We start from the raw sequence: 55,895 nt of genomic DNA on the forward strand, positions 1-55,895 counted from the left end.
CCGGCCACAGGACGTCCACCTGGTGGCCCCAGGCGCCGAGTTGGCGGATCACGTCCCTGGGCATGCCGTCGTAGCGGTACTGCTCCTCCACCAGGAAGCAGAGTCTCATCGGGGCATCCTCGTCATCGCCGCGCGTCCGTCCACCGTCCGCCCGGCAGATCCATGACGCATCAGGATCCCACGCGGGGCCCGGCAGGGACGGTGAGGGCCCGTGCGCCGCTACGGATCCCCGCCCGCCCCATGTTTCGGCGAGGTTACGCCACCCACCGCGTCCGGCACCCCTGCCCTGACCAGGCGCGCCACCGGCCCCGCCGGGCCCAGCGCCACCCCCTACCCCACCTCGCAAATCCCGCATGCCGGAACCCTTGTTCCGTTTCTGGTGCGGTCCTAGGGTCGGGCCACCCCGGGGACGGATCGACGGACGGTACGCACCACGTACCGCAGTACGGGAAGCAGGCGAGCGGCTTGGCGAACGAACAGCACAGCGGATTCGGCCGGCGGGGATTCCTGGCCGGTATGGGCGGCGTCATCGGCGCATCGGGACTCGGGAGTGCGAGCCCGGCCGCGGCCGCCGCACCCCACCACGGGCCGCGCCCCGAGGACTTCCACGGCCACCGGCAACTGCTCGTCCCCGAGCTGCTGCTCCTGCCCGAGGGCCCGGTGCGCGACCGGGCGGTCCTCGTCTCCGGCGGCACCTTCCGCGCCGTCGGACCGGCCGAACAGCTCGTCAAAGCCCACCGCGACCTCGAACCGGTCCGTCTGGACGGCCACTTGCTGATGCCCGGCTTCGTGGACGCGCACCACCACCTGACCCAGAGCTTCGGCAAGGCCCAGTCCTTCGGCCAGCCCTCGGAGATCTTCAAGACCGTCTGGGAGCCGCTGGAACACGCCCTCGACGAGGAGAGCGCCTACGTCTCCGCCAAACTCGCCGCCCTGGAGGCGCTGCGCGGCGGCTTCACCACCGTCGCCGACGCCGGCACCCGCGCCCCCGTCGACGTGGCGGCGATCGCCCGGGGCACCGAGGAAGCCGGTATCCGCTGCGTACTGGGCAAGATCGTCTCCGACGGCACCGGCGGCCCCGCCCACCTCGAACGGTGGGACGGCCACCCCCTCGTCCACCCCTCCCTGGCCATCGCCGTCCCCGAGGACGCCACCGCCGAGACCCTCAGGAAGACCGCCGCGCTGTGCGCCGAAGCCGGCGCGGTCCTCCAGATCCACGTCAACGAGCACCTCGCCTCCGTGGAACGCTCGTTGAAGAGCGTCGGCCGGCGCCCGGTCGAACACCTCCACCACATCGGCGCGCTGGGCCCGCACACCCTCGGCGCCCACGCCACCCTCCTCACCCCCACCGAGATGCGGCTGCTGGCCGACTCCGGCGCGGCGGTCAGCTACAACCCGGTGGCCAGCGCCTGGAAGGGCAACGGCGTCACCCACGCCACCATGCTGGCCGCCCTGGGCGTCCGCTTCGGCATGGGCACCGACGGCACCCGCGGCGACGGCTTCCGCCTGATGGACGCCGGCGAGACCGCCCAGCGGCTCGCGTACGGCCTGGGCTCGGGCGACTCGGTCTGCGGCGCCGGCCGGACGTGGCTGGACCACGCCACCACCCGCAGCGCCGACGCCCTCGGCCTCGGCAAGGTCACCGGCGAGATCGCCACCGGCAAGGCCGCCGACTACCTCGTCGTGAACCTCGCCGTCCCCGAACTCACCCCCTCCTACGACCTGCGCTGGGAACTCGTCCGGCTCGCGAACCGCGACCAGATCGCCGCCGTCGTCGTGGCCGGCCGCCTCCGCCTGTGGCACGGCCGGCCCACCGACTGGGACGCCCACGCCCTGGTCACCCGCGCCGCGGAACTCGGCCCCCAGGTCGTCGAACGCGCCAAGATCCAACGGGTGGAGCCGGTGTACGAGTCGTAGCGGCTACGGGCGCGGGCCCGCCCGGCCCGCGCCCGCCCCGGCCTCACCGCCCCCGCTCCCCGGGCATCCAGCACCCCACCAGCACCGCCGTGCCCGCCAGCACCGCGGCCAGGGTCAGCGTCGCGCTGTGCAGGCCGTCCGTGAACGCCGCGACGACCGCGTCCCGTACCCCCGGATCGGACGTACGGGCCCTTGCCGCCGCGACCGTCGTCGGTGCGCCCGGCCCGGCCAGCGGCGCGGGCAGCCGCGCGGTGAAGACCGCGGTGGTCACCGTGCCGGTCACCGCGATACCCACCGCGCTGCCCAACTCCCGGCTCAGGCTCTGCAGTCCGGACCCGGTCCCGGCCCGCTCGGGCGGCAGCGCGGCCATCATCGCGTGCGACAGCAGCGGGGTGGCGATCCCGCAGCCCAGCGCGGTCAGCCCGGCACCCAGCGCATAGAGCGGATAGGGCGTACGGGCGTCGGCCGCGGACACCGTGCACAACCCGCCGGCCAGCACCAGCATGCCCACCACGACCGCGCCCCGCCGCCCGCACCACCGCTCCAGCAGCAGCCCGCACCGCGGCCCGGCCAGCAGCGCCCCGGCCATCGGCAGCAGCCGCAGCCCCGCCCCGAGGGGCCCGTACCCCTTCGCGTACTGCAAATACTGGCCGTTGAGGTAGAACAGGCCGAACATGCCGGTGAACAGCGCCGCCATGCCCACCGCCCCGGCCCGCACCGCCGGCCGCGCGAACAGCCGCGGATCCAACAGCGGCCGCACCGAACGGAGTTCACCGCGCGCCCACCCGGCCAGCAGCACTCCGCCCGCGCCGAACGCCCCCAGCACCACCGGACTGCCCCACCCCTCCCCGGGCCCGCTGACGATCCCGTAGAGCAGCGCCAGCAATCCCCCGGTGAACAGGACGCTGCCGCCCGCCGGAACCGAACCCGGCCGGCCGCCGGCCGCCGCGGCCGGGGCCACCGCGGCGACCAGCAGCAGCGCACCGAGCGCCAGCGGCACCACACAGCGGAACAGCGTCCGCCAGCTCCCGTACTCGATGGCCGCCCCGCCACCGACGTTCCCCCATACGGCGGCGAGCCCGGTCATCGACGCCCATACGGCGATCGCCCTGCGCCGCGCCCGGTCCCCGCGCCCCTCCACCAGCAGCGCCAGCGTCGTCGGCAACACGGCCGCGGCGCCCACCCCGCTGATCATCCGCCCGGCGATCACCCACCCCACCCGTTCGGCAACCGCACAGACCACCGCGCCGAGCGTGAAGACCCCCAGCCCGCACAACAGCGTCCCCTTGCGCCCCCACCGGTCGGCGAGCGCGCCCGCCGGCACCAGCAGACCGGCGAAGACCACGACATAGCCGTCCACGACCCACACCACCGCCTGCGCCGACGGGTGCAGCGCACTCGCCGACAGGTCCGGCAGCGCCAGATTGACCGCGGACACCATGCCGACGACCAGGCTGACGCACAGGCACATCGCGACGGTCAGCGCCCCGCGCCGCCCCGGCGCGGCCGCCACCCGCTCACTCCACAACGGAGTTGACGTCCCGCGCCCGGTCCAGCGTGGCCTGCAGCGTCAGCCGGTCCCCCCGCAGATGGATGAACTCCAGGTCGGCCGGCCGCCCGTCGGCCAGCCGGGTCAGCCGCTCCACCGCGAGCACCGCCCCGCCCTCCGGCATCGCCAGCACCTCGCACGTCGCCGGATCCGCGACCACCGCCCGCACCGACACCTCCGCCCGGCCCAGCGGCGCCCCCGCCACCCGCTCGATCAGATCGAAGACGTCATGCCGCTCCAGCGTCGCCCGCCCCCGCGCCAGCAGCGGCTCCCCGACCTCCGGAATCAGATACGTGCAGTCCAGCGACAACGGCGCCCCGTCCACCCGCCGCAACCGCTCCAGATAGACCGCCGCCGCCCCCTCCGCCAGCCCCAGCCGCCGCGCCACCGCCGACGGCGGCCGCACACTGCGTGCCTCCCGCACCTCGTTGACGACCACACCGTGCCGCTGCAGCACCTCCGCCAGCCCGGACAGCTCCCCCAGAGGATGCTGGTACGTCCGCCCGGCCACCACGGTGCCGACCCCCCGGCGCCGCTCCACCAGACCCTCGTCCCGCAGCAGCCCCAGCGCCTCCCGCACGGTGTTCCGGGACGTACCGAACTCGGCCACCAGCGCCCGCTCGTCCGGCAGCACCCCGCCCGGGAACGCCCCGCGCAGCACCTGGCCCCGCAGCACATGCGCCACCCGGCGCGCCTGATCCGCCCGCCGGCCCTGTTCCGCCGCCATCCGCAGCCCTCCTCCCGCCGCCCGCGACGCTAGGCGACCGGTGTTGCCGCGAGGTTACGCCGCCCCACCTGACCTGCACAGATTCCTGAGCTGCCGGTTTGCGGGACGGGCCCGGGGCTGCGCCACCGCCCGCCGCCCGCGGACCGCTACCGTGAGGCGATCACGCATACCGTGCGTACCGCCCCGCGAGCACCCGCGCCCGCCGCCCGGCACCCACCCGCGCACGGCGTCCGGCGATCACCCGCGCACGTACTCACGTGCTCACCCGCTCACGTGCTCACACAGGACTCGGACGGACAGGGAGGTCCAGCAATGACCCACAAGCCCGTGCCCTTCGACGACCTCGACCGGAAGATCATCGCGGCGCTGATCGACAACGGCCGGGCGAGCTTCGCGGAGATCGGGACGGCCATCGGGCTGTCCTCCACCGCGGTCAAACGCCGGGTGGACCGGCTGCGCGAACACAACGTGATCACCGGCTTCTCCGCCACCGTCCGCCCCGCCGCCCTGGGCTGGCTCACCGAGGCCTACGTCGAGGTCTACTGCGACAGCGCCGCGCCGCCCCGCCGACTGGCCGAGGTCGTCCGCAACCACCCGGAGATCGCCGCGGCCATGACCGTCACCGGCGGCGCCGACGCCCTGCTGCACGTACGGGCCACGGACGTCGAGCACTTCGAGGAGGTCCTGGAACGGATCCGCACCGAACCGTTCATCCGGAAGACGATCAGCTACATGGTCCTCTCCCACCTCCTCCCGGACGCCCCGGAGGCCGGCGCCCAAGCAGCAAACGAGCGCAACTGAGCGAAACGACGCAGGATTCCTGCTCGTACACGCAGCATTCGTCGCTTGTGGCCGGAATCCACCTCTCCTTACCGTGGTAATCCCCGGGTGGGCGATCAGTGACCCTCTGTCACACCTCACCGATCACGCCCACCCACCTGCCTCACCGGAGAGGAAGGGATACTTCTGTGCCGACGAGTACTGCCACCAGCAGCGCGAGCACCCCGATCCCGCCGGCCGCGGCCCGCACGGCGCGCCCCCGCCGCTACCTGATGTGCGAGCCCCGCCACTTCGACGTGCGCTACGCCATCAACCCCTGGATGCACGAGGGCGCACAGGTCGACACCGCCCTGGCCGCCCGCCAGTGGACGGCGCTGGTCGACGCCTACCGCGCGCACGGCCACACCGTCGAGACCGTGCCGCCGGTGCCCGGCCTGCCCGACATGGTCTTCGCCGCGAACTCCGCGCTCGTCGTGAACGGCCGGGTCTTCGGCTCGCAGTTCCACGCCCCGCAGCGCCGCCCCGAGGCCACCGAGTACGAGACCTGGTTCAAGGCCGCCGGCTACGACGTCTACCGGCCCGTGGCGCTCTGCGAGGGCGAGGGCGACCTCGTCCCGGCCGGCCGCTACGTCCTCGCCGGCACCGGCTTCCGCACCGCCCGCGCCGCCCACGACGAGGTGCAGGAGTTCTTCGGCGTCCCGACCATCGGCCTGCAGCTGGTCGACCCGTACTTCTACCACCTCGACACCGCGCTCTTCGTCCTGTCCGAGGACCCCGTCACGGGCGACGCGGAGATCGCCTACTACCCCGGCGCCTTCTCCTCCGGCAGCCGCGAAGTACTGCGCCGACTGTTCCCCGGCGCCGTGCTCGCCACCCGGGACGACACCATGGCGTTCGGCCTCAACTCCGTCTCCGACGGCCGGCACGTCTTCGTCGCACCGCCGGCCACCGCCCTGATCGACCAGCTCGCCGCCCGCGGCTACGTCCCCGTCCCCGTCGACCTCTCCGAGTTCCACAAGGCCGGCGGCGGCATCAAGTGCTGCACCCAGGAGATCCGCTCATGACCGCACCCGTCCGCACCGTCCCCACCCCCACGGCCCCGGCCCGTGCGCCCCGTTCGTCCGCCGAGCTGATCCGCGCCGAGGGCCCGGTCCTGGCCCACAACTACCACCCGCTGCCCGTAGTGGTGGCACGCGCCGAGGGCTGTTGGGTCGAGGACGTCGAGGGCCGCCGCTACCTCGACATGCTGGCCGGCTACTCCGCCCTCAACTTCGGCCACCGGCACCCGGTTCTCATCGAGGCCGCACACCGCCAGCTCGACCAGCTCACCCTCACCTCCCGCGCCTTCCACAACGACCGGCTCGCCGGCTTCGCCGAGGCCCTCGCCGAACTGACCGGCCTGGACATGGTCCTGCCGATGAACACCGGCGCCGAGGCGGTGGAGAGCGGCATCAAGGTCGCCCGCAAATGGGCCTACGACGTCAAGGGCGTCCCGGCCGACCGCGCGACCATCGTCGTGGCCGACGGCAACTTCCACGGCCGGACCACCACCATCGTCGGCTTCTCCGACGACGCCACCGCCCGCACCGGCTTCGGCCCCTACGCCCCGGGCTTTTGCACCGTCCCCTACAACGACCTCGCCGCCCTCGAAGCCGCCGTCGACGACACCACGGCCGCCGTCCTCATCGAGCCCATCCAGGGCGAGGCCGGCGTCATCATCCCCGACGAGGGCTATCTGACCGGGGTGCGCGAACTGACCCGGCGGACCGGCTGCCTCTTCATCGCCGACGAGATCCAGTCCGGCCTCGGCCGCACCGGCACCACCCTCGCCGTCGAGCACGAATCCGTCCTCCCCGACGTCCTCCTGCTCGGCAAGGCACTCGGCGGCGGCATCGTCCCGGTCTCCGCCGTCGTCGCCCGCCGCGAGGTCCTCGGCGTCCTCGGCCCCGGCCAGCACGGCTCCACCTTCGGCGGCAACCCGCTCGCCGCCGCGGTCGGCTCGGCCGTCATCGAACTGCTCGCCACCGGCGAGTTCCAGCGCCGCGCCGCCGAACTCGGCGCACAGCTGCGCACCGGCCTGGCCGCCCTCACCGGCAAGGGCGTCACCGGCTTCCGCGCCCGCGGCCTGTGGGCCGGCGTCGACATCGACCCGGCCCTCGGCACCGGCCGCGAGATCAGCGAACGCCTCCTGGCCGAAGGCATCCTGGTCAAGGACACCCACGGCTCCACCATCCGCCTCGCCCCACCCCTGACCATCACCGAGGAGGAACTGGCTTCGGCGCTGGCGGGACTGGGGCGGGTGTTGGGTTAGGGGCAGGGCTGGGACGGGCGTTGGGCTAGGGGCGGGGCTGGGACGGGCGTTGGGCTGGGGGCCGGGGGGGGCTGGCTCAGCGTCCGTTCGGGGGCCGGCTTGCGGGGCTGCCTGCGGGGTCGGCACTGCGGGGCCGTCGGTTTTCGTTACGGGGCCGTCACCGCGGGGCCGTTGGCCGTCCTTACGGGGCCGTCACTGTGGGACCGTCGGCCCTCGTTACGGGGCCGCCGCCTCCGCGCTGTCCGAACGGGCTGTCCGAACGGACTACGAGCGGGCTACGACCGAGCTATCCGACCAAACCATCCGACCGGGCCGCCGCCAGCAGAATTTCGGCGGCGGCCCGCGCCTGTCGTGCCGCCCCGGCCTCCCCCACGACGGCGGCCGCACTGATCGCCCCGTCGACAAGCAGCGCCAACTGGCCGGCGAGCAGCAAGCGTTGCTGCACCCGAAGCCCACTCGACAGATCACTCGGTAGATCACTCGGCAGGTCACTCACGAGACCGCCGAGATAGCTCACCAGCGCCTGCTTGTGCTCCCGCGCGGCCCGCGCGACCTCCTCCGACGTGGCCCCCAACTCCCCGAACGAGTTGAGGAACGCACACCCCCGGAAGTCCGGCTCCGCGAACCACTCCGCCAGCCGGTCGAAGACCGCGAGCACCCGCCCCTCCGGCCCCTCACCGTGCGCGTCCACGTACTCCGCGAGCGCCGCCCGCCACCGCGCATCCCGCCGCCGCAGATACGCCTCGACGAGATCCTGCTTGGCCGGAAAGCACTGGTAGAGCCGCTTGAGCGAAACTCCCGCGGCGGCCCGCAGCTCATCCATCCCGACAGCCTGGATACCGCGCCCGTAGAACAGCCCCTCCGCGGCATCGAGTATCCGCACTCGGGCTTCGTCCTGAGCCGTACGGGCTTCTTCCTGGCGCATGGGCACGTCCGGTCTGGTCGGGCCGACCGGAAGCCGGCCGGGGAGGCTGGGGGGGCAGGGGCAGGGGCAGGGTTGACCGGGGAGCCCCCTAGCAACGAGAACGATCGTTCTCTACACTAACCGACACCCAACAGAGAACGCCCGTTCTCCTCATCCCCATCCACCTACCCACCCCACCCCACCCCGCCACCCCCACCCCGAGAGGAATGCGCCATGACATCGCCACGCCCACCCTTCCCCCCGTTCGACGAGCAGAGCGCCCTACAGAAGGTCCAGGCCGCCGAGGACGCCTGGAACACCCGCGACCCCGAGCGGGTGGCCCTCGCCTACACCGAGGACTCGCTCTGGCGGAACCGCGACACCTTCCTCCACGGCCGCGACGAGATCATCACCTTCCTCCGCCAGAAGTGGGCCCGCGAGCTGGACTACTCGCTACGCAAGGAACTCTGGTCGTTCCACGACAACCGCATCGCAGTCCGCTTCCAGTACGAGAGCCATGACACCGACGGCCAGTGGTGGCGCAGCTACGGGAACGAGCTGTGGGAGTTCGACGAACACGGCCTGATGCGCCGCCGCGAGGCCGGCATCCACGACGTCCCCATCCAGCCCTCCGCCCGCCGCATCTTCGGCCCCCGCCCGGACCACGAAAAAGGCACCCCCCTCCCCTTCGCCTGACCGCCACCCCCGCCCCGGCCCCCGCCCTCCTAACGCAGCCACCCCTCGCGCCTCCCCTCCCCAGCCAACTCCCCCACCCCTAACTCCCTGCTACCCTCAGACCGGAACTAATCACGCTCCGTAATCGTTGCCGGATAAGAGGAGGCAGGGAGGCAGGCCAGGCACGACAAGTCACGGCGCAGCGCGGTGCGGCGCAGTGGACAGCACCCGCTACGGCATTCGCTTACGGCTCCGCCCCGCAGTCATGGCCCCGCAGTCATGGCGTCCGCCTCGCTACGCGTCCCCCGCGCTCCCCGCACCACCCCGGACCACGGCTCCCGCCCCACCCGGGCGGCGCTGCCCGGGTGGCGCTGCCCAGGTGGGGCGTGGGCCACCGGCGGTGTGAGCCACCACCTCCCCCAGCACAGCCACCCCCTCCGCGATCTCCCCCGCCGTACGCGCCGCATAGCCGAGCACCAGGCCCGGCGCACCCGCCCGCTGCCGGTGCCAGCCCAACGGCTGCGCCTTGACACCCCGTTCAAGCGCAGCCGCCGCCCACTCCACGTCGGTCACACCAGCCGCGTCGGTCACACCAGCCAAGGGAGCCACGTCGGTCACACCAGCCGGGTCGGCCACCCCAGCCAAGCGGGCCACGTCGGCCACGCCGGTCAGGTCGGCTGCATGGGTCATGTTGGCCCCGTCGGTCATGTCGGCTGCGTCCCCGAACGTGAGCGTCAGGTGGAGCCCCGCCGCCGCGCCGTGCACGGTCGCGCCGGGCAGGTGGCGTCGGACCGCGGCGATCATGGCGTCCCGGCGCTGACGGTGGCGCCGCCGCATCCACCGCAGCCGGCGCTCCAGTTCACCCGTCTCCATCAGCCGCGCCAGTACCAACTGCGGCAGCACGGCGTTGCCGAGGTCCGCGAACCGCCGGGCGTCGACCAGTGCCTCCCGGTACGCCGGCGGCGCCAGCAGCCAGCCCACCCGCAGCGCGGGCGCGAGCAGCTTGGAAACGCTGCCCGCGTAACAGACCTGCTCGGGAAGGAGTGAGCGCAACGCGGCCACCGGCGGGCGGTCGTAGCGGTGCTCGGCGTCGTAGTCGTCCTCGATGATCAGCCCGCCGTCCTCCGCCGCCCAGCGCATCAGCTCCCGGCGCCGCGCGCCGCCCAGCACCACGCCGGTGGGGAACTGGTGCGCCGGCGTGAGCAGCACCGCCCGCGCCCCGCTCGCCCGCAGTTCCTCGACCCGCACCCCCTCCTCGTCCACCCCCACCGGCGGCGTCGCGACGCCCCAGTAGCGCAGATGCTGCCGCGCCCCCAGCGACCCCGGATCCTCCACCGCGATCTCCCGGATCCCCGCACCCCGTAGCACCTGCGCGACCAGCCCGAGCGCCTGCGCCGTACCGGCGGTGATGATCACCTCCTCCGGATCCACCGCGATCCCCCGATAACGCGCCAGCCAGCCGGCGACCGCCCGCCGCAGCGCGGGCGCACCCCGCGGATCCCCGTAACCGAACCCAGCGGCCGGCAACCCGGCGAGCACCTCCCGCTCGGCCCTCAGCCAGGCCGCCCGCGGGAAGGCGGCAAGATCCGGTACGCCCGGCGACAGATCGATCCGCGCCGGCGCCGCCCGCAGCACGTCGAAAACGTCGGGCCCGATACCCGCGTCGGGCCCGATATCCGCTCCGACGCCCAGCCCAACAACCCCCGCCCCCGCGCCCGCCGCCCCGCCGCCCGCCCCGATGCCCGCCCCGGCCCAGGAAGCGAACGGCTCCGGCGGACCCGCCTCGCCCGCCGCCTCACCCGCGAGATCGGCCACTGGGGCGGCCACGACGTCGGTCATTGCGTCAGCCATTGCGTCGACCATTGCGTCGACCACTCGGGCAGCCATCGGATTGGCCGAAGAAGTGGCCAGCGGGCCGTCCGAAGAACCGACCACCCCAGCCGCGGGAACCGGCGCCGCCACGACCACCGGCGCCGCCACGACCACCGGCGCCGCCACGACCACCGGCGCCGCAATGCTCACCGGCGCCGCCACGACCACCGTCCCGCCCCGCCCCCGCCCCGCCAGCTGCCCGTCCTCCCCCAGCCGTCGGTACGCCTCGGTCACCACGCCCCGCGAAACCCCCAGGTCAGCGGCGAGCACCCGGGTCGCCGGCAATCTGCTCCCGACCGGCAGCCGCCCGTCCGCGATGGCCTCCCGGAGCCGCCGCGCCAGCCAGTCGGCCCGGCCCCCGGCCGCTGCCTCCCCGATGTCCAGTTGAAGAAAGTCAGAGGTCCCCGCCGCCTTTATGGACCCCTCGGTCGCCCTGCCTTTGGACCTGTTCACCGATCCATTGTCCGCGTCACGCTGTCCCCATGCGCACCAAGGACCAAGCCCGCTCCACCAACTCCCCCTATATCCACGGCTATTCACCCCAGGAGGCCCGCCGCCTCGGTGACCAGGCCGAAACCCTGGCCGCACTGCTGCACGCCGGTACGGCCTACGAGCCCGGCAGCCGCGTACTGGAGGCCGGCTGCGGGGTGGGCGCGCAGACCGTTCACCTCGTACGGAGCAGCCCCGGCGCGCAGATCGTCGCCGTCGACCGCTCGGAGGAGTCACTCGCCCAGGCCCGCGCCCACATGACGGCCCAGGCCCCCGCCGCCCCCGTCACCTGGCACCACGCCGACCTGCGCCAACTCCCTTATCGCGACGGCTCCTTCGACCACGTCTTCACCTGTTTCGTCCTGGAACACCTCCAAGACCCGGCACAGGCGCTGGCCGAACTACGCCGCGTCCTACGCCCCGGCGGCACCCTCACCGTCATCGAGGGCGACCACGGCTCGGCGCTCTTCCACCCGGACAGCCGCCACGCACAGGCCGTGATCGACCACCAGGTACGCCTCCAGTCCGCGGCCGGCGGCAACGCCCTCATCGGCCGCGAACTGCAGCCCCTGCTCGCACAAGTGGAGTTCGACGCGATCACGGTGCGCCCCCGCACGGTCTACGCCGACGCCACCCGCCCAGCCCTGGTGGACGGCTTCACCCGTAAGACCTTCATCGCCATGATCGAATCCGTACGCGACGAGGCGCTGTCGGCCGGGCTCACCACTACGGCTGCCTGGAACCGCGGAATCACCGACCTCCACCGCACCACCCATCCCAACGGCACCTTCCACTACACCTTCTTCAAGGCAACGGCCCTCAAGCCCCGGCCTTGACCGCAGCCCCGGCCCTGACCGCAGCCCCGGCCTTGACCGCCGCCACGAGCTCCCCAGGGCCTCGACGGGACACGCGACGACCGGCCCGCCCAGCACTGGCGACCGGCCCGCCCGGCACTGATGACCGGCCCACCCGGCACTTTGGAATCCCGTTGGAATCCCGTTGGAATCCCGAGTCGCGGACGGGGGCGGTCACGGGTGACCGTCGAGGACCTCGACCGCCCGCGTCGAGCCGTCCGACCTCCTCAGCCCCCGCCCTCGACCACCCACACTGGGCGCCCCCGGCCGAAAACCCCCGTGCCATCCGCCCCCGTCAGCCCCCTCTGCCCTCGTCAGCCCCTCCAGCCCCTCCCCACCACTCTGCCGCCCTGCCGCCCTGCCGCCCTGCCGCCACCCTGTCCCCCTGTCGACGCAGATGGGGAAGATCCGAAAAGCCCTCGGAGCCGACGTTCCAACTCACCGACATCCCCCCCATAGGCCCCCGCGTTCGAGGGCGCTAATGTCGGATTTCCAGGAACGTAACGGGGGAGGGCAGCCGCCGATGGTGCAGGACGACGCGGTGATCGGCTGCACGGGAGTGCTCCTGATCGGCACTCGCGGGGCTGCCGGTCCCGGTGAGGTTCTGGTGCGGGTCAGGGGTGGCTCCGAGGCCTTTCTCGCCTGGTCCGCCGAGCCCCTTCCCGTAGGGGCAACCGTGCTCGTGATCGAGTCCCGTGGCAATCGCCAGGTCGACGTCATGGAGTGGACCGATCCGTTGGACGCGTTGACCGGCGACGCCGGCAACGCCGGCTGAGGAGACGAAATGTTCGGTTACCGCGTTCCCGCCCCAGATCAAGCCATGCTGATCTCGGGTGGCAGGCGTGGACAGGGCGGCGCGCCATTCCGGGTGGTGACCGGTCACGGAAAGTTCGTGCTGCCGGTGTTCCGCAAGGTGCGCTTCCTGACCCTGGCGATGTGCGAGGCAGAGGTCGCCGAGACCTGTGTGACCCGGCAGGGCATCTCGCTCACCGTCCGTGCCGTGATCGCGTTCAAGGTGGGCAACGACACCGAGAGCGTGGTCAACGCCGGCCAGCGGTTCCTGTCCGACCAGGACCAGATGTCGGTCCTGACCGGCCGGATCTTCGCCGGCCACCTGCGCTCCATCATCGGTTCGATGACGGTCGAGGAGATCGTCACCGAGCGCCAGAAGCTGGCTACCGAGGTGCTGGAGACGTCCAAGACCGAGATGGCCAAGATCGGCCTGATCGTGGATTCGCTGCAGATCCAGTCGATCGACGACGGCGACACCGGCTACATCGAGGCGATGTCCGCCCCGCACAAGGCCGCCATCCAGCGCCAGGCCCAGATCGCCCAGGCCCAGGCCACCCAGGCTGCGGTCGAGGCGCAGCAGGAGGCCGCCCGTAATCAGGCCGAGTACAACCGGCAGACCGCGGTCGTCCAGGCCGAGTACTCCGCCGAGGTGGACCGCGCCCAGGCCCGTGCCGCCCAGGCCGGTCCGCTCGCCCAGGCCCACGCGCAGCAAGAGGTCCTCGCCGCCCAGACCGAGCTCGCCGAACGCCGCGCCCAGCTGCGTCAGCAGGAACTGGTCGCCGAGGTCGTCAAGCCCGCCGAGGCCGAGGCGGAGCGCATCAAGCTCCTGGCCACGGCCGAGGCCGAGCGGATGAAGATCCAGGCCGAGGCCGCCGCCTCGTACGACCGCGTGGCCCTTGACCGGATGCTCATCGACCAGCTTCCCCAGATCGTCAAGGAAGCCTCCGCGGGCCTGTCCAACGCCAATGTCAACGTCCTCAACGGCACCGACGGCCTCGGCGAAATCGCCGCCGGCCTCGTCGGCCAGGGCCTGACCATCCTCGACTCGGTCCGCCGCAACCTCGGCACCCCCGACAACCAATCCCCCACCAAGTCCCCCTCCTCCACCTCCACCTCCAACTCCCCCTCGAACCCCGCCGCGTCCGGCCGCGTAGAAATCGAATGACCCCCACCCCGGGCCCGACCTACCGCACCAGGGCCCGGGGTTCACCCCAGGGCCCGGGGCCCGAGGGCCCCCTCACCCACCTCGCACCATCCCCGGGCAAACAACCGGCCTCAGACTTCCTCATCACAATCAGCGACCCTCGACCCGGAACTAATAACTCTCCGTAGTCGTTGCCGGAATAAGGAGGCACGAGGCAAGGGCAGGAGGCAGGAGGCACACGCAAGGCCAAGCCACCCGGGGAAGAGGCTCCCCGCCAGTCGGAAAGGACGCCCCCGCAAGCCCGCCCCGCCAGGCCCGAGCTGCTCCCAGCCGCCCCGAGCCCCAGCGCAGCGTCGCCACGCCACGCCCCCCGTCCCCTCCGCCCGTCATCGCCCCCCTCAGGGCGACGGCCTCAGGGCACGCTCCCAGGCACGACACCAGGGCGCGACGTCAGGGCACGACATCAAGCTCCCCGGCGTCGCTGGCGTTCCTCCTCGGCGTGCTTGTGCCGGGCGTAACCGACCAGGTGGTTGAGGACGGCGACGGTGGCGGCAATGTCCGCGTCGTCGAAGTCCGCAAGAGCATCGCGCAGGCCGGCCTGACCGGTCTGCTGGAGGCGCTGGAGGATGGCCTTGCCGTGCGGAGTGATGGCCACCTTCCGAGCGCGCCGATCCAGCGAGTCCTGGGTGCGTTCGACCAGGTCCTGCGCCTCCAACTGGCCGATCTGCCGCGTGACATGAGGCGGCTCGACCATCAGCAGCTCGGCGAGATCGCCGACCCGGCAGGCGCCCCCGCTGTCTTCCAGGGCCATCAGCAGCCACAGATCGGAGCGGGCCGCCGTCACGCCCGCCTGAGTCGCCTGGCGCTCGTGAACCCGTGAGCGGGTGAGCAGATAGGACAGCGTGGCCAGCACCCTTTGCAGCGCGGCGGTGGGGTCCTGGTCTCTTCCGGGGTCCGGCATGCAGGCACTTTAGCGGCCCTTGGGGTTCCGGAACCCTGGCCGCATACCGGGATCAGCCCTGCTCAGTACCTGTTTCCCCATCGGTTCCCGTAGCCGCGTCGGACCGGTTCCGGTAGCCGCGTCGGACCGGTTCTCGGCCCTCGCGTTGGATCGGTTCTTGGCCCCGCGTCGGACCGGTTCTCGACACGTGCGCCGCACCTGTTCTCGACCCCGCGTCGGATCCGTTCGCGGCCCCCGCCCGTACCGGTTTCGTACCTCGCCCGGGCCGGCCCGGGCCGGTTCGCCGCGTGCCCGCGCGCCCGCATGCCCGCGGGGCACACCGGTTCTTGTGCCCGCTTCCATCCCTGGTTCCGTACCTGTCTCGTACCTGCCTCGTACCTGATCCGGTACGGGGTCGGTGAGCCGCATCAACTCCTGGGAGCCCGGCGGCGATCCCCCCTCCTCCTCCCCCCGCATGTGCGGCGATTCGGCTGCTGTCACCCATGTCGGGAGGATCGGAACGGCGCGGGGGCGCCTGCCGGCCGTCAGAGGGGCGCCCGGGGCCGGGGCGTCATCTGCGGGTGGTGCCGCGTTTCGGGTCCGAGGCTCGCCCGCGTGGGGGCCCTGTGGTGCCGGGTGGTGGTCTCGGTTTTGAGCCAACCTTGGGGAGGCTTGGATCTTTCCTTCCCTCGGTTGCTGGCGCTGAGTTAACGTGTGAACGGTAGTTGCTTAACTTAGGTAAGTAGTTGCGCGTGCGCTGTGCCGGGATTCGGAAGCCGCGCCGTGCGCTTGCAACGCCCCGTCGAGGAGTGGCGCCACCCCGCACCGTTGGTCACGGCAGTGCCGTGTCCCGATCGTGGAAGGACCAGCCCAATGACGACCGTAGAACCCATCGAGGTGGAGCACGCCGCCGGGGACGTCGGCACCTCGGGAACCGTCGGAACCACTGGCACTCCCCACAACGCCAGCACCACCGGCACTACTCACACTGGTGAGAGTGCCGGTGAGAGTGGGCTGGTGGTGCCGGTGGGGCGGGGGCAGGGGTGTCCGTTTGATCCGCCGGCGGGGGTGGAGCGGGTGCGGCGGGAGCAGCCGGTGGTGCGGGCGACGCTGTGGGACGGGTCGTCGTGTTGGCTGGTGACGCGGCATCAGGATGTGCGGGCGGTGCTCGGGGATCCGAGGTTCAGTGCGGATGCGACTCGGCCCGGGTTTCCGTTTCTTACGGCCGGTGGGCGGGAGATCGTCACCAAGAACCCCACCTTCATCCGCAGGGACGATCCGGAGCATGCCCGGCTGCGCCGGATGCTCACCGCCGACTTCATGGTCAAGAAGGTGGAGGCGATGCGTCCGGAGGTGCAGCGCATCGCCGACGAGTTGCTCGACCGGATGACCGACGGGCGGAGTGCGGCGGATCTGGTGGCTGAATTCGCGTTGCCGCTGCCCTCGTTGGTGATCTGTCTGTTGCTCGGTGTGCCGTACGAGGACCATGAGTTCTTCCAGCGGCGCAGCGGCATCCTGCTCAGCCTCCGGTCCGAGCCGGAGGACATCCGTACCGCGCAGCAGGAACTGCACGAGTATCTGGTCCGGCTCGCCCGGTCCAAGCGTGAGCGGCCGGACGACGCCATCGTCAGCCGGCTGGTCGCCCGGGGCGAGCTCGATGACGACGAGATCGCGTCGATGGGGCGGCTGTTGCTGGTCGCCGGGCATGAGACGACCGCCAATATGACGGCCCTCTCCACGCTCGCGCTGCTCCGTAATCCCGGCCAATTGGCCCGGCTGCGCAACGATCCGTCGCTGATCAAGGGTGCCGTGGAGGAGCTGCTGCGCTATCTGACGATCGTGCACAACGGTCTGCCGCGGCTCGCCACCGAGGACGTCGTCCTTGGTGGCGTCACCATCCGGGCCGGCGAGGGCGTGCTGTGCACGCTCAACAGCGCCAACCGCGACGACGAGGTCTTCCCCGACGGCGATGTCCTCGACGTGGGCCGGGACGCGCGCCGTCATGTCGCGTTCGGCTTCGGCGTCCACCAGTGCCTGGGGCAGCCGCTGGCCAGGGTGGAGCTGCAGATCGCCCTGGAGACGCTGCTCCGCCGGCTGCCGGACCTGCGGCTCGACGTTCCCTCCGAGGAGATCCGTTTCCGGCATGACATGGGGGTTTACGGGGTGTACGCGCTGCCGGTCGCGTGGTGATCCGGACCACGGCCTGGTCGGCCGGGGCCTTCGGCCCCCGCTCTTCGTGCCCCCGCCCTTCGGCCCCGCCGGTGCCGAGACCTTCAGGCCCCGCTCTTCGGGTCCCCGCCCTTCAGCCCCCGCCGGTGCCAGGTGCGGGCCCCACCGTTTTCGCCACCACTGAGGAGAGAGTCATGCGCGTCCACATCGACCAGGACAAGTGCTGTGGGGCCGGGAGCTGTGTGCTGTCCGCGCCCGAGGTGTTCGACCAGCGGGAGGAGGACGGCATCGTCGTGCTGCTCGATGCTGCGCCGCCGGCCGAACTGCATGACGCGGTGCGGGAGGCCGCGGCGATCTGCCCGGCGGCCGCGATCACCGTGGAGCAGGTCGAGCGGGTGTAGCCGCCGGCGAGATGGACACCCGGCGAGTGGCCTCCCGACGATGTCCGCCGGATCGATTCGGCAGTACTCCTTCGTGTGACGGGCACATCGTCGGGCCTGCGCATGGGCAGCTCGCTTTTCGCGCGGGGCGCCGAGCCCCCGCGGGAGAAGCAGGAAAGGAAGCTGCCCATGCGTCTGTCCGAGAGCGGGTCCCAGAGCGAGTCTCAGCGAGGGTCCCAGAGCGGGCTTCGGAGAGGGTCCCAGAGCGGGTCCCAAAGCGCCGTAGCCCTGTCGCCCGTGGGTGGGTCCGTACGTGAGCCCGGTATCGGGTCGGCCGTACCTGAGCCCGGAAATGGGCCCGCACGTGAGCCGAGGCGCGAAGTCCTGGCTCGGCCCACGACTCTGCGTCGTTCCGTCACCGCGGTCGCCACCGCGCTCGGGGCTCTCGCGCTTGCCATGGCGTTGCCGGCGTCCTCGGCCGGGGCGGCCACCGGCCCGTTCAGCTACGTCTACGACGACGGGACCGGTCCGCGCATGGGGCTGCTGGCCGATCCGCCCAGCTGGGAGTGCATCACGCTGCCGGAGGTCGCCGACGAGGCCGTTCCGCCCGCGCACACGCCGAGGAACTACACCGCCTCCACGGCGACGGTCTTCGCCGGCGCCGACTGTACGGGCGACTACTTCAATCTTCGGCCGAACGGCGGCCATGCCTCCGAGCGTCTGAAGGTCCGGTCGGTCGTCTTCTCCTGACGGCATGCCCACGACCATGCCGACGACTGGGCTCACGGCCATGCCCACGACTGTGCTCACGACCATGCGCATACCTGTGCCAACGCCCCTACCCACGACCATGCGCATACCTGTGCCAACGCCCCTACCCACGACCATGCGCATACCTGTGCCAACGCCCCTACCCACGACCATGCGCATGCCTGTGCCCACGGCCCTCGCATGATGCCCGCGCCCGGATGGCATGCCCGCGCCCGTCCGGGCCGTAGCGTCGTGGGCCCGGCGCCCGAAGGTGGTTCCGCCAGTACTAGGCCTGCTGTGCATATGTTGAACGGTGCACTGGTTACGGAAAGCGGAACCACGCATTCTCGGTGGCATGACCCACACCTCTGTCTCTGCGTACGCCGCCCCCGCCCCGAAAGCACCGCTGGAGCGGACCACGATTCCGCGCCGCGAGCTGGGGGCCCACGACATCCTGATCGAGATCAAGTACGCCGGCATCTGCCACTCCGACATCCACACCGTGCGCGCCGAGTGGGGCGACGGCGGGAACTTCCCGATCGTCCCCGGCCATGAGATAGCCGGTGTGGTGGCCGAGGTCGGCGCCGAGGTCACCCGTTACCGGACCGGTGACCGGGTCGGCGTCGGCTGTTTCGTCGATTCCTGCCGCGAGTGCGACAACTGCCGGGCGGGCCTGCAGCAGTACTGCACCGGCGAGCTCGGCAACGTCGGCACGTACAACGCGACCGGCCGGGACGGCGAGCCCACGTACGGCGGTTACTCGACGCACCTGGTGGTGGACGAGAACTACGCGCTGCGCATCCCCGACACCCTCCCGCTGGATGCCGCGGCCCCGCTGCTCTGCGCCGGCATCACGCTCTACTCCCCGCTCGCCCACTGGAAGGCCGGTCCCGGCAAGAAGGTGGCCGTGGTCGGTCTGGGCGGCCTCGGGCACATGGGCGTGAAGATCGCGCACGCGATGGGCGCGGAGGTCACCGTGCTGAGCCAGTCGCTGCGCAAGAAGGACGACGGCCTGCGGCTGGGCGCGGACCACTACTACGCGACCTCCGACCCGGCCACGTTCGAGCAGCTGGCGGGCACCTTCGACCTGATCGTCAACACCGTCTCGGCGAACCTGGACCTGAACGCGTACCTCGGGCTGCTGCGCACCGACGGCACGCTGGTGCAGGTCGGTGCCCCGGAGCGCCCGCTGCCGGTCGCGGCGTTCGCGCTGATCCCGGGGCGGAAGTCGCTCGCCGGGTCGATGATCGGCGGCATCCCGGAGACCCAGGAGATGCTCGACTTCTGTGGTGAGCACGGGCTGGGCGCGGACATCGAGGTGATCGGCGCGGAGCAGATCAACGAGGCGTACGAGCGGGTGCTGGCGAGCGATGTGCGGTACCGGTTCGTGATCGACGCTTCGACGATCTGAGGCCGGTGGGCCGGGGGCGCGAGCCGTTACGGGGAACCGGCGGGTTCGGCGGGAAGCGGTGGGCGGAAGAAATCCGGGTGGGTGCGGCAACCCCCGGGTCCGCCGGGCGTCGTGAGGGGTGAGGGCGCCAATCGGCGCCGCCCTTCGACGCATGAACGTGGAGCAGCCGACCGTGACCCCGAAGCACACCCCGTTCCCCACTACGGGAAACGCCCCTTCCGCCTCCCCCTCCCCCTACCCCGCCCCCGCCCACCGGGCCCGTGCCCGGGCCGGGCTCGTCGCGGTGCTCGCGCTGGCCGCCGTACCGGTGCTCGCCGGCCCGGTGGTGGCGGCCGGGTCGGCGTACGCCGCCGAGCGGTCGTCGGCCGCCGGTGCGTCCGCGGTCCCGAGTGCCCGGCCCACCACTCCCGGCCACCACGGAACGACCGCGCCGACCGCGCCGCCCACGTCCGCCCACCCGGAGCCGACCGCACCGCCCTCCTCCTCCCGCCCTGAGCCGTCCGCCTCGCCCACCCGGCCGGGGCACCGGCCGCCCACGGCGACGCCCAGCCCCAGCGTGCCGCCGGGCACGAAGCCGACCGCCGAACCGAGCGCCGTTCCGTCACCCGCGCCCGCCCAGGGCGGCAAGCAACTCGCGCGTACCGGCGCCTCTTCCGGGACCACCGCGGCGATCGGCGGTGCCGCGGCCGCACTGCTCGCCGCGGGCGGCACCACCGTCTACGCGGTCCGCCGCCGGCGCGGCTGAGTCCGTCCGCGCCCGCCCGCCCCGGTACGTACGTCCATGGAGTACTCCGCAGCCGTCTGCCCCGCCCCGGTCCGGTTCGCCGTGCCGGGGCGCCGGCCTGCCCGGTGGCGGTGGCGGTGGCTACTGACCACGCAATGGCTGCTGACCGCGCATTGGCTGCTGCCTGCGCGAGCCCTGCTGCCCGTGCGATCGCTGCGGCCCGTGCGATGGCTGCTGCACACCGCCCGGCCGACCGCCACCCACCACCGCACGACCCACCACGACGGCTCCCCTCACGATGACCCCGCCCCCACCCCCACACTCACCCCCGCGCCCACACCCCCACCCGGCCCCGTACCCGCACCGACACCCCCGCCGTCCGGCCCCCCGCCCACCATCAGCGAGCTCTACCACGCGCAGCGGCTCGCCATGGTGCGGCTGGCGGTGCTGCTGGTCGATGACCGGGCGACCGCCGAGGACGTCGTTCAGGACGCGTTCACCGCGCTCTACAAGCGGCACGGCGAGCGGCTCACGGACGTGGACAACGCGCTGGCCTATCTGCGTACCGCGGTCGTGAACGCCGCCCGTTCGGTGTTGCGGCGCCGGCGTACGGCGCGTGACTACACCCCGCCCCACGAGGCGGACGCGCCGTCCGCCGAGGAACGGATCGTGCTGGACGAGGAGCACCGCGAGGTGTTCGCCGCGCTGAGCGGGCTGACGGCCCGCCGCCGGGAGGTGCTCGTGCTGCGCTACTGGGGCGATCTGACGGAGGCTCAGATCGCGGCCACGCTGGGGATCAGTCGCGGTGCGGTGAAGTCGATCGCCAGCCGGGCGCTGGACTCCCTGGAGAAGATCTTGGAGGGGCGGTCATGAAGAAGGAGAAGGAACTGCCCGGGGACGTACGGCCGGTGGAGGAGCGGTTGCGGCGGGCCTTCGCGGCGCGTGCGGAGAGCATCGACGTCCGGGACCTGCGGCCGGCCGCGCCGCCCGGGCCGCGGTCGCACCCCGCCCGGCGCCCGGCCACCCCGAAGTGGCTCCGCCCCCGCCCCTCCCGCCGGCGCCAATCCTCGCTACGTCCCACCCCGTCGCATCCCACCTCACTACGCCCCTCCTGGCTGCCTCACCCCTGGCCGCTCCGCCCCTGGCTGCGCCGCTTCGGTCTGCCGTTGGCGGCGGCCGTGGCGGCCGCGGCCGTCGCCTTCGGCTATCTCGCGGCCGCTCCGGACGCGTCCCCGGGCCCGTCCGACCGGCCGGCGCCCGCGACGCCGCCGCGCCCGGTGGGCCCGACGCCGTCGCCGTCGTTCCCCGGGCCGCCCACCGGCCGGCCGGACGGGCCGTCGCCGGGCGGGCCCTCCGCCTACCCCTCCCCCGGCCGTACGTTCCCGGGCAGCGCCGCCCCGGACGGTGCGTCACCCGGCGCCTCCGCAGGCAGTACGTCCCCGGGCGGGGCGTCCGGGCCCACCGCCTCGCCGGGGCCGGACGGCGAGCCGTCCCGGGCGCCGCGCACCGAGCCGCCGGAGCCGCCGCGGAGCAGCGGTACGGCGCGCCCGCCGGCGACTCCGAGCCCCAGCACGAGCACCGTCCCGACCGTGCAGAGCAGGGCAAACACATCGCCGGCCGCGCCGTAGACCGTCTCGGTGCGTGGCTGTACGGGCAGTTGGGCGACGAGGGTCTGCCGGTCCGCGGTGAAGTAGTCGGCCGTGGACCGGATGCGGCCCTGGTGGTCGACGGCGGTGGCGACGCCGTGCACGGACTGCCGGATCATGGCGTAGCCGTATTCGACGGAGCGGAGCACGGCCCGCTGGGCGTGCAGCGCGTCGAAGCCCGGCCAGTCGTTGGCCGGCACCATGACCAGGGCGGCCCCCTTGTCGGCCGCCTGCCGCATCAGGGCGGGGAAGTCGGCGTCGTAGCAAATCACGTTCGCCAGCCGCCCGTACGGCGAGGCGGCGACCGGCACGTTCCCCTTGCCGGGCCGCATCCGCTCCATGGGGGTGGGGTGGGTCTTGTCGTACGTCCAGGCGACCTTGCCGTCCGGGGTGACCAGTGCGGCGACGTTCCGTACGTAGGGGGCCTGCGGGACGAAGAGTGCGTAGGCCGCGTCGACGTGGACGTGGCGGGCCCGGGCGATCGCGGCCACCCGGCCCAGCAGCCGCCGCTCGTCGGCCGCCAGGACCCCGGCCTGGGTCTCCGGCCAGACCACGATCCGGGCACCGGCCCGCGCTTCCCGTTCGGTGCCGGCCACCAGGTCGTCGGCGACCGGTGCCAGCGCCGCGCGCACCCGGCCGGGAGCGGCCCGGACCAGTTCCCGCGGCCGGTACAGCCGCAGACCGCCGGCCCGCAGGGCCCGCTCGGTGGCCCGTTCCGCGGTGCGGCCGGCGCTGATGCCGGCGACCCGCACGGTCTTCGTCGTCGGCGGGAAGAACACGAGCCGTACGCCGCCGGCACCCAGGACGACGGCGAGCACCCCGGCCCACACCAGTGTGCCGCGCCGGATCTCCCGCCGGCGGAAGCCGCGCTGCCACGCCCAGTGGGCCGTCGAGGCGGTCCAGGCGACGACGAAGCTGATGCCGTGGACGCCGGTGACGGAGGCGAGTTGGAGCAGCGGCAGGAAGCCGTGCTGGGTGAAGCCGAGCAGGCCGTAGTCGCCGAAGTCGACGAGCCGGGTGAAGAGGTACTCGCCGCAGACCAGGACCGTGGGGAAGACCAGGGTGCCGGCCGCGGAGGCGGTGCGCGCCGCGACCAGCCGGTCGGCGGCGAACGCCAGTGTCTGGAGCAGGGCGAGCACCGCGAAGGCGCCCAGCGCGGACGGTACGAACACCAGGCCCGTCGACAGCAGCCACACCAACTGGCCGAGTCCCAGCGCGTATCCGACGCGCAGCAGTCCGCGCCGGGCGGGCCGCTGCCGGGCGTAGCGCAACAGGAAGACGGGGAACAGCCAGGCGGCGAGCGCCACATGCCAGTTGCTGTGCACGGCGAGGGCCAGGAGGACGGTGCCCGCCCACCAGAGCCAACGGCCGGGGCGCCGTGCCGCCCTTCCCGCTCCTCCCGCTCCTCCCGCCTGTCCCGCCTGTCCCGCTCTCTCTCCGCCTCTGAGCCGGGTCGTCACCGGTGGCATCCCGCTGTTCCCTTCGTCGTTCGGCCGTTGCCGTGGCTGTCAGGGCTGCCGTCGTTGCCGTGGCTGCCGTCGTTGCTGTGGTTTCGGCCGACGCTAGGAAGTGTTGGGGCTCCGGCACCGCCGCCGTTCGGCAGGAGCGACCCCCGACTTTCGTCAGGTCCAGGCCCTCCCTCCTTCACCCACCCCTGCCCCTCGCCCCTGCCCCTGGGCGTTAGCCGCGCGTTAGCCGATCAGCAGCGGTGGCGCGGAAGGTCAGGTACACGCCATCGTCCGGGAGCTCCCATGCCGTCGTCGCTCTTCAGCACCGTCCGCCGGGCCCGCGCCGCGGCGCTGACCGTCACCGCCGTCCTCGCGGTGGCCACCGCCTGCCACGGCACCGCCACCAACCGGTCCGACGACCCGGCCACCGCCGTCTCCCCGGCCCCCGCCTCGCCGACCATGACGAACGGCGGCCCGCCACGGGGCCCGGGCGGCCGGGTCGTCTGCACGCCCGAGATGCTCCGCTTCCACGCCGGCGCGCTGCCGCACCGGGCCCGTCGGATGCTGCTGACGGTCACCAACTACGCGGACCGGCCCTGCGACTTCGCCGCGCCGCACCATCCGCTGCTGAGCTTCGGTGAGGGCCGCCGGCCCGCCGTGCCGGTGATCGGGCGCAGCCGGCCGGGCTCCGTCACCACCCTCGCCCCCAATGCCACCGCCTACGCCCTGATCACCACCGGTACGGGCGGCAGCGGCCGGAAGGTCTCGCAGTTCGGGGTCGCGCTGGCCGCGCACACCGGCCCCACCCAGGTCGGCCTGGACGACCGCACTCCGGCCCGGGTCGATCCGCACACCGCCCGCGTCACGTACTGGCAGCCCAGCCTGGCGGCCGCCCTGCGCTGGTGAGGCGGAGGCGGGAGATCCGCGCAGCGACTTCCTGGCGGGTGCCATCCCGGCAGATCTCGCGCCGGACCAGGTCATCGGCGGTTTCGGTCCCGGTTTTCGGCAAAGATCACCTTTCCACCGCTGCGGGATGGCTGCGCCCGGTGCCGCTCGCCCGGTAGGCTTTCCGTGTGATCTTCAAGCGCATCGGAAATGGGCGGCCGTACCCCGACCACGGCCGGGAGAGCACCCGCCAGTGGGCGGATGTCGCCCCGCGCCCGGTACGCCTCGACCAGTTGGTGACCACCAAGCAGCAGCTCGACCTGGAGACGCTGCTCGCCGAGGACTCGACGTTCTACGGCGACCTCTTCGCGCACGTCGTGAAGTGGGAGGGCGACCTGTATCTGGAGGACGGTCTGCACCGCGCGGTGCGCGCCGCGCTCCAGCAGCGCCAGGTGCTGCACGCCCGGGTCCTCGAACTGGGCTGACACCCCGCCAGCAGTACGCCCCCGGACGGCACGTCATCGCTACCGGGCCCGCCGGCTGCGCCCAGGCCCACACGCCCCTGCGTCCCTGCGTCCCTGCGTCCAGATCCGCACACCCCTGAGTCCGGGCCCGCACGCCCCTGCGACCATCCGGACCCGGCCGCCCCTGTACGCCGGCTGCCGAGCCCGCCCCCGCCACCGGGCAAAAACCCGCCCTTACCACCCGACCCGGCACGTCCCCACCCAACCCGCCCTGCCCGAATTGGCCCTTTTGGGTTGGGTCTCGCGCCACGCGTTGATCATCTAGTAGGCACGGCCTGCCACCCGCACTACGCTGCGCCCATGAGCATGCTGACGCCCCCGGGCATGGGCGGTAAGAAGTACCGCATCACGGGCGACAGGTATCCGCGGATGCGCCGCCCCCGCCACCGTCGCCGGATCGTCCTCACTCTCCTCGCCACGGCCTGCGCGCTCGGCCTGGTGGGCTGGGGCACCCTGCAGCTCATCGACGTCTTCGGTGGCCGGACCGGTACCGCGCAGGCCGCCCAGGACAAGAAGCACTGCCCGGACGGCGGCCGGAAGACCGCGGTGCGGGCCACGCCGGCCGCGCAGAAACCGCCCGCGCCCGGCACCCTCACCGTCAACGTCTTCAACGCCACCCAGCGCTCCGGGCTCGCCAAGCGCACCGCCGACGAGCTCAAGAAGCGCGGCTTCAAGATCGGCAAGGTGGGCAACGCCCCGGCCGCCTACGACAAGAAGATCAAGGGCGCCGGGATACTGCTCGGCCCCACGGCGGCGGTGAACGGCCCGCTGAAGGTGCTCGCCACCCAGCTCGCCGGCGCCGAGCAGAAGACCGACGGCCGCAAGGGCGCCGAACTCGACCTGATCATCGGCGACGCCTTCAAGGACCTCGCCACCCCGCAGGCCGCCGCCAAGTCCCTGGCCGTACTGAACCGTCCGGCCAAGGAACCGGCCCGCGACGCCACCTGCTGACCGAACGGAAGCCGAAAGCCGCAGAGCCGCCAAGCAGCCAAGCAGCCAAGCAGCGAGACCTGACGGCCATGCGATCGGGCCCCGCACCACCTGGTGGTGCGGGGCCCGATCATTGCTCGGAAACCTCTTCGCGGAAGCCTTCACTGCTGGCAAAGAGCCGCTCGGAAGCAGGCCCGGAATAAGACTGGGAATGCTGCGTGGGCTCAGCCGGCGGTGCCGTACATCCGGTCGCCCGCGTCGCCGAGGCCCGGCACGATGTAGCGGTCCTCGTTCAGCCGCTCGTCGACCGCCGCGGTGACCACCGTCACCGGCGTACCGGCCAGCGCCTTCTCCATGACCGCGACGCCCTCCGGCGCGGCCAGCAGGCAGATCGCGGTGACGTCGTCCGCGCCGCGCTTGATCAGCTCCTGGATCGCCGCGACCAGCGTGCCGCCGGTGGCCAGCATCGGGTCGACGACGTACACCTGCCGGCCCGAGAGGTCGTCGGGCATCCGCGTGGCGTAGGTGTGCGCCTCGTAGGTCTCCTCGTTGCGGACCATACCCATGAAGCCGACCTCGGCGGTGGGCAGCAGCCGCACCATGCCGTCCAGCATGCCCAGCCCGGCCCGCAGGATCGGCACGACCATGGGCCGCGGGTGCGAGAGCCGCACGCCGGTGGTCGCCGTCACCGGCGTCTCGATGTCGACCTGTTCGGTGCGCACGTCCCGGGTGGCCTCGTAGGCGAGCAGGGTGACCAGCTCGTCGGCGAGCCGCCGGAAGGTGGGGGAGTCGGTGCGCTTGTCGCGCAGAGTGGTGAGTTTGTGCGCCACCAGCGGGTGGTCGACGACGTGGATCCGCATGACATCGACAGTAACCGAGCCGGAGGACCCCGGCGCCCGCCGTGCACCGCCCCGCCGCCGGCCACGATGGCGCGGCCCGGCTGGCATCACTCCCCCGGATAGCGGGAAAGTGGGCACGTACGCCCGATCTTCCGTCCCGCCCTCGGGCGCAGTCCTCGCAGTCCTCGCAGTCCTCGCAGTCCTCGCAGTCCTCGCAGTCCTCGCAGTCCTCGCCGAGGTGGTGTGCAGCGTGCCCGACCCCCAGTGGACCGACGACACTCACGACACCCACGACACCTACGACGCCGACGGCACCGGGCCCGGCGCCCCGATGAACGGCCGGCAAGCCGCTCCGAAGACCGGCCGGCAAGCCGCGCCGGCCGACGGTCCGTTGAAAGGCCCGTTGCACGGCGTGTTGGACGTCCCGCTGGACGCCCATGTGGACGGCGCCGGCACTGCCCCTGAGGCCGAGAGCGAGGCGGCGCGCCGACGGCGCCGGGCGCAGTTCCTGCGCGAACTGCACGAGGCGAAGGAGCTCCGCAACCGCGTCCAGCCGCGCCGGGTGCGGGCCGAGCGGATGCGCCAGGCCATGCGGATGCGCTCTTTCCGCTGGTAGCCGAGGGCATTCCGCTGAGAGCGGAACAGGCCCCGGGGCCCGGTAATGCTGCGGCACGTGAGCGACATCTCGCACAACCTCCGCACGACGCAGCGTCGAAGACCCCGCGCGAACGCGTTGTTTCTGCCACGATTCCGAAGGGGCGGGACCACCGGCGTGCACGCCGCCCCGCCCCGGCCCGGCACGCCTATGACCAGTGGGAGAGTCACGGTGTACTTCGCCGCACTGCTCGCGCGCACCGAAGACGGGTGGGAAGCGAGCGATACGGAGCTCGACAATGTGGAGACGCTGACCGATCTGGCCGATCTGGCCCGAGAGGCAGCGGTCGACGACGACACGGTGGTGGCGTTGCTGGAGCAGGAGGACGCCTGGTTCGGGGTCGTCCGGGTGGACGGCGACGACGACCCCCGTATCTTCGTCTCGAACGCCGCCGCCGCGGCCCGCAGCTCGTACGGGTCCTTGCTGACCGACGAACTGCTCGGCCGGGACGAGACCGTCGAGGACGACCTCGACAGCCTCGACCTGGACGGGACGGAGGACGGCGAACCCGGCGCGCAGGACTCGGAGGCCGAGGCGGACGACCAGACCGGCACCCCGGTCCCGACCGGCCCGCTCGGCGACCCCGTGCTCCTGGACGACCTCGGCGTCGGCGAGAAGGACCTGCTGGCCCTGGAACGCGACGCCCTCTCGGAGATCGCCGACGCCCTGGGCTGCACGGACGTGCTGGAGGCGGTCCGGTAGCCCGGGACCGCACCGGCCCGTCACCGGCAGCCGTCCCGGTCACGGACACTGGGGGCATGAGCGCCCCCCGGTCCGGCCCGCTGCCCGACGTTCCGCCTCCCCCGGCGCCCGATCCGCTGCCCGAACCGCTGCCCGACCCGTTGGGCGATCCACTGCGCGATCCCTGGATCGCAGCGATGCGGCAGGCGCTGGGCGAGGCCGCCCGCGCCCCCGGGACCGGTGACGTCCCGGTGGGCGCCGTCGTGCTGTCCGCGGACGGCACGGTCCTCGGCACCGGCCACAACGAACGCGAGGCCACCGGCGACCCGACCGCACACGCCGAGGTCCTCGCCCTGCGGGCGGCGGCACGGGCCGTCGGGGAGTGGCGGCTCACCGGCTGCACCCTCGTCGTCACCCTCGAACCGTGCACGATGTGCGCCGGCGCGCTCGTGCTCTCCCGGGTCGACCGGGTCGTCTACGGCGCCCGCGACGCCAAGGCGGGCGCGGCCGGCTCGCTCTGGGACGTGGTACGTGACCGACGTCTCAACCACCGCCCCGAGGTCATCACCGGCGTCCTCGAGGCGGAGTGTGCGGCCCTGCTCACCACGTTCTTCCGCGACCGCTGACCAGCGGCGGGGCCGCTTACCCGGCCCGGCCCCGACCCGTTCGTCCCGCCCCCGGGAATCCGATTTCGGTGCACGGCCCCCCGTGGGCTAAGCTCTCTCTCGGTAGCGTGTCCGAGCGGCCGAAGGAGCGCGCCTCGAAAGCGCGTGAGGGGGCAACTCCTCCGTGGGTTCAAATCCCACCGCTACCGCTCAAGGACAAAGGCCCCGATCCCTTCCGGATCGGGGCCTTCGTCATGTCCGGGGTGGCGGCTAGGCGTTGCGCCGGCCCCGCAGCGCACGGCGCACGAAGTGCACGATCAGCCAGATCACCAGGACGATGAGGACCAGAAGGACGACGAACACGACGACCAGGAAGATGCCCAGCTTCTTGAAGAAGCCGCGCTTCTTCTTCGTCTTGCCCTTCGACGTCTTGCCCTTCGACTTCCACGAGGACTTCTTGCCCTTGTAGACGCTCTTGAGGTGCGGCGTCGAGTGGTGCGAGCCGTGCGACGAGTGGGAAGAGAGGGACGAGTGGAACGCCCCGTGGCGGCCGTAGGCGGCGGGCTGAGCAGGGGCAGCGGCGACCGCACGCACGGACTCGGTACGGACGGACTCGGTGCGGACCGACCCGGCGCGGACGGCCGCCGTGGCCGGTGCGACGGCGGCGGCCAGCAGGCCGGCCAGCAGCGCCAGCACCACCGCCGTGCGCCGGCGGACGGCGGACGGGCGCGGCGAACCGGAGCCGGAACGCACGGAGTTCACGGGCGTGGATGCGGCCGCGGATGCGGCCGGGGATACGGACGGGGATACGTTCGCGGACGTAGATGTGGGTCTGAGTGTGGGTGTGGGTGTGGGCATGGTGGGTTCCCCCCGGGTTCGGGCGTTCAGGCGTTGTGGGGCGTCGTGGTGGTCAGGCCGGCCGAGGTCTCGACCTCCAGGAGGGAGGCGCTGTGCCGCTCCGCGTCGAAGGCCGCCCGGCCGCCGCGTAGCCCGAACAGCCGCTTGGCGAGCGCGATGTAGAGCACCGCGAGGATGTTGACGACGAGCGTGGCGATCTTGAGCCAGCTGACCTTCTCGGTGAGCTCGTAGATCTCCAGCGGCAGGAAGGCGGCGGTCGCGACGACCGTCAGGTACTCCGCCCACCGCTTGGCGTACCAGAGGCCCACGCCCTCGACGATCTCGATGACTGCGTAGACCAGCAGTGCCACGGCCACCAGCACCAGGGTGGAGTGGCGGTAGCCGAAGGTCTTCTGGATGGTGCCGACGACCGGGGAGTGGTCCAGGTCGTAGTGGAAGTGCCGGGCCACCGGGCGGAGCACGGCGATGTACTCGTCGAAGAACCGGCGGACCGCGTCCTTGCGGTTGCTGAACTGCCAGACGCCGACCGCGGCCAGCACGATGAAGACGCCGCGCACCGCCCGTTCGACGGCCAGGAAGCGCAGGATGAACAGGTCGCGCAGGACCTTGCCGCGCGGGACGAGCGGGGCGTCGGCGGCCGGGCCCGCGCCGTGCGGCTCGCCGAGCGCGAAGTCGCCGCAGCGCAGGCAGCGCCAGGCCACACCGAGCGCGGTGTCGGCCCGCAGGTTCTGCCGGAGGTGCTCCTCGGTGGGGAGGTAGGTGATGTGCCCGCGGCGCGCGCAGGTACGCCGGTCCCAGTCGATCTTCATCGTCGGAGCCCGTGGTCCTTTCGTCGTCCCACACGGCCGCCCGCACCGCGCCGCGGCGCGCCGCCGCGCGTCAATCTGTCGCGTACATGATGCATGGACGCCGCGTCGTACGAGGTGAGAGACGCGGGTACGGCGGGTGGCGGTTGCGTGGCGGCGACAGGCGCGAGAAGGCGACGGGGCCGCCAGCGACGAGGGGGCGAGGGGGGCGACGGAGGGGAAGGGAGAGGCGGCGGGCCGGTCGACGGGGCCACGCCGGCCGATCGAGGGGACCGGCGGCAGGCCGGTCCGGGGGAAGCGGCCTCAAGGGAGCCGCTCCCCCCGGTGCGGACCGAACCCCCAAGCCCACGCCGCCTTCGCGGGGAAGTCGCAGCGTGGGCCCCGCAGCGAGGCCCTGGTCCGGGGCCCGCGGATTCCTGCCAGATCCATCGGGCCACCGTTTTCATGGTGCCGGCCGGGCCCGCCCCGACGGCCCGGCAAAGGACCTGCTTCCCCGGGCCTTTGGTCCATCAAGTCCGTATCAGGGGCCGGTCAGGGGCCGGATCAGGGACCGGTCCAGGGACCGGAGGGGGGCCCAGATCAGGGCCCGGGCCAGGGGCGGGGCCGACCCCGCCGAGGGGCACGGGAGGGGAACCGTGCGTACTCCCGGCTCCCCGGATCGAACACGTGTGGTTACACTCGCCCGACTGCATCCAGCCGCCCGCACCACCGCGGGAGCTGCAGGGACGGCCGCAGGGGACTGCCACAGGGGAGACGGGACGATGGCGCAGGCGAAGAAGATCGTGTTGTACCTCCTCATCGTCTTCGTGCTGTACACGATCATCACCTCCCCCCAGCGTGCCGCCCAGCTGGTCCAAGTAGGCTTCGAGGGCATCTCGTCCGCTGCTCAGGGCGTCGGCGAGTTCATGACCCAGCTGATCAAGTAGGGCAGCCCGCTCCTGGGCCGGTCCGGTTGATCACCCGCCGTACGGAGGCCCCTGTGATCCGCCACCTGGTCCTGTTCAAGCTCAACGACGGCGTCTCGCGGGACGAGGAACGCGTCCAGGCCGGCGCCCGGGCCTTCGCGGCGCTCAAGGACGAGGTCCCGGAGCTGACGTTCTGGGAGTGCGCCTGGAACATCACCGACCGCCCGATCGCCTACGATTTCGCGATCAACTCGGCGGTGGCCGACAAGGACGCCCTCAAGCGGTACATCGAGCACCCGGCCCACCAGGCGGCCGCCGCCCAGTGGCGCGAATTCGCCACCTGGGTGATCGCGGACTACGAATTCTGAGCCGCGGCGCCCGGTAGCCGTTCACCCGTTCACCCCGGAACCCCCGGCGCACGATCGCACGTGATCGGCCCGCGCCCGCACGCGATCGGCCCTCCATCCGCACCTGCTCGGCCCGCGACCGGCCCACGTTCCGCGCCCACTCGGCCCGCGACCGGCCCACGTTCCGCACGTGCTCGGCCCGCAATCCGCCCGCGATCGGCACGCCCTCCGCAGCCGTTCACCGGAGCCCCTCGCCCTCCCCCGGGCGGGGGGCTTCCGCATGCCCCGCCCCACTCCCGCCCCGCTCCCACCGCACCCCTCCACACGCCCTTCACGCCCCTCCCCCCGCCCCTCCCCCCGCTCCTTCCCTCGCCCCTCCATTCACCCGTCCCCTCACCCCTCTCACCACCCAACTCTCTCTTCAACACGGCGTTATGGGGTGCTTGCACACAGTGCACATGTCTTGTGATGCTATGACCGCTTTTGCCGGATACATGCACTGCTGCGAGTCCCTGCACTGTCGAGCACTGGAAGGGTGGCGTGACCGTGACGGCCCGTACTGCGCCCAAGGCTCCGTCCCGCGAGAGCCGGAGCGCGGACACCCGGGCGCTCACACAGGTGCTGTTCGCCGAGCTGTCCGACCTCGAACCCGGCACCCCCGAGCACACCCGCGTCCGTGCCGCCCTGATCGAGGCCAACCTGCCGCTCGTGCGCTACGCCGCGGCCCGCTTCCGCAGCCGTAACGAGCCCATGGAGGACGTCATCCAGGTCGGCACGATCGGCCTGATCAACGCGATCGACCGGTTCGACCCGGACCGCGGCGTCCAGTTCCCCACCTTCGCCATGCCGACCGTCGTCGGCGAGATCAAACGCTACTTTCGAGACAATGTCCGTACGGTCCATGTGCCGCGCCGCCTCCACGAGCTGTGGGTGCAGGTCAACGGCGCCACCGAGGACCTGACGGTGCTGCACGGCCGCTCCCCCACCACCGCCGAGATCGCCGAACGCCTGAAGATCGGCGAGGACGAGGTACTGGCCTGCCTGGAGGCGGGCCGCTCGTACCACGCCACCTCACTGGAGGCCGCCCAGGAGGGCGACGGCCTGCCCGGCCTGCTGGACCGCCTCGGATACGAGGACCCCGAGCTCGCCGGCGTCGAGCACCGCGACCTCGTACGGCACCTGCTCGTCCAGCTCCCCGAACGCGAACAGCGGATCCTTCTGCTGCGTTACTACAGCAATCTGACGCAGTCCCAGATCTCTGCCGAACTGGGGGTGTCGCAGATGCATGTCTCCCGGCTACTGTCGCGGAGCTTCGCCCGCCTGCGATCCGCAAACAGGATCGACGCATAACCGGGACGGGCGACCCGTTCCTGCACAGATATGTCGACAAGGCGCTACAGCGTGTTGCCGACATGTGACATTCTGCAGGAACCGCGTTTGCCGTAGCGCTGCCTCCGGTATTCAGGTGGAGGCATCACTTCCCGGTCCGCCTCGGGCCGGGGACGCCGCAGCGATCCGTCCGCGACCTCAAGGGGGTGGCATGTCCGTAGAACTGGGCAGCTCAAAGGTGCTTGCCGCGATTCCCGCGCCCGCACCGCACGTGCATGACGACGACGCCATCAACACCCGCACGCTCTCCCGCTCCCTGTTCCTGCGGCTGGCCTCGCTCGACAAGGACTGCGCGGAGCGCACGTACGTGCGCGACACACTCATCGAACTGAACCTGCCGCTGGTGCGCTACGCCGCGGCCCGCTTCCGCAGCCGCAACGAGCCGATGGAGGACATCGTCCAGGTCGGCACGATCGGTCTGATCAAGGCGATCGACCGTTTCGATTGCGAACGCGGGGTGGAATTCCCGACCTTCGCGATGCCGACCGTCGTCGGCGAGATCAAGCGCTTCTTCCGCGACACGTCGTGGTCGGTACGGGTGCCCCGCCGGCTCCAGGAGCTCCGGCTCGCCCTCACCAAGGCCAGCGACGAGCTCTCCCAGAAGCTGGACCGTTCCCCGACCGTCCCCGAACTCGCCCTGTGCCTCGGCGTGTCCGAGGAGGACGTGGTCGACGGCCTGGCGGTCGGCAACGCCTACACCGCCTCCTCCCTGGACTCCCCCTCCCCCGAGGACGACGGCGGCGAGGGCTCCCTCGCGGACCGCCTCGGCTACGAGGACAGCGCCCTGGAGGGCGTCGAGTACCGGGAGTCCCTCAAGCCCCTGCTGGCCAAACTCCCCGCCCGGGAACGCCAGATCATCATGTTGCGCTTCTTCGCCAACATGACCCAGTCGCAGATCGGTGAAGAGGTCGGCATCTCCCAGATGCACGTCTCCCGCCTGCTCACCCGCACCCTGGCGCAGCTGCGCGAGGGCCTGATCTCCGACTGAGGGACGGTCCGCCGAGGGGCCCACGACGCTCGCCGCTCGGCGGACAGTTGAAGGATCCGGATCCGGACGAGATCCGAACTGACAACCTCCTGACGGGACCCGTGCCGCACCGGCCACGGGGCCCGCTTTCGGCATGCCCGGGTGCGGATGCCCAACGCCTCGTGGTGATGCGCCCGTTGCCGCCCGTGGCCGGAATGCGACGACGGCCAACTCGCGAACCGCAGGGGGGACCGTCAAGACCGGCCCTTGCCTCGCAACCATCCCTCCATCCCTATACACCTGACGGTCCGTCAGTGACACTGTGCCGATGCGACGACGGACGACAACGACCCTCGCCTCCGCTTCGGCGGCCGTGCTGTGTCTGGGTGTCCTGCTCACCGGCTGCGGGGACGCGGCCGACCGGGGCCAGGTCGCGGTGGGCGCGGCCGGCCCGGGCGACGGACAGGCGCCGCAACACCCCGTACCGCCACGCGACGGCGTCGAGCTGACGCCGTACGACGGGAACGGGAGGGGGAGCGGGGGCAGCGGCGGCAGCGGTGGTCGCGGGGTCGGCGGCGGTGACGGCCGGGGCGGGGCGCCGTCCGCTCGTACGGGCCCGGGGAGCGGCTCGTCCACCACGGCGCCCGGCAGCGCCCGCCCCGGCTCCACCGGCGGCAAGAGCGGCAGCCCCTCCCCCTCCCCCGGCTCACACGGGACGCCGCACCCCACACCGCAGCCCAGCGACCCGACCCGGCCCCCGCACCACGACTCCCCGGCGCCGCCCAAGCCCGGTATCCCCGCCGGTCCGGGCGCCCCCGAGGGTCTGCTGGTCGGTCACGCCGTCCTGGCCGGCACCGACGTCCGCTGGTGCCAGAAGGTCAGCCTCGACTTCGTCAACACCGGTGACCACGCCGTCACCACCGGAAGGGTCATGTTCGGCAGCCACGTCATCGGCTCGCTCGGCGTCGACTGGGCGACCCTCACGTCCACGCACGAGCTCCCGCTGCCGCTCGCCCCCGGCACGCGGAAGACCGGCAGCTGGCGGGTGTGCGTGGACGCCTGGCGGGTGCCGCTGGGCATGCACCTCGACACCCGGGACATCACCTTCGCGTGGGGCGCCGGCGGCTCGTAGAGATCTCCGCGGAATTTCCGCCCGGATGGCGCCGAGTACCGGCCGGTGCCACGGTCAATACAGGTGTCGATACAGGTGTCGATGTCGATGCAGGTGTCGATACAGGTAACGCACACCCGCAACGGCCGACCGCGGTCCGCACACCGCAGACCGCTGACCGCCCACCCGCAGGAGATCGCCATGCCTCGCATCACCCCCAACCTCTGGTTCGACACCCAGGGCAAGGAGGCCGCCGAGTTCTACTGCTCGGTGTTCCCGAACTCGAAGATCACCGACGTCACGCACTACAACGAGGCAGGTCCGCGCGAGGCCGGCACCGTTCTGACCGTCGAGTTCGAGCTCGACGGTCAGCCGTACCTCGCGATCAACGGCGGCCCGGAGTTCACCTTCACCGAAGCGATCTCGCTCATGGTCACCTGCGCCGACCAGAAGGAGATCGACTACTACTGGGCCAAGCTCTCCGAGGGCGGCGAGGAGGGCCCCTGCGGCTGGCTGAAGGACAAGTACGGCCTGTCCTGGCAGGTCGCGCCGGGCGGTATGGCAGAGCTGCTGAACGACCCGGACCAGGAACGGGCGGCCCGCGCCATGAAGGCCATGTTCGGCATGAAGAAGATCGACATCGCGGCCCTGGAGGCCGCGGCGGACGCGACGTGAGCGAGGTAGTGGTGGACGTGAGCGCGGTAGTGGACGCGTCCGGGCGTTAGCGAGCTGTTAGTTGATCAACAGCGGGGGTCGGGAGTCTGGTGTCAGCGGGCCGCCGGACGGGCCGTGACCGTACTGACGCAGCCAGCCAGGGGGACTCCCGATGTCGCACCACACCATGCTCCGCCGCGGACGCAAGGCAGCCGCCGCCACCGTGATCGCCGTCGCCGCGCTGGCCCTGACCGCCTGCCAGGGCAACTCGCCCAAGCCCGATCCCGCGGGCTCCCCGAGCCCGGTGTCGTCGGCCGGGGCGAGCGGTTCGTCCGGGGCGGACTCGGGTTCGGGTGCGGGCTCGGGTGCGTCCGGTGGCCAGGGCTCCGGTACGACGTCGGGTGGCGGCTCGCAGACCGGCAAGAACGGTTCCGGAACGGGCGGCAGCGGCGGCTCCGCCTCGCAGACCTCCTCCAAGCACGGTGCCTCCGCCCGCTGCGCCACCGGCAGCCTGCAGGCCGGCTGGGGCTCGTCGGGCGGCGGCGTCCCGGACATGCACAGCGACGCCCAGCAGAACGTCACCGTGTGGCTGAAAAACGCCGGTCGGGCCGCCTGCACGATCAGCGGCTTCCCCGGCGTTCAGCTGAAGGCCGACGACGGCCACTCGATCGACCTGCCGCGCTCCTCGAAGAAGCCGACGCCGGTGACGCTGCAGCCGGGCGGGTCCGCGTCGTTCACGATCACCTTCCTGCCGTCGGTCAACGCCGGCGACAGGAAGATCGCGCCGGGCACGGTGCTGGTCACGCCGCCGAACGAGAAGCAGCACTTCCAGCTGAAGTGGCCCTACGGCGGCGCCATCCTCGACCAGTCCGGCGCCACCCACCCGGGCACCTACGTCAACCCGGTCAACGCCGGCTGACCCCTCCGACGCCACCCCCCACCACCGCGCCGGCCGTACCCTCACACGGCCGGCGCGGTCGTCGTTCAGCGAGAGGAGTCGTCGTTCAACCGGTGGAGTCGTCGTTCCATCAGGAATACCTCCCCCCTCCCCCACGTTGTGGCCTGCAAGGGGCGCCTGCATCCCCTACGGGATCTGTTCGACCAACGCCTTAAGGGTCCCGGCCCGGCCCGGCACCACGCGCATCACCGTGGGGAGAAGGGGGCAGGGCAGGCGTCAGCGGGGGCGGAGTTGGTCGGCGGTGGGGACGTCGAGGACGAAGATGTGGCCGATGTTCGCGTGCGGGTAGCCGTAGTCGATGTTCTGCACCCGTACCTGCTGTGGGGTGACCTCGACGATGTGGACGGCGATGGCCTCCGGGTGGTCGGGCAGGGACAGCAGCCAGTCCTTGGCCAGGTAGTCGAGTCCGGTGCGGTCCAGGCGACGGCGGGCGGCCGCTTCTTCGGTCGGGTCGCCGAGCGGGTGGCCGAAGAGGGTGACCGGAACGAACTGGTCCGGGTCGCCGTCGACAGGCCGTAGATAGCCGAGGAGTTCGTTGTCCTCTCGGCGGTGGTGGCGGATCCAGTGAGAGGGAATCACGGCGCAATTGCTCCGGGAAGGTTTCCCGGCTGCTGGGGTCTGCAGCCCCCAGACAGTCGGTGGCGGTAGGGCTGGCGGGAGGTCAGCTCAGTGTGGCGTCGGCGTAGGCCGTCATCGCGTCCCGCTGGTACTCGGCCAGGCCGTTGGCGACCCGGTCGTAGGCCGCGCGCCACGTCGCGTCGTCGACGTAGTTCTGCCCGAGGGCCTTGAACGCGGCCGCGTTCGGGGTCCACATCCGGCAGATGCCCTGGTAGTGGGCATCGACCTCGGCCTGCACCGCCGGGTCCGTCACCGGCGTGCCGGCCTGCATCAGCTCCGCCATGCGGGCCATCGCGGCGGTCGCCGCACGCTGCATCCGCTCCATGTCCGCCTCGCTGAGCGTGGCCGCGAACTGCGCCGACTGCTGGGCCTGGTGGGGCCACTGCTCGCGGGCGGTCTCCTCGTGGCGCGTGGTGTCGAAGCCGATGAAGAGGTTCTCCGGGTTGTTGATCTTTTCCATGGTGTCGGTGTCCTTGTCATCCTCCAGTTCGGCGATGGTGCGGCCGACCGTGCGGACCAGCGCATCGAGCCGGTCGCGCTCGGCCGCCAGCTTGCGCAGATGGGCGCGCAGCGCGGCCACCTGGTCGACCTGGCGCTCCAGGACCGTCGCGATATCGCGGAGGCCCAGGCCCAGTTCGCGCATCAGCAGGATCTGCTGCAAGCGCAGCAACTCGGCCTCTCCGTAGTAGCGGTGGCCGTTGCCCCCGGTGTACGCGGGGACGAGCAGGCCGATGTCGTCGTAGTGCCGCAGGGTCCGGGACGTCACCCCGGACATCCGGGCCACGTCCGCGATCGACCAGGCCATGGCCGTGCCGTACCTTTCATCGCCGGGCCGGTCTCTCCGGCCTCGAGAACGAACGTAGAAGTTGACGCAACGGAAAGCGCAAGTCGTTCGTTTGGCGGGTGGGTCACTCGTCGGCAGCCGGCCGACGCGGCGCCACTACGGCCAACTCGTGGGCCAAGACTTGAGGGTGCCGCACCGCCGCCAACTCATCTGCCTGGCCTTGGGAATACCGCGCCCGACCGCAGCGTTGTGGCCCTAGCAGGGGGCCCGCGTGACCCCTACGGGATCTGTTCGACCGTTCCCTAGGGGCTGGTTCACTGACCGCTGCCCGGCCGTTGCAGCGTCACGAACGACCCCATTCCCGGCGTGGTGACGATGAGCCCTTCCTCCCGGAGGGCGGCCGTGACCTTACGAACGGTCACGCGCGCGACGCCGAATTCCTGCTCCATGCGCACCTCGGAGAGCAGGTGCTTCGGCGGATACGTGCCGTCCGCAATCCGCTCGCGGATAACGTCGGCGATCTGCTCCCACTTGGGCCGCTTGAGCTCTCCCCGGAGCTCCTTCGAGACGAACGAACCCATCCCGGGCTCGGTATAGATCAGCCCCTCGGCCCGCAGTCCGCGGTGCACCTTCTGGGCCGTCACCCCGGCAATGCCGAACTCTTCCTGAAGTTGGAGCACCGACGGCACCCGTGTCCCCGGGGAATACCTGCCGTCGGCGATGCGAGTGCGGATCACGTCCGCGACCTGGCGCCACCTGGGCCGGTCGGGGGTGAACTCGATCACTTCGCCGTACCCGGCGGTTGTGGTGTCACGAAGGAGCCCATCCCCGGCGTGGTGACAATGAGCCCTTCCTCCCGGAGGGCGGCCGTGACCTTGCGAACGGTCACGCGCGCGACGCCGAATTCCTGCTCCATCCGCACTTCGGAGATCAGGTGGTGTGGCGGGTACGTGCCGTCCGCGATCCGCTTCCGGATCACATCGGCAATCTGCTTCCACTTCGGCAACGTCGGGTCGAACTCCATCACGAACGGGACTGTATGCACCAGTATTTAGCCGGGCATAGAGAGGTATAGCTATAGACAGGGGCTAACAGGAGCCCGTAGGCTCGCGGGGAAAGACCCCGGCGGGTGCGCCAACACCCCCGGGGCATGGCCAACCTGAAGAGAGCAGGTCGACATGCGGAACCTTATGCGCAGGCTCGTCGCCCGGTTAAGGGCGCGGCGCCGCCTCGTCCCCCTCGCCCTCCCTCAGCCACCCCGTCACCATCCATCTCAACGTCCGCCCCGCCGCCCCGAATCCCCCCTCGACGGCGACGCCTCCCCTCTCGTACGGCCCTACCTCCTCCTGCACGAGCGGCAGGAGGCCCGGCGGGAGTGGGCCTTTCTGCGTGACATCGAGATGGCGGCCGCTTCGTGAGGCGCGGTGGGATGCGGCTGCTGCCCTGGAGTGGGCCGGGCGGGCAGCGGTGTTATCTCTCCGCCGACGACAACGGCGGGTTTCTGTCACGGCTCGCCGACGAGATGGAAGAGGTGCAGGTGAGCACCGGCGAGGAAGTGTTGGCACGGGCGACCGAGCTGCTGCGGGGCCCGGGAAAGCCGTCTGCCGACGAGCTCCGGTTCTGTGTCCACAGGCTGTGTGAAGCGCTGCGGGACGCCCTGCGGATCGTCGAGAGCCGGGGCGGGCAGGCGGGGTAGCGGCGGCAACGAACGCGTAAGGCAGCGGGGCCCGGCGGTTGTTGCCGCCGGGCCCCGTCTCCGTAAGACCGAGAACTGGAACTCAAGGGCGACTTGTTACGACAGCGCCAGCCACGCCGCGCCCGCGACGACCAGGAGGGCGACGATGACGCCGACGATGACGCCCACGCGGGGGCCGGCCGACTGCTGGGGGGCCGGGGCGCGGCGGGCGCCGGCCTGGGGAGTGCCGCCCTCGTCCACGAAGGCACGGAACATCTGCGTGCTGCCCGCGGGGTCGTAGTTCCCGTCGGCCTGGTTCTGCGGGTTGGTCGCCATGAGGCAGGACCCTAGCGAACCGGGTGGCCGGGGGCACCCCTGGGGCGGGTGTGGGGCGACCACGGGAGGAGGGGGCGGGCGGGTCGATGGGGAGGGCTGCCCGCGTGAAGTGTGCCACTCGTGAGCGATGTGGTCGCGTTGTGGGGATTTGTGGGGTGCTTTCCGGCCACCCCCGCGGACCTGCAGCTTTGCGCGTGGCCCGGTGATCACCGGCAGATCGCGGGACGCGGTCTTGGTGCAGCCTTTGCCTGTACATGCCACCCAGTCGTTTGCCTTCAGCAACCAACTGTGCGTATGGTTGCCTCAAGCAACAAAAGACGTGCGATCGAGCTGAGCGAAGGATGCGTGGAGGAGCCGGTGGCCGCTCACAGTCAGTACGAGGAGCTGGCCAGGCAACTCAGCGCCATCGGGGCCGTCAAGCGGGAGATGGGGCGGATCCTGCCCCAGGACTGCCCGCCCGCCTCGGCCGCCGTCCTCACCCTTCTCGACCGGCACGGCGAGATGCGGATGAGTCAGCTGGCCGAGCTGATGGCGATCGACATGTCCGTCACCAGCCGGCACGTGGCGCACGTCTGCGAGCGTGGCTGGATCGAGCGGGAGCCCGATCCGGCGGACAAGCGGTCGCGGCTGCTGCGGCTGACCCCGAGCGGCACGGAGATGCTCCAGGAGCTCTCCGCGCGCTACACCGCCGCGCTCGCCCGGTATCTCGGCGACTGGAGCGACGACGACGTCGGTCTCCTCAACGAGCTGCTCGCCCGGCTCCGTACGAGCTTCGGCGACTGCCGGACCCGGGCGCACCACGACGTCAACACCCGTAACGACTTCACCATCCGTAACGACGTCAGCAGCCGCAACGACTTCACCACCCGCAACGACCTCAGCACCCGTACACCCGCAGGATGAAAAGGAACCACATGGCTACGACCACACCAGCCGGTGTGCGGGGCGGCCACGCCAAGCATGGAGGCGGTCATCACCACGCCTCCGACGGGGCCCCCATGACGCACCGTCAGATCATGGAGGCGCTGTCCGGGCTGCTGCTCGGCATGTTCGTCGCCATCCTCTCGTCGACGATCGTGTCCAACGCGCTGCCGGAGATCATCCATGATCTGGACGGCGGGCAGAGCGCCTACACCTGGGTCGTGACCGCCTCGCTGCTGGCGATGACCGCGACCACGCCCCTGTGGGGCAAGCTCTCCGACCTGTTCAGCAAGAAGCTGCTGGTGCAGTTCGCGCTGGTCATCTACGTCGCGGGCTCGGTCGTCGCCGGTCTGTCGCAGAACACCGGCATGCTGATCGCCTGCCGCGTCGTGCAGGGCATAGGCGTGGGCGGTCTGTCCGCCCTGGCCCAGATCGTGATGGCCGCGATGATCTCGCCGCGGGAGCGCGGCCGGTACAGCGGCTACCTCGGCGCCACCTTCGCCGTCGCCACCGTCGGCGGCCCGCTGCTCGGCGGCGTCATCACCGACACCGACTGGCTCGGCTGGCGCTGGTGCTTCTACGTGGGTGTGCCGTTCGCGGTGATCGCCCTGATCGTGCTGCAGAAGACCCTGAAGCTTCCCGTCGTCAAGCGTGAGGGCGTCAAGGTCGACTGGGCGGGCGCGTTCTTCATCAGCGCGGCGGTCTCGCTGCTGCTGGTGTGGGTGACGCTGGCCGGCGACAAGTACGACTGGCTGTCGTGGCAGACCGCCGCGATGGTCGGCGGCGCGGTGGTGCTCGGCGCGGTCTTCGTCTTCGTCGAGACCAAGGCCAAGGAGCCGATCATCCCGCTGCGGCTGTTCCGCAACAAGACGATCACCCTGGCGTCGGTGGCCTCCCTGTTCGTCGGTATCGCGATGTTCACCGGCACCGTCTTCTTCAGCCAGTACTTCCAGCTGGCGCGCGGCAAGTCGCCGACGATGTCCGGCATCATGACGATCCCGATGATCGGCGGCCTGTTCATCTCCTCGACCGTCTCGGGCCAGGTCATCACCAAGACCGGTCGCTGGAAGGCCTGGCTGGTCTCCGGTGGTGTGCTGCTGACCGCCGGCCTCGGCCTGCTGAGCACCATCCGCTACGACACCGAGTACTGGCACATCGCGATCTTCATGGCGCTGATGGGTCTCGGCATCGGCATGATGATGCAGAACCTGGTGCTCGCCACGCAGAACCAGGTCGCGCCGTCGGACCTCGGTTCCGCCTCGTCCGTCGTGACCTTCTTCCGTTCCCTCGGCGGTGCGGTGGGCGTCTCGGCCCTCGGTGCGGTGCTCGCCAACCGCGTCACCCACTACGTCAAGGACGGCCTGGCCGAACTCGGCCCCAAGGCCGCCAAGGCCGCCGCGCACGCCTCCGGCAACAGCGGCGGCATCCCGGACCTGGACGCCCTCCCGGCGCCGCTGCGCACCGTCATGGAGAGCGCCTACGGCCACGGTGTGGCCGATGTGTTCCTCTACGCGGCGCCCTGCGCGCTGCTCGCCTTCCTCTTCACCCTGTTCATCAAGGAGGTCGCGTTGAAGACGCGGGGCGGACTGGCCCAGAGCTCGGAGGGCGCCCACGGCGTCCAGGGCGCCGAGAGCGGCGCGGGCGCGCCGTCGTCGGCGAGCCCGTCGGTGACCCCTTCGGTGACCCCGTCGGAGGCGACGCTTCCGCTGCAGGCCGCCGCCTCTGGCGCTGCGGCGGGCGGCGCGGCGGAGGAGCGGGAGCCCGCCCTCGTCGGTGCCGCACCGGTGACCTCGGACGACGGCGGCCACACCCCCTCGTGGGCGCAGCCGGCCGCGCAGCCCCTGCAGGGTTACGCCTCGGCCGGTGGCGGCGACGCCGTGCCCGCCGGGCCGGCCGTCCACGGATTCGTACGCAACGCGGAGGGCCACCCCGTCCCGCGCTCCGCGGTCACGCTGATCTCGCTCGGCGGCCGTCAGCTCGGCCGGGCGGTCGCCCAGGCCAACGGCTCGTACGTACTGAACGCGCCCGGCGCCGGCTCGTACGTGCTGATCGCGGCGGCCGACGGGCACCAGCCGCAGGCCTCCACGGTCGTCGTCGGCGACCAGCCGTACGGCTACGACATCCTGCTCAGCGGCACCAGCGGCCTCGGTGGCCAGGTGCGCAGCGCGGTCACCGGCGAGCCGGTGGCGGACGCCATGGTCGTCGTCACCGACGTCCGCGGCGAGGTGCTGGCCACCGGGAAGACGGGCGCCGAGGGGTACTTCTCCTTCGACGAGCTGGCCCCCGGCACCTTCACGGTCGCGGTGAACGCCGCCAACTTCCGGCCGGCCGCGCTGCCGGTCGAGATCGGCGGCCAGGGCACCACCCGCATCGAGGTCGAGCTGCTGTCCGGCGCGCGGGTGCAGGGCGTCGTACGGGCGGGTGGTCCGAACGGGGCCGGCCGGCCGCTGCCCGACGCCCGGGTGACGCTGGTGGACGCGGCCGGCAACGTCGTGGCCACCTCGACCACCGGTGACGACGGCGCGTACGCCTTCACCGACCTGGACGCCGGTGACTACACGGTCATCGCGAGCGGCTACCCGCCGGTGGCCACCGGTCTCGCGATCGACGCCCGCGGGGTCGACGGCTACGACGTCCAGCTCGCCCACCCCGGGGACTGACCGGGGGCCGGGGGCCGGGGGCGTGCGCACGGCATGCCCGACCGGCCAGGCCTCTACGGCCAGGTCCGTACGGGAGGCCGTACGGAAGGCCCGTACAGAAGACCCGTACGGAATGGCCGGGCAGCAACCCGGGCAGCAAGACCCCGGGCCGGGACACGCGTTGAGCGGAGACGCGTCCCGGACCGGACCCCAGGACTCCGGCGGCGGGGTGGCGCACAGGCAGGGGACGGCCTGCACGCCGCCGCCGGGGTCCGACACCCGGGCTTCCGGACCGCCGGGGTCCGACACCCTCCGAACTCCCGGCTCAGCCCGAGCCCGGAGCCGGGGCACCACCAGCAACACACGGGAGAGGCAATGACTTCGACGGGCGCGGGAGCTGCGGGCGTAAGGGCGCAGGTCCGCACACGGGACGGCTGGGCGGTGCAGCACGCCGTGCTGACCGTCACCGACATGACGGGCGCGCAGGTGCTGCGTGCCGCGGCGGACGAGGACGGTGCCGTCCGCAGCGAGACGCCGCTGCCCGCCGGCCCGTACACGGTCATCGTGACGGCCGTCGGCTACGCACCGGTCGCCTCCAGCGCGATCGTGACGGCGAGCGGCCGGATGGAGGTCGGCAACGTCGTGCTGGCCCGGCAGGGCGGGGCCGAACTGCCGCCGCCCGGCGCCTGGACCATCGACCCGATGCACTCCACGGTGGGCGCGGTCGCCCAGCACCTGGGCATCTCCAGCGTGCACGGCCGGTTCACGGAGTTCAGCGGCCGCATCGAGATCGGCGAGGACCTGGGGAAGTCGCGGGTCGACGCGGTCATCAAGGCGTCGTCGATCGACACCGGCAACGGCATGCGCGACGGGCACCTGCGCAACGAGGACTTCCTCAACGTCGAGGTGTACCCGGAGATCACGTACCGCAGCACCGGCCTGTCACCGGCCGGCCCGGACCGCTGGACCGTGCACGGCGACCTGTCCCTGCACGGCGTCGTCCGCCCGGTGGACCTGGACCTGAGCTACCTCGGCACCGGGCCCGACCCGTGGGGCGGCGTCCGCGCGGCCTTCCGCGCCACGGCCGAACTGCGGCGCGAGGACTTCAAGATGAACTACAACCAGGTCGTGGCCGCCGGTATCGCCGCGATCGGCACCACCCTGAAGGTCGAACTGGACATCCAGGCGGTACAGGGGGAGAGCTTGCCTATGGGGTGAGGCGAGGGTGAGGCGAGGGTGGGACGAGCGGCGGCGTGGCGGGAATAGCTTGCCCGGCTGCGTGGCGGGAATAGCTTGCCCGGCTGCCTGGCGGGAATAGCTTGGCCTCACGGTGCGTTGTAGGCCCGCAGGGGGCGTTTCGACCCCCTAGGGGATCTGTTCGACCGCTCCCTAAGGGCCCTCCTCCGGCCCCTTTCGCCCGAGTTCCCCAAGCCCCCAAGCCCCCGCCCAGGTCACGCCTCGCGCCCGCCCTCACCCTCGCCCCCGCCCCGCATCGCCTCGATGCCCGCGATCTGCAGGTCGAGTGCGAAGGCGAAGTCCCGGTCCAGCATGGCCACGGCCGACCGGCCCGTACGGACGCGGTCGGCACGGAGGGACAGTTCCATCGTCTCGGCGAACTCCGGGCGGCCCGAGATGGCTGAGACGACCTGCTCGAAGTAGTCGTCCAGGCTGATGCCCGCGGCCCGGCACCGCGCCTCGTGCGTCGCCCGGATCGTCGCGAAGCCGTAGACGAAGTGGAACAGCGACGCCAGCGCGCCGGACGTGCGCTCGGCGTCCAGGCCGCTGCGCCCCATCACCCGCAGCGTGGCGTTGGAGAACGCCGTCGAGTGCGGGCCGATGTTGATGAACTCGCCCAGCAGCCGGGCCGCCCAGGGGTGCCGCAGCAGCATGTCGCGGTATCCGGTGGCGAGGACCCGGAGCTGTTCGCGCCAGTCGGCGCCGGGCTCCGACTCGTCGGGCAGGGGCAGCTCGCCGGCCACCGCGTCGACGGCCAGCTCCAGCAGATCGTCCTTGGTATCGACGTACCAGTAGACGGACATCGCGGTGACACCGAGCTCGGCGGCGAGGCGGCGCATCGAGAACCTCGCCAGCCCCTCGTCGTCCAGCAGCCGGACGGTCGCCCCGACGATCTTGTCGAGGTCGAGTCCGGCCGGCTGCTCCGCCTTGCGCTTGAGCGGGGGGCGCTCGGTCAGCCAGACGCTGTGCGGCCGCTTACCGGCACGGCCGTTGGTGGCGGTCATGGCGTCCGTCCTCTTCTTGTTCAGGTTTTCACGTGCTGTACGGCATTCACGTTCGGCACGTCGGCGTGCAGGGTCGATACGTCGGCGTGCACGTTCGGCAGGTCGGCCTACGTGTCCGGCACGTCGGCGTTCCACGATCTTCTGCACCGTCGATGCTATTCCGCGGCAGCGGCGGCCGCTTCCGGCGCTTCCGGTGCTGTCGATGCCACTGATGCCGCCGGTGTCGCTGACGTCGTCCCTCAGACCACCTGTGCCCCGTGTGACCCCTGCGCCCTCTGTGCCCCCTGTGCTTCTCGGGCCTCGGGTGCTTCGGGTGCTTCGGGTGCCTCCGGTGTCCCCTGCTCATGCCCGGTGCGTTCCGCCCGGCGCAGGAGTACGGCGGCGAGCAGTCCGCCGAGGAACACCGCGGCCGCGCCGACCAGCTGGCTGGTGCCGATGCCGGAGGCGAAGGCGTCCTGGACGGCGGTCCGTTCGGCGGTGCCGTGCGTACGGGCGAGGGCCGCGGAGAGCGAGCCGGCGCCCGCGGCCGCCAGTGGGAGCAGGGCCGTGAAGCGGGAGTTGAGGACCGCGCCGAGGACGGCGACGCCGAGGCCCTGGCCGAATTCCATCAGCGTGCCGTTGACCCCGGCGCCCACGCCGGCCTTGGCCGGCGGGATGGCGGACATGATCGCGTTGGCCATCGTCGGCATGGCGAGCGCGACGCCGATGCCCATCACGATGAGACCGGTGAGCATGCCGCCGTAGCTGTGTCCGCCGAGCAGCGCTATGGCGGCGAGTCCGGCGGCGAGCAGCGACATCCCGGTGATGATCATGCCGGGGGTGCCGAACTTCGGCATCAGGCGGGCGCCCAGGCCGGTGAAGTTGATCAGGATGACGGTGACGGCGAGCGGCGCCATCCGCAGACCGGCGTCCAACGGGCCGTATCCGAGCACCAGTTGGAGGTGCTGGGTGAGCAGGAACATCGAGCCGCCCATCCCGAAGGCGACCAGGATGCCGCCGGAGACCGCGCCGATGAACCGGCGGTTGCGGAAGAAGTGCATGTCCAGCATGGGGTGGGGGGTGTGCAGTTCCCATCCCGCGAAGAGGGCGAGGCCGGCGATCCCGATGGCGGCGGAGATCAGCACCTGGCCGGAGAGCCAGCCGGCGTGTGGCCCGGAGATGATCGCGAAGACCACTCCGCCCATACCGATCATGGAGAGCAGGGCGCCGAGGAGGTCCATGGGGGTCCCCCCGCCCGAGCCCGTTCGAGGGTGGGGGAGATCGCCGCCGCGGCTCTTGGACTCGGGGACGAGGGTGACGACCGCCGCGACGGCTATGACGGCGACCGGGAGGTTGACCAGGAACAGGGAGCCCCACCAGAAGTGGTCGAGCAGCGAACCGCCGATCAGCGGGCCGGCGGCGAAGCCGAGGGAGTTGACCGAGCTCCAGATGCCGATCGCCTTGGGGCGCTCCTCGTCGTCGAAGATCTGCATGACGACCGCGAGCGTGGTGGTGACCAGCAGCGCACCGCCGACGCCCATACCGGCCCGGGCCGCGATCAGCTGGCCGGGCGACTGGGCGAGCGCGGCCCCGAGCGAGGCCAGGCCGAACAGCACCAGGCCGACGGCGAGCATCTTCTTGCGGCCGTACCGGTCGGCGGAGTTGCCGGCGGTGAGCAGCAGGCCCGACTGGACCAGCGAATAGGCGTTGATCATCCACTGGACGTCGGCGGTGGTCGCGCCCATCTCCTCGGTGAGGGAGGGGATGGCGACGTTCAGGACGGTGTTGTCGAGGACGACCGTGAGCTGGGCGACGCAGATGACGGCCAGGATCAGCCAGCGGGCGGCATGCCGGCCCGGCGGGTGGAGCGTGGTGGTTGCGGCGTCGGACGCCACGGGGGACGGCATACGGGCTCCCTGTACGGTGCGAGCGGTTGCCATACACCGTACAGGGCTGGTTATACGCCGTACATTTGATTTTCGGCCGAGTGGCGGTCGACCAATTCCGGGCGTCCGCGTCTGGGCGTACGTGTCTGGGCGTACGTGTCTGGGCGTACGTGTCTGGGCGTACGTGCTGGTCAGGCCCTCTTCGTCAGGTCGTAGAAGGTGGCGCTGCCGACCGTGACCTTCTTGAAGGTCTTCTCGACCCAGGAGCTGATCTGGGACGAGGGGCCCTGTCCGCCGCCCTGACCACCACGGCCGCCACGTCCGCCGAAGCCGCCGAGGCCGCCGAATCCGCCGGTCCACTTCCGACCCGCAAGGCCACCAGTGCCCCCAGAGCCCCCGGAGCCCCCAGGGCCGCCGGGACCGCCAGGGCCATCGGCGCCGAAGCCGTCCCGGCCGCCCGCGATGAAGTAGTGGATCTTCCCTTCCGCGACGTACTTCTTGAACTGGGCGAGGGTCGGCGACGGGTCGCTGCCGTTGAAGCCACCGATCGACATCACCGGCTTCTGGGTGGCCAGCTGGTAGCCGGCGGCGTTCTGCGAGCCGATGGCTGCGGCGGCCCAGGTGTAGTCGCCGGCGTCCTTCTCCAGCAGGGCCTTGGCCCGGGCGCTGACCTTGGTGCCGTTGAGCAGGCCGCCCATTGCGCCGCCCATGCCACCGCGCATACCGCGGACACCGCGCATACCACGCATACCGGGTAGCCGACCGGCGGCGGTCCCGGGGCCTCCGGGCGCTCCGGCGGCTCCCGCCTGCGCTCCGGCGGCTCCGGTTTGTGCTCCGCCGGCTCCGCCCTGCGCTCCGCCGCCCGGCAGCGCGCCCCCACCCGGCATCGCGCCGTTGTTGCCGCGCCACATGCGGTGCCGGCCCCCGGGGAAGCCCCCGCCCGGTCCGCCCATACCGCCGCTCACCGAAGGCCCGGCCGTGATGATGGACCCGCCCTTGGGCGTATTGATGGTGTCGAGCGTGTACGCGACCGGTCCGGCCAGCGCCGTAACCACCCCGAGCCCTGCGGCAACGACGCCGATCCGCCGGCTGACAGGGACCCGAGCCGCCGCCCTCTGCTGGTCCGCAGCCTTCTGTCGGTCCGCGCCCATCTGCTGGTCCGCGGCCGTCTGCCGGTCCGCATCGAACGGTCGGTTGATGGCCTTCTGCTGGTCCGCAGCCACCTGCTGGTCCGCGGCCGCCGTTTTCCGTACGCCCAGCAGAAGCCCCACCGCGGCCAGCGCCCCGAGCGCCAGTACGGTCCAGCGCAGCCACGGCAGCCAGTCGGGCGAGCGGTTCAGCAGGACGTACGACCAGCCCGCGGTCACCGCGACCGTCAGCGCCAGCACGACCGACGCCAGCCGCCCGCCACGCCGCCACAGCAGGGTTGCGCCCATCCCGACCAGCGCCGCGATGTACGGGGCCAGTGCGATGTTGTAGTACTGGTGAAAGATCCCGGACATGAAGCTGAACGTCGTGAAGGTCATCAGCAGCGCACCGCCCCACACCAGGAACTCGGCCCGCTGACCGGCCTGTTCGGCGCCGAGGCCGGTCGTGGAGCTCGCGGTTACGACCGGATCGGCCCCGACTCGCTCGGCTGCGGCCCGTTCGGGCACGACAGGCACGACGGGTGCGGTGGGCACGACAGGCACGGCGCCGGCGGCCGTACGGCGGGCACGCCACAGCAGCCCCACCGCCACCACCAGCAGGATCAGCGCGGCGGGCAGCAGCCAGGAGATCTGCCCGCCCATGTCGGACGAGAACAGCCGGGTGAGGCCGGTCTCGCCCCAACCGCCGCCCCCTCCCGGGCCGCGTCCGCCCCCGCCGACGCTGCCGGTCTCGTTGCCGCTGATCCGCCCGAAGCCGTTGTAGCCGAAGGTCAGCTCCAGGAAGCTGTTGGTCTGCGAGCCACCGATGTACGGCCGCGAGGACGCCGGCCAGAGCTCGACGATCGCCACCCACCAGCCGCCGGACAGCACGATCGCCAGCCCGGCGAGCAGCAGTTGCCCGAACCGCTTGCGCAGGCCCACCGGCGCGCAGCAGGCGTAGGCCACGGCGAGCGCCGGCAGGATCAGCCACGCCTGCAGCGTCTTGGTGAGGAACCCGGCGCCGAAGCAGAGCCCGGCCAGCACCAGCCACTTCGTCCGGCCGTCCGCAAGCGCACGCAGTACCGCCGCGACCGCGCACACCATCAACAGGCAGAGCAGCGCATCGGGGTTGTTGAACCGGAACATCAGCGCCGCCACCGGCGTCACCGCCAGCACCCCGCCGGCGAGCAGACCCGCGCCCGCCCCGAACCGCCGTCGTACGGTCGCGTACAGCACACCGACGGTCGCCACGCCCATCAACGCCTCGGGCACCAGGATCGCCCAGGAGCTGAGACCGAAGAGCCGTACGGACAGCGCCATCGGCCAGAGCGCGGCCGGCGGTTTGTCGACGGTGATGGAGTTCGCGGCGTCGGACGAACCGAAGAAGAACGCCTTCCAGCTCTCGCTGCCGGCCTGTACCGCGGCCGAGTAGAACTGGTTGGCGTAGCCGGAGGCGGACAGGCTCCAGAGATAGAGCACGGCCGTGACCAGCAACAACGCGACGAGCGCGGGCCTCGCCCAGCGCTCCCGGGGCGTGGCGCCAGGGGGGACAGCAGGGTGCAGGTCCGAATGCGGGTCCGGATGCGGGTCCGGATGCGGGTCCGGATGCGGGTCCGGATGTGGACGCAGACGCGGGTTCATCGGGTGCTCCTGGAAAAGTCGTGGTTCTGGTCGTGCAGTGGCGCGCCGTCGTGGGCGCCTCCGTGGGCGCCCCCGTGGGCGTCCTCGGCCGCTGCATCGGCGACGGCATCGGCGGCTCCCTCGGCGGCGCTCTGCGCAGCGCCCTCCGCAGCGTCCCGTCGCTCGCGGTCCGGGAACACCCAGGCGCGGAAGAGCAGGAACCGCAGCACCGTCGCCGCCAGGTTGGCGGCCACCAGCACCGCCAGTTCGGTGCCGTGCGAGGACGGTCCGCTGGCCGCGTCAAGCGCGGCCAGGGACCCGCTGGTCAGCACCAGGCCGATGGCGAAGACCACCAGGCCCTGGGCCTGATGGCGGACCGCCCGGTCCCGCCCGCGCACCCCGAAGGTGAGCCGCCGATTGGCCGCCGTATTGGCCATCGCGGACAACAACAGTGCGGCGGCGTTGGCCAGTTGGGCGCCCGTACCGAGCCGGAAGAGGGAGTAGAGCCCGAGGTACAGCAGGGTGCTGAGCCCGCCGACGACGCAGAAGCCGACGAGCTGACGGGCCAGCCCGCCCGGCACCCCGGGCAGCTCCCGGTCCCGCGGATCGTCCCCGAACGGCCGGGCCAGCCGGTCCAGCGGCAACGCCCCGGTCGCCAGCGCCCGCCCCACCCGCCAGACGCCCTTCAGGTCGTCGGTGGCCGTGCGCACGAGGTGCACGGTGCTGTTCGGGTCGTCGACCCAGTCCACCGGCACCTCGTGGATCCGCAGCCCGGCCCGCTCCGCGAGCACCAGCATCTCGGTGTCGAAGAACCACCCGGTGTCCTCGACCATCGGAAGCAGCCGCTCCGCGACATCGCCCCGTATGGCCTTGAACCCGCACTGCGCGTCGGAGAAGCGGGCGGCGAGCGAACCCCGCAGGATGAGGTTGTACGTTCGCGAGATGAACTCCCTCTTCGGTCCGCGAACAACCCGCGCGCTCCGGCTGAGCCGCGAACCGATCGCCAGGTCCGAGTGCCCGGAGATCAACGGCGCCACCAACGGCAGCAGGGCATTGAGGTCCGTCGACAGGTCGACGTCCATATAGGCCAGCACCGGCGCCTCGGAGAGCGACCACACGGTGCGCAGCGCCCGCCCGCGCCCCTTCTGCTCCAGCCGTACGGCCGTGACCTCGTCGATCGCGTCATCGAGCCGTGCGGCGACCTCGGGCGTACGGTCGGTGCTCGCGTTGTCCGCGATGGTGATCCGGAACCCGTACGGGAAGGTCCGCGCGAGGTGCTCGTGCAGCCGCCGGACGCACCGCTCCAGATCCGACTCCTCGTTGTAGACGGGGATGACCACATCCAGCACGGTCGCGGTCTGGCCGAGGCACAGATGCTCGCGAGGCGGCAAGGAGCCCAGTGGTGTGTCGGGCGGCTGTGTCGTCGTCATGCCCCCGACCCTCGCCAACGGCCCTGTCACGGCCATGTGGTGAGCCTGTGGCCTGGCTGTGAGTGGCGGGCCGTGAGCGGGTACGGGTGGTCCCGCCGGCCGACAGGGTCACCGTGGGGACGGGGCGGCGTCACCGTGGAGAGGGGGGGCACTGGGAAGACGGGGCGGGGTCACCGGGAAGACGGGTGGAGTCACCGAGCAATGACGGCAGAGGTACCGCGAAGGCAAGGGAGACAGGGCCACCGCCAAGACGGGAGGCAGCGTCACCGCGAGGACGGCAGCGTCACCGTGAAGACCGTCCGCCCCGGTGCGCTCTCGACGCCGACCGTACCGCCGTGCGCGGCAACTACGGCCTGCACGATCGCGAGCCCGAGCCCTGTGCTGCCGGCCGCCCGCGAGCGCGAGGCGTCCCCGCGCGTGAACCGTTCGAACACGCGCGGCAGGAGATCGGCCGGGATGCCGGGCCCGTCATCCTCCACCTGGAGCCGGACGGCGGGCTGGGGGACGTGGCCGGGCCGGGCGCGCCTCTGTAGAGCCTGTACGGCTGAGACCTGACCCCCCGGTGAGACCCGACCACCCGGTGAAGCCTGACCACCCGGTGAAGCCTGAGCCGTTGGCATTTGCCCAGTTGGGACGTGCACCGTTGGGACCTGCCCCGTTGGGACGTGCACCGTTGGGACGCGCCCCGTTGCGATTTGCCCCGTTGGGATTTCCCCCTGTGGCGCAGGGAATCCGACAGGTGGTGCAGGGAATCCGGCCAGCGGGACCACCCGGGCCGTCACCGTCGTCCCCTCGGGTGTGTGCGTCCGGGCGTTGGCCAGCAGGTTCACCAGGACCTGGTGCAGCCGCCCGCTGTCGCCGTGGACCCACGCCGGCTCGTCCGGCAGCTCCAGCCGCCACCGGTGCCCGGGCCCGGCCACCCGTGCATCGCTCACCGCGTCCACCACCAGCGGCGAGAGATCAGTGCTCTCGTACGAGAGCGGGCGTCCCGAATCGAGCCGTGCGAGCAGCAACAGGTCCTCCACCAGCCCCGTCATCCGCTCCGCCTCGGACTCGATCCGCCCGAGGGCATGCCGGGTCACCGGCCCGGGCCGCTCGTCCCCGCGCCGGGTCAGCTCGGCGTACCCCCGGATCGACGCCAGCGGCGTCCGCAGCTCATGGCTGGCGTCGGCGACGAACCGCCGCACCCGCATCTCGCTCTCCTGACGCACCGACAGCGCCGAGCCGACGTGTCCCAGCATCCGGTTGAGCGCCGCCCCGACCTGCCCCACCTCGGTCCGGGCATCCGCCTCCGCCGCCGGTACGCGGACGTGCAGCGCCACCTCGCCCTGGTGCAGCGGGAGTTCGGAGACCCGGGTGGCGGTGGCGGCGACCCGCCGCAGCGGCCGCAGCGCGATCCCCACCATGCTCGCCCCGGCGATCCCCGCCGCGACCAGTCCGGCAACCGTCACACACGTCTCGATCAGCACCAGCCGGCCGACCGTGTCCTGGACCTCGCCGAGCGGCAGCCCGGCCACCAGTGAGCCGTCCTTCGCGGACTGCACGCGGTAGTCGCCGAGCCCGGGCAGCTTGGCGGTGTGCGGACGGCCGTCGCGCGGTACGCGGTCCAGCGCCGCGACCTGCTCACCGGTCAGCCACGCCAACCGCTCCGAGGGCTCCCGGCTGGTCGAATTGTTCAGCCGCGCCCCCACGTCGAGCGCACCGTCCCGCCCGACCCGCGCCCCCACCGTGCCCACGCGCTGGCCCACCATCGCGACGAAGTCGAGGGTTTCGCTCCGCATCGGATCGTGCGGCCGCGGCATCATCGCCCGTCCGACGCTGTCATTCACCCGCTCGTCCAACTGCCCCTGGAGGTACGAATGCAACGCGATGGTGGTGACGATCCCGATCACCGCCCCCACAACGGCAATCAGAGCCACCGCCGACACCACCAGCCGCGTCCGCAACGTCCACCGCCGCCCGGCACCCGCCGACCGCCGCCCGACCCCGGCCGTACGCCCACTCCCGGCCGCCCGACCTGACACGGCCCCGGAAACATCCGGGCACTCGCGTGGCGGAACGGGCGAGCGCACGGCCCGGGACGCGGACGCGGGCCGAGCCGTGCCTTCGGTTACGGGCGCGCCTCCCGTTACGGACGCCGGCGCGGCCCCGGCCATGGGTGCGGGCGCTCCTACAGAAGCAGGCTCGGATCCGGCACCCGAAACGGACGAGGGCGCAGGCACCGAAACGGGCGCCGCCGCGGGCTCCGCAAGAGGCGCCCCCGCGGCACCCGGACCGAGAGCTGCAGCGGGGTCGGGACCAGCACCGGGACCGAGAGCAGGACCGGGACCGGAACCGAGAGCAGGGCCGAGATCGTGAGCAGGACCGTGACCGTGAACAGGACCGAGATCACGAGCAGGACCGGGATCATGAGCAGGACCGTGATCGGGCAGCGGCACAAGCGCGGGATCGGCCACCGCTCCGCTACCCACCCGGCTTGATCAGATAGCCCGCACCCCGCCGCGTATGGATCATCGGCGCCCGCCCCGCATCGATCTTCCGCCGCAGGTACGAGATGTACAGCTCCACGACATTGGCCTGGCCGCCGAAGTCATAGCTCCAGACCCGGTCGAGGATCTGGGTCTTGCTCAGCACCCGCCGCGGATTGCGCATCAGATACCGCAGCAGCTCGAACTCCGTGGCCGTCAGATGGATTTCCTGCCCACCCCGCCACACCTCATGGCTGTCCTCGTCCAGCACCAGATCGCCCACCGTCAGCCGCGACTCGCTCCGGGCAGCCGCCGCCCCGGCCCGGCGCAGCAGACCCCGCAGCCTGGCCACCACCTCCTCCAGGCTGAACGGCTTGGTGACGTAGTCGTCCCCGCCGGCCGTAAGCCCGGCGATCCGGTCCTCGACCGCATCCTTGGCCGTCAGGAACAGCACCGGCACGTCCGGCAGTTCGCGCCGCAGCCGTCCGAGCAGCGTCAGCCCGTCCATGTCCGGCAGCATGACGTCCAGCAGCACCGCATCCGGCCGCCAGCTACGGGCCGAGCGCAGTGCCCCCGCGCCATCCCCTTCGGCACGGATGTCCCAGCCTTCGTACCGCAGGGCGAGCGACAGCAGATCGGCGAGCGAGGACTCGTCGTCGACCACCAGCACCCGCACCGGGCTGCCGTCCGGCCGCAGCAACTCCGGCTGCTTCCCGGGCGCTCTTCCGGACGCAGCGCCCGCCGGAACCGAACCCGCCGGTACCGAGGTAATCGGAGCCGACGAAACCGAAACTGACGAAGCATGAAGAGACGCTGAAGACGACGAAGTCACGGTCATGCCGGTGAGCCTGACGCCTGCTCGTGAGAGCTCCCTTTCTCCTCCCTGTGAATCTCCTGAGAATCCCGGACGCCCGCCCCGACAGGGCTCATGGTCGAGCCCCTGGCCGGGTCCCTGGTCGAGTCCCTGTCGAGTCCGCGCCCGGGTCCATGGCCGGGTCCGCGACCAGGTCTGTGGTCGAGTCCACGACCAAGTACCTGATCGGGTCCCGGATCGAGCCCACGACCGCATCCGTGACCGGTTCCGCCCCCGGTTCCATGTCCCGATCCGTGACCGGTTCCGTCCCCGGTTCCATGTCCGCATCCCGGACCGGTTCCGTGACCGCACACGTACCCGGTTGCGAGACCGCAACCATGACCGGCGCCGTGCCCGCGTCCATGACCGGGTCCGTGACCGGCCTGGGCCGCCCCCCGCGCGGTCCAGGCCGATCACCACTGCCCCAAGCATGGCACCCCCCACTGACAATCGCCCTGACCAGCGCCTTTGCCTCTTAACGGGTGCCTCGCCCACCCACCCAGGACCCCCCGGCGTACCGTCCTGCCATGACACACGAGCCTCTGACACACCAGCCTCTGGCGAACGACCCACTGTCACACGGCCCTTCGACACACGACCCGCTGACGCAGGCCCCTCTGACGCACACCTCCCTGCCGGGCGACTCGCTGAGCCTTGTCGCCCTCTCCGGCAGCCTGCGCGCCCGCAGCTCCAACGGTGCGGTGCTGAACTCCGCCCTCACCC

The 55,895-nt window shown here is 71.9% G+C and carries 53 protein-coding genes, 1 tRNA gene and 1 pseudogene (2 of these 55 only partly in view); 33 read left to right on the top strand and 22 right to left on the bottom strand.

Features of this window, described 5'->3' with window-relative positions; translation table 11 throughout:
* Positions 1-109: the 5' end (the start) of a RimK family alpha-L-glutamate ligase gene (locus ACGF4C_RS01310; protein ID WP_393562318.1), read on the bottom strand. It extends 827 nt beyond the left edge of the window; only the first 109 of its 936 coding nucleotides appear in the window; it begins with the start codon at positions 107-109; its stop codon lies off the left edge, out of view.
* Between the two features lie 356 nt (positions 110-465).
* On the opposite strand from ACGF4C_RS01310, the gene ACGF4C_RS01315 reads away from it, so the two are divergent.
* Positions 466-1,917 (top strand): amidohydrolase family protein, encoded by a 1,452-nt coding sequence (locus ACGF4C_RS01315; protein ID WP_393562320.1) that lies wholly within the window; start codon positions 466-468, stop codon positions 1,915-1,917.
* Between the two features lie 43 nt (positions 1,918-1,960).
* Here the strand turns inward: ACGF4C_RS01315 and ACGF4C_RS01320 are convergent, their stop codons facing one another.
* Positions 1,961-3,430 (bottom strand): MFS transporter, encoded by a 1,470-nt coding sequence (locus ACGF4C_RS01320; RefSeq protein WP_393562322.1) that lies wholly within the window; start codon positions 3,428-3,430, stop codon positions 1,961-1,963.
* Between the two features lie 4 nt (positions 3,431-3,434).
* Entirely contained in the window at positions 3,435-4,193 is a 759-nt protein-coding gene (locus tag ACGF4C_RS01325; protein WP_393562324.1) for a GntR family transcriptional regulator, read from the bottom strand.
* A 312-nt stretch (positions 4,194-4,505) separates the two neighbouring features.
* On the opposite strand from ACGF4C_RS01325, the gene ACGF4C_RS01330 reads away from it, so the two are divergent.
* From ACGF4C_RS01330 to rocD, 3 genes are all read left to right on the top strand, one after another.
* On the top strand, positions 4,506-4,994 hold the full coding sequence (locus ACGF4C_RS01330; RefSeq protein WP_393562326.1) for an Lrp/AsnC family transcriptional regulator: 489 nt from the start codon (positions 4,506-4,508) through the stop codon (positions 4,992-4,994).
* A 251-nt stretch (positions 4,995-5,245) separates the two neighbouring features.
* Positions 5,246-6,037, top strand: coding sequence for a dimethylargininase (gene ddaH / locus ACGF4C_RS01335; protein WP_393562817.1), 792 nt, complete (start codon positions 5,246-5,248; stop codon positions 6,035-6,037).
* Positions 6,034-7,284 carry an ornithine--oxo-acid transaminase gene (rocD, locus tag ACGF4C_RS01340; protein ID WP_393562327.1) on the top strand — a complete coding sequence of 417 codons (1,251 nt, stop codon included), beginning with the start codon at positions 6,034-6,036 and terminating at the stop codon, positions 7,282-7,284. The genes ddaH and rocD overlap by 4 nt, the downstream gene beginning before the upstream one ends.
* 286 nt (positions 7,285-7,570) lie before the next feature.
* Here the strand turns inward: rocD and ACGF4C_RS01345 are convergent, their stop codons facing one another.
* Positions 7,571-8,209, bottom strand: coding sequence for a TetR/AcrR family transcriptional regulator (locus ACGF4C_RS01345; RefSeq protein ID WP_393562329.1), 639 nt, complete (start codon positions 8,207-8,209; stop codon positions 7,571-7,573).
* 213 nt (positions 8,210-8,422) lie between these two features.
* On the opposite strand from ACGF4C_RS01345, the gene ACGF4C_RS01350 reads away from it, so the two are divergent.
* Entirely contained in the window at positions 8,423-8,884 is a 462-nt protein-coding gene (locus tag ACGF4C_RS01350; RefSeq protein WP_393562331.1) for a nuclear transport factor 2 family protein, read from the top strand.
* A gap of 273 nt (positions 8,885-9,157) precedes the next feature.
* On the opposite strand, the gene ACGF4C_RS01355 is transcribed toward ACGF4C_RS01350, so the two are convergent.
* Positions 9,158-11,188 (bottom strand): PLP-dependent aminotransferase family protein, encoded by a 2,031-nt coding sequence (locus tag ACGF4C_RS01355; RefSeq protein ID WP_393562333.1) that lies wholly within the window; start codon positions 11,186-11,188, stop codon positions 9,158-9,160.
* Between the two features lie 29 nt (positions 11,189-11,217).
* On the opposite strand from ACGF4C_RS01355, the gene ACGF4C_RS01360 reads away from it, so the two are divergent.
* The 3 genes from ACGF4C_RS01360 to ACGF4C_RS01370 all read left to right on the top strand — a co-directional run bounded on the left by ACGF4C_RS01360 (position 11,218) and on the right by ACGF4C_RS01370 (position 14,035).
* Positions 11,218-12,060, top strand: coding sequence for a methyltransferase domain-containing protein (locus ACGF4C_RS01360; RefSeq protein WP_393562334.1), 843 nt, complete (start codon positions 11,218-11,220; stop codon positions 12,058-12,060).
* A gap of 541 nt (positions 12,061-12,601) precedes the next feature.
* Entirely contained in the window at positions 12,602-12,853 is a 252-nt protein-coding gene (locus ACGF4C_RS01365) for a hypothetical protein (RefSeq protein ID WP_030417332.1), read from the top strand.
* A gap of 9 nt (positions 12,854-12,862) precedes the next feature.
* Positions 12,863-14,035, top strand: coding sequence for an SPFH domain-containing protein (locus ACGF4C_RS01370; protein WP_393562336.1), 1,173 nt, complete (start codon positions 12,863-12,865; stop codon positions 14,033-14,035).
* A gap of 442 nt (positions 14,036-14,477) precedes the next feature.
* On the opposite strand, the gene ACGF4C_RS01375 is transcribed toward ACGF4C_RS01370, so the two are convergent.
* Positions 14,478-14,975 (bottom strand): MarR family winged helix-turn-helix transcriptional regulator, encoded by a 498-nt coding sequence (locus ACGF4C_RS01375; protein WP_393562338.1) that lies wholly within the window; start codon positions 14,973-14,975, stop codon positions 14,478-14,480.
* Between the two features lie 852 nt (positions 14,976-15,827).
* Between ACGF4C_RS01375 and ACGF4C_RS01380 the strand changes: the two genes are divergently transcribed.
* From ACGF4C_RS01380 to ACGF4C_RS01405, 6 genes are all read left to right on the top strand, one after another.
* Complete coding sequence (locus ACGF4C_RS01380) at positions 15,828-17,144, top strand: cytochrome P450 (protein WP_393562340.1); 1,317 nt, start codon at positions 15,828-15,830, stop codon at positions 17,142-17,144.
* 173 nt (positions 17,145-17,317) lie between these two features.
* Positions 17,318-17,524, top strand: coding sequence for a ferredoxin (locus tag ACGF4C_RS01385; protein WP_393562341.1), 207 nt, complete (start codon positions 17,318-17,320; stop codon positions 17,522-17,524).
* A 435-nt stretch (positions 17,525-17,959) separates the two neighbouring features.
* On the top strand, positions 17,960-18,253 hold the full coding sequence (locus tag ACGF4C_RS01390) for a hypothetical protein (RefSeq protein WP_234442377.1): 294 nt from the start codon (positions 17,960-17,962) through the stop codon (positions 18,251-18,253).
* 355 nt (positions 18,254-18,608) lie between these two features.
* Positions 18,609-19,664: an NAD(P)-dependent alcohol dehydrogenase gene (locus ACGF4C_RS01395; protein WP_393562344.1), complete on the top strand. Its 1,056-nt coding sequence runs from the start codon at positions 18,609-18,611 to the stop codon at positions 19,662-19,664.
* Positions 19,665-19,815: 151 nt separating this feature from the next.
* Entirely contained in the window at positions 19,816-20,409 is a 594-nt protein-coding gene (locus tag ACGF4C_RS01400) for an LPXTG cell wall anchor domain-containing protein (RefSeq protein WP_393562346.1), read from the top strand.
* Positions 20,410-20,445: 36 nt separating this feature from the next.
* Positions 20,446-21,261 carry an RNA polymerase sigma factor gene (locus ACGF4C_RS01405; RefSeq protein WP_393562348.1) on the top strand — a complete coding sequence of 272 codons (816 nt, stop codon included), beginning with the start codon at positions 20,446-20,448 and terminating at the stop codon, positions 21,259-21,261.
* A gap of 484 nt (positions 21,262-21,745) precedes the next feature.
* On the opposite strand, the gene ACGF4C_RS01410 is transcribed toward ACGF4C_RS01405, so the two are convergent.
* Entirely contained in the window at positions 21,746-23,371 is a 1,626-nt protein-coding gene (locus ACGF4C_RS01410; RefSeq protein WP_393562818.1) for a nitrilase-related carbon-nitrogen hydrolase, read from the bottom strand.
* 414 nt (positions 23,372-23,785) lie between these two features.
* Between ACGF4C_RS01410 and ACGF4C_RS01415 the strand changes: the two genes are divergently transcribed.
* From ACGF4C_RS01415 to ACGF4C_RS01425, 3 genes are all read left to right on the top strand, one after another.
* Positions 23,786-24,388, top strand: coding sequence for a DUF4232 domain-containing protein (locus tag ACGF4C_RS01415; RefSeq protein WP_393562349.1), 603 nt, complete (start codon positions 23,786-23,788; stop codon positions 24,386-24,388).
* Positions 24,389-24,555: 167 nt separating this feature from the next.
* Complete coding sequence (locus ACGF4C_RS01420) at positions 24,556-24,852, top strand: type II toxin-antitoxin system VapB family antitoxin (RefSeq protein WP_030084955.1); 297 nt, start codon at positions 24,556-24,558, stop codon at positions 24,850-24,852.
* Between the two features lie 339 nt (positions 24,853-25,191).
* Positions 25,192-25,842 (top strand): LytR C-terminal domain-containing protein, encoded by a 651-nt coding sequence (locus tag ACGF4C_RS01425; RefSeq protein ID WP_393562352.1) that lies wholly within the window; start codon positions 25,192-25,194, stop codon positions 25,840-25,842.
* 203 nt (positions 25,843-26,045) lie between these two features.
* Here ACGF4C_RS01425 and upp read toward each other — a convergent pair whose 3' ends face one another.
* On the bottom strand, positions 26,046-26,681 hold the full coding sequence (upp, locus tag ACGF4C_RS01430; protein ID WP_030417064.1) for a uracil phosphoribosyltransferase: 636 nt from the start codon (positions 26,679-26,681) through the stop codon (positions 26,046-26,048).
* A gap of 310 nt (positions 26,682-26,991) precedes the next feature.
* Between upp and ACGF4C_RS01435 the strand changes: the two genes are divergently transcribed.
* The 4 genes from ACGF4C_RS01435 (at position 26,992) to ACGF4C_RS01450 (ending at position 28,810) form a co-directional block, all read left to right on the top strand.
* Positions 26,992-27,276, top strand: coding sequence for a hypothetical protein (locus tag ACGF4C_RS01435; protein ID WP_393562819.1), 285 nt, complete (start codon positions 26,992-26,994; stop codon positions 27,274-27,276).
* A 210-nt stretch (positions 27,277-27,486) separates the two neighbouring features.
* Complete coding sequence (locus ACGF4C_RS01440) at positions 27,487-28,017, top strand: hypothetical protein (protein WP_393562821.1); 531 nt, start codon at positions 27,487-27,489, stop codon at positions 28,015-28,017.
* A 56-nt stretch (positions 28,018-28,073) separates the two neighbouring features.
* Complete coding sequence (tadA, locus tag ACGF4C_RS01445) at positions 28,074-28,622, top strand: tRNA adenosine(34) deaminase TadA (protein ID WP_393562353.1); 549 nt, start codon at positions 28,074-28,076, stop codon at positions 28,620-28,622.
* A 101-nt stretch (positions 28,623-28,723) separates the two neighbouring features.
* A tRNA-Ser gene (locus tag ACGF4C_RS01450) sits at positions 28,724-28,810 on the top strand.
* A 61-nt stretch (positions 28,811-28,871) separates the two neighbouring features.
* On the opposite strand, the gene ACGF4C_RS01455 is transcribed toward ACGF4C_RS01450, so the two are convergent.
* Both ACGF4C_RS01455 and ACGF4C_RS01460 read right to left on the bottom strand, forming a co-directional pair.
* Positions 28,872-29,363 carry a hypothetical protein gene (locus ACGF4C_RS01455; protein WP_393562355.1) on the bottom strand — a complete coding sequence of 164 codons (492 nt, stop codon included), beginning with the start codon at positions 29,361-29,363 and terminating at the stop codon, positions 28,872-28,874.
* A gap of 122 nt (positions 29,364-29,485) precedes the next feature.
* The gene (locus ACGF4C_RS01460; RefSeq protein WP_393562357.1) at positions 29,486-30,268 is read right to left on the bottom strand and encodes a DUF2127 domain-containing protein; all 783 of its coding nucleotides are present in this window, start codon (positions 30,266-30,268) and stop codon (positions 29,486-29,488) included.
* Between the two features lie 758 nt (positions 30,269-31,026).
* Between ACGF4C_RS01460 and ACGF4C_RS01465 the strand changes: the two genes are divergently transcribed.
* From ACGF4C_RS01465 to ACGF4C_RS01495, 7 genes are all read left to right on the top strand, one after another.
* Positions 31,027-31,191, top strand: coding sequence for a hypothetical protein (locus tag ACGF4C_RS01465; RefSeq protein ID WP_199812579.1), 165 nt, complete (start codon positions 31,027-31,029; stop codon positions 31,189-31,191).
* Between the two features lie 53 nt (positions 31,192-31,244).
* The gene (locus ACGF4C_RS01470; protein ID WP_030417058.1) at positions 31,245-31,538 is read left to right on the top strand and encodes a Dabb family protein; all 294 of its coding nucleotides are present in this window, start codon (positions 31,245-31,247) and stop codon (positions 31,536-31,538) included.
* 519 nt (positions 31,539-32,057) lie between these two features.
* Positions 32,058-32,867, top strand: a complete 810-nt coding sequence (locus tag ACGF4C_RS01475) for an RNA polymerase sigma factor SigF (RefSeq protein ID WP_030415862.1) — start codon at positions 32,058-32,060, stop codon at positions 32,865-32,867.
* Positions 32,868-33,057: 190 nt separating this feature from the next.
* Positions 33,058-33,894, top strand: coding sequence for an RNA polymerase sigma factor SigF (locus ACGF4C_RS01480; protein WP_030415863.1), 837 nt, complete (start codon positions 33,058-33,060; stop codon positions 33,892-33,894).
* Positions 33,895-34,201: 307 nt separating this feature from the next.
* A complete protein-coding gene (locus tag ACGF4C_RS01485) occupies positions 34,202-35,005 on the top strand; it encodes a hypothetical protein (RefSeq protein WP_393562360.1) in 804 nt (267 codons plus the stop codon).
* Between the two features lie 180 nt (positions 35,006-35,185).
* Positions 35,186-35,659, top strand: coding sequence for a VOC family protein (locus tag ACGF4C_RS01490; RefSeq protein WP_362137350.1), 474 nt, complete (start codon positions 35,186-35,188; stop codon positions 35,657-35,659).
* Between the two features lie 151 nt (positions 35,660-35,810).
* The gene (locus ACGF4C_RS01495) at positions 35,811-36,557 is read left to right on the top strand and encodes a DUF4232 domain-containing protein (RefSeq protein ID WP_393562361.1); all 747 of its coding nucleotides are present in this window, start codon (positions 35,811-35,813) and stop codon (positions 36,555-36,557) included.
* Between the two features lie 255 nt (positions 36,558-36,812).
* Here ACGF4C_RS01495 and ACGF4C_RS01500 read toward each other — a convergent pair whose 3' ends face one another.
* From ACGF4C_RS01500 to ACGF4C_RS01520, 5 genes and pseudogenes are all read right to left on the bottom strand, one after another.
* Complete coding sequence (locus ACGF4C_RS01500) at positions 36,813-37,175, bottom strand: hypothetical protein (RefSeq protein WP_393562362.1); 363 nt, start codon at positions 37,173-37,175, stop codon at positions 36,813-36,815.
* A gap of 82 nt (positions 37,176-37,257) precedes the next feature.
* Positions 37,258-38,019, bottom strand: a complete 762-nt coding sequence (locus tag ACGF4C_RS01505) for a MerR family transcriptional regulator (RefSeq protein WP_393562363.1) — start codon at positions 38,017-38,019, stop codon at positions 37,258-37,260.
* Positions 38,020-38,312: 293 nt separating this feature from the next.
* Positions 38,313-38,579, bottom strand: coding sequence for a GntR family transcriptional regulator (locus tag ACGF4C_RS01510; RefSeq protein ID WP_393562823.1), 267 nt, complete (start codon positions 38,577-38,579; stop codon positions 38,313-38,315).
* Positions 38,577-38,783: pseudogene (locus ACGF4C_RS01515) on the bottom strand (GntR family transcriptional regulator); the annotation flags it as partial. The pseudogene ACGF4C_RS01515 and the gene ACGF4C_RS01510, both read right to left, overlap by 3 nt.
* A complete protein-coding gene (locus ACGF4C_RS01520) occupies positions 38,780-39,022 on the bottom strand; it encodes a GntR family transcriptional regulator (RefSeq protein WP_393562825.1) in 243 nt (80 codons plus the stop codon). The pseudogene ACGF4C_RS01515 and the gene ACGF4C_RS01520, both read right to left, overlap by 4 nt.
* A 405-nt stretch (positions 39,023-39,427) precedes the next feature.
* On the opposite strand from ACGF4C_RS01520, the gene ACGF4C_RS01525 reads away from it, so the two are divergent.
* Entirely contained in the window at positions 39,428-39,694 is a 267-nt protein-coding gene (locus tag ACGF4C_RS01525; RefSeq protein ID WP_393562365.1) for a hypothetical protein, read from the top strand.
* 96 nt (positions 39,695-39,790) lie between these two features.
* Here ACGF4C_RS01525 and ACGF4C_RS01530 read toward each other — a convergent pair whose 3' ends face one another.
* The gene (locus ACGF4C_RS01530; RefSeq protein WP_393562366.1) at positions 39,791-40,009 is read right to left on the bottom strand and encodes a hypothetical protein; all 219 of its coding nucleotides are present in this window, start codon (positions 40,007-40,009) and stop codon (positions 39,791-39,793) included.
* Between the two features lie 357 nt (positions 40,010-40,366).
* On the opposite strand from ACGF4C_RS01530, the gene ACGF4C_RS01535 reads away from it, so the two are divergent.
* The 3 genes from ACGF4C_RS01535 (at position 40,367) to ACGF4C_RS01545 (ending at position 44,787) form a co-directional block, all read left to right on the top strand.
* Positions 40,367-40,912 carry a MarR family winged helix-turn-helix transcriptional regulator gene (locus ACGF4C_RS01535; RefSeq protein WP_393562368.1) on the top strand — a complete coding sequence of 182 codons (546 nt, stop codon included), beginning with the start codon at positions 40,367-40,369 and terminating at the stop codon, positions 40,910-40,912.
* Positions 40,913-40,923: 11 nt separating this feature from the next.
* Positions 40,924-43,590, top strand: coding sequence for an MFS transporter (locus ACGF4C_RS01540; protein ID WP_393562370.1), 2,667 nt, complete (start codon positions 40,924-40,926; stop codon positions 43,588-43,590).
* 354 nt (positions 43,591-43,944) lie between these two features.
* Positions 43,945-44,787, top strand: coding sequence for a YceI family protein (locus ACGF4C_RS01545; protein WP_393562371.1), 843 nt, complete (start codon positions 43,945-43,947; stop codon positions 44,785-44,787).
* A gap of 233 nt (positions 44,788-45,020) precedes the next feature.
* On the opposite strand, the gene ACGF4C_RS01550 is transcribed toward ACGF4C_RS01545, so the two are convergent.
* The 6 genes from ACGF4C_RS01550 to ACGF4C_RS01575 form a co-directional block, all read right to left on the bottom strand.
* Positions 45,021-45,809, bottom strand: a complete 789-nt coding sequence (locus ACGF4C_RS01550; RefSeq protein ID WP_393562373.1) for a TetR/AcrR family transcriptional regulator — start codon at positions 45,807-45,809, stop codon at positions 45,021-45,023.
* Positions 45,810-46,048: 239 nt separating this feature from the next.
* Positions 46,049-47,695, bottom strand: a complete 1,647-nt coding sequence (locus ACGF4C_RS01555) for an MFS transporter (protein ID WP_393562374.1) — start codon at positions 47,693-47,695, stop codon at positions 46,049-46,051.
* A gap of 170 nt (positions 47,696-47,865) precedes the next feature.
* Positions 47,866-50,442 carry a glycosyltransferase family 39 protein gene (locus tag ACGF4C_RS01560; protein WP_393562376.1) on the bottom strand — a complete coding sequence of 859 codons (2,577 nt, stop codon included), beginning with the start codon at positions 50,440-50,442 and terminating at the stop codon, positions 47,866-47,868.
* A complete protein-coding gene (locus ACGF4C_RS01565) occupies positions 50,439-51,851 on the bottom strand; it encodes a glycosyltransferase (protein WP_393562378.1) in 1,413 nt (470 codons plus the stop codon). The genes ACGF4C_RS01560 and ACGF4C_RS01565 overlap by 4 nt, the downstream gene beginning before the upstream one ends.
* A gap of 263 nt (positions 51,852-52,114) precedes the next feature.
* Complete coding sequence (locus ACGF4C_RS01570; RefSeq protein WP_393562380.1) at positions 52,115-53,770, bottom strand: ATP-binding protein; 1,656 nt, start codon at positions 53,768-53,770, stop codon at positions 52,115-52,117.
* Positions 53,771-54,314: 544 nt separating this feature from the next.
* Positions 54,315-55,016 carry a response regulator transcription factor gene (locus tag ACGF4C_RS01575; RefSeq protein WP_030415880.1) on the bottom strand — a complete coding sequence of 234 codons (702 nt, stop codon included), beginning with the start codon at positions 55,014-55,016 and terminating at the stop codon, positions 54,315-54,317.
* A gap of 683 nt (positions 55,017-55,699) precedes the next feature.
* On the opposite strand from ACGF4C_RS01575, the gene ACGF4C_RS01580 reads away from it, so the two are divergent.
* Positions 55,700-55,895 carry the start of an NADPH-dependent FMN reductase gene (locus ACGF4C_RS01580; RefSeq protein WP_393562383.1) on the top strand. The gene runs 473 nt beyond the window's last position, so 196 of the gene's 669 nt are visible here — the first part of the coding sequence; the start codon lies at positions 55,700-55,702; the stop codon falls past the right edge of the window.

Origin of the sequence: Streptomyces sp. NPDC048197 (assembly GCF_043202395.1) — a bacterium.
GTDB lineage: Bacteria > Actinomycetota > Actinomycetes > Streptomycetales > Streptomycetaceae > Streptomyces > Streptomyces siderophoricus.

What these genes read in the sequence shown, in the direction of transcription:
- ACGF4C_RS01325 (WP_393562324.1), bottom strand. Translation starts at nt 4,193, where the DNA reads ATGGCGGCGGAACAGGGCCGGCGGGCGGATCAGGCGCGCCGGGTGGCG.
- ACGF4C_RS01330 (WP_393562326.1), top strand. Translation starts at nt 4,506, where the DNA reads ATGACCCACAAGCCCGTGCCCTTCGACGACCTCGACCGGAAGATCATC.
- ddaH (WP_393562817.1), top strand. Translation starts at nt 5,246, where the DNA reads ATGTGCGAGCCCCGCCACTTCGACGTGCGCTACGCCATCAACCCCTGG.
- rocD (WP_393562327.1), top strand. Translation starts at nt 6,034, where the DNA reads ATGACCGCACCCGTCCGCACCGTCCCCACCCCCACGGCCCCGGCCCGT.
- ACGF4C_RS01345 (WP_393562329.1), bottom strand. Translation starts at nt 8,209, where the DNA reads ATGCGCCAGGAAGAAGCCCGTACGGCTCAGGACGAAGCCCGAGTGCGG.
- ACGF4C_RS01350 (WP_393562331.1), top strand. Translation starts at nt 8,423, where the DNA reads ATGACATCGCCACGCCCACCCTTCCCCCCGTTCGACGAGCAGAGCGCC.
- ACGF4C_RS01360 (WP_393562334.1), top strand. Translation starts at nt 11,218, where the DNA reads ATGCGCACCAAGGACCAAGCCCGCTCCACCAACTCCCCCTATATCCAC.
- ACGF4C_RS01365 (WP_030417332.1), top strand. Translation starts at nt 12,602, where the DNA reads ATGGTGCAGGACGACGCGGTGATCGGCTGCACGGGAGTGCTCCTGATC.
- ACGF4C_RS01370 (WP_393562336.1), top strand. Translation starts at nt 12,863, where the DNA reads ATGTTCGGTTACCGCGTTCCCGCCCCAGATCAAGCCATGCTGATCTCG.
- ACGF4C_RS01375 (WP_393562338.1), bottom strand. Translation starts at nt 14,975, where the DNA reads ATGCCGGACCCCGGAAGAGACCAGGACCCCACCGCCGCGCTGCAAAGG.
- ACGF4C_RS01380 (WP_393562340.1), top strand. Translation starts at nt 15,828, where the DNA reads ATGACGACCGTAGAACCCATCGAGGTGGAGCACGCCGCCGGGGACGTC.
- ACGF4C_RS01385 (WP_393562341.1), top strand. Translation starts at nt 17,318, where the DNA reads ATGCGCGTCCACATCGACCAGGACAAGTGCTGTGGGGCCGGGAGCTGT.
- ACGF4C_RS01390 (WP_234442377.1), top strand. Translation starts at nt 17,960, where the DNA reads ATGGCGTTGCCGGCGTCCTCGGCCGGGGCGGCCACCGGCCCGTTCAGC.
- ACGF4C_RS01395 (WP_393562344.1), top strand. Translation starts at nt 18,609, where the DNA reads ATGACCCACACCTCTGTCTCTGCGTACGCCGCCCCCGCCCCGAAAGCA.
- ACGF4C_RS01400 (WP_393562346.1), top strand. Translation starts at nt 19,816, where the DNA reads ATGAACGTGGAGCAGCCGACCGTGACCCCGAAGCACACCCCGTTCCCC.
- ACGF4C_RS01405 (WP_393562348.1), top strand. Translation starts at nt 20,446, where the DNA reads ATGGAGTACTCCGCAGCCGTCTGCCCCGCCCCGGTCCGGTTCGCCGTG.
- ACGF4C_RS01415 (WP_393562349.1), top strand. Translation starts at nt 23,786, where the DNA reads ATGCCGTCGTCGCTCTTCAGCACCGTCCGCCGGGCCCGCGCCGCGGCG.
- ACGF4C_RS01425 (WP_393562352.1), top strand. Translation starts at nt 25,192, where the DNA reads ATGAGCATGCTGACGCCCCCGGGCATGGGCGGTAAGAAGTACCGCATC.
- upp (WP_030417064.1), bottom strand. Translation starts at nt 26,681, where the DNA reads ATGCGGATCCACGTCGTCGACCACCCGCTGGTGGCGCACAAACTCACC.
- ACGF4C_RS01435 (WP_393562819.1), top strand. Translation starts at nt 26,992, where the DNA reads ATGAACGGCCGGCAAGCCGCTCCGAAGACCGGCCGGCAAGCCGCGCCG.
- tadA (WP_393562353.1), top strand. Translation starts at nt 28,074, where the DNA reads ATGAGCGCCCCCCGGTCCGGCCCGCTGCCCGACGTTCCGCCTCCCCCG.
- ACGF4C_RS01460 (WP_393562357.1), bottom strand. Translation starts at nt 30,268, where the DNA reads ATGAAGATCGACTGGGACCGGCGTACCTGCGCGCGCCGCGGGCACATC.
- ACGF4C_RS01465 (WP_199812579.1), top strand. Translation starts at nt 31,027, where the DNA reads ATGGCGCAGGCGAAGAAGATCGTGTTGTACCTCCTCATCGTCTTCGTG.
- ACGF4C_RS01480 (WP_030415863.1), top strand. Translation starts at nt 33,058, where the DNA reads ATGTCCGTAGAACTGGGCAGCTCAAAGGTGCTTGCCGCGATTCCCGCG.
- ACGF4C_RS01485 (WP_393562360.1), top strand. Translation starts at nt 34,202, where the DNA reads ATGCGACGACGGACGACAACGACCCTCGCCTCCGCTTCGGCGGCCGTG.
- ACGF4C_RS01490 (WP_362137350.1), top strand. Translation starts at nt 35,186, where the DNA reads ATGCCTCGCATCACCCCCAACCTCTGGTTCGACACCCAGGGCAAGGAG.
- ACGF4C_RS01495 (WP_393562361.1), top strand. Translation starts at nt 35,811, where the DNA reads ATGTCGCACCACACCATGCTCCGCCGCGGACGCAAGGCAGCCGCCGCC.
- ACGF4C_RS01505 (WP_393562363.1), bottom strand. Translation starts at nt 38,019, where the DNA reads ATGGCCTGGTCGATCGCGGACGTGGCCCGGATGTCCGGGGTGACGTCC.
- ACGF4C_RS01510 (WP_393562823.1), bottom strand. Translation starts at nt 38,579, where the DNA reads ATGGGTTCGTTCGTCTCGAAGGAGCTCCGGGGAGAGCTCAAGCGGCCC.
- ACGF4C_RS01520 (WP_393562825.1), bottom strand. Translation starts at nt 39,022, where the DNA reads ATGGAGTTCGACCCGACGTTGCCGAAGTGGAAGCAGATTGCCGATGTG.
- ACGF4C_RS01525 (WP_393562365.1), top strand. Translation starts at nt 39,428, where the DNA reads ATGCGGCTGCTGCCCTGGAGTGGGCCGGGCGGGCAGCGGTGTTATCTC.
- ACGF4C_RS01530 (WP_393562366.1), bottom strand. Translation starts at nt 40,009, where the DNA reads ATGGCGACCAACCCGCAGAACCAGGCCGACGGGAACTACGACCCCGCG.
- ACGF4C_RS01540 (WP_393562370.1), top strand. Translation starts at nt 40,924, where the DNA reads ATGGCTACGACCACACCAGCCGGTGTGCGGGGCGGCCACGCCAAGCAT.
- ACGF4C_RS01545 (WP_393562371.1), top strand. Translation starts at nt 43,945, where the DNA reads ATGACTTCGACGGGCGCGGGAGCTGCGGGCGTAAGGGCGCAGGTCCGC.
- ACGF4C_RS01550 (WP_393562373.1), bottom strand. Translation starts at nt 45,809, where the DNA reads ATGACCGCCACCAACGGCCGTGCCGGTAAGCGGCCGCACAGCGTCTGG.
- ACGF4C_RS01555 (WP_393562374.1), bottom strand. Translation starts at nt 47,695, where the DNA reads ATGCCGTCCCCCGTGGCGTCCGACGCCGCAACCACCACGCTCCACCCG.
- ACGF4C_RS01560 (WP_393562376.1), bottom strand. Translation starts at nt 50,442, where the DNA reads ATGAACCCGCGTCTGCGTCCACATCCGGACCCGCATCCGGACCCGCAT.
- ACGF4C_RS01565 (WP_393562378.1), bottom strand. Translation starts at nt 51,851, where the DNA reads ATGACGACGACACAGCCGCCCGACACACCACTGGGCTCCTTGCCGCCT.